The following is a 56,796-nucleotide window of genomic DNA, read 5'->3' on the forward strand; positions in this document are numbered from 1 at the left end:
TCACAGACAGCAAGCCCTTTCGGCTGCTTGAACAATTTTTACTTCAAAATATTGTCTAACTTTTGGGGGTCACTTCATTTTACGTCGGATGGGGCTTACTTTTATACTTTTCTTCGTCCTATTTTGTTCCGGGCATCATTCACCATGCCGTTCAGCCGCTCCCCCATAAAGGTCAGCCCCGCCAGGGTCGGGGCGCTGAGGGCCAGCAATACGACCAAGACCAGCATGCCGCCCAAGTCCAGCCGCACCAGTGGCAGCCAGGGGGCCAGCAGGAACGCCCCCGCGACCCCCATCACCGTCATGCCGCCCCAGATGATCCAGTGCAGCGGCGTGAACGGAATGCAGACACCCCACAAGATCTGCAAGCCTACGCACAAAATCACGAAGGTGCAGATCGTGCCCACCATGTCTGTGGGGATATCAAACGCATAGCCAAACCCCTGGGTGCAGAACACGAGCAGGAAGTCTGTCAGCCCGCCGGGCAGCGCGGCCCGCAGGACGTTGCGCATGAATTTCCCGCGCACCAGCTCGTGGTTTGGCTCCAATGCCAGGAAAAACGCCGGTGCGCCGATGGTGGCAAATGTGACGAGGGACAGCTGCAAAGGCTGGAACGGATAGGCCAGCGGCAGCGCCAATGCCACGATGCTGAGCAGGAACGAGAAAATATTTTTGACCAGAAACAGCGACGCTGACCGCTGGATATTGTTGATGACACGCCGCCCCTCGCCCACAACGCTGGGCAGTGCTGCAAAGTCAGAATCCAACAGCACCAGCTGCGCCACCTGGCTGGCGGCCTGTGCACCGGACGCCATGGCGATGCCGCAGTCGGCATCTTTTAACGCTAATACGTCATTTACGCCATCTCCGGTCATGGCGACCGTGTGTCCTTTCGCCTGCAAGGCGTGGACGAGCTGGCGCTTCTGCTCGGGCGTCACACGGCCAAAGACCGTGCATTTTTCGGCGGCCTCGGCCAGCGCCTGCTCACTGCGCAGCGTCGCGGCGTCCACCCAGCGCTCGGCCCCCGCAATGCCTGCGTTGGCGGCCACATGGCTGACGGCCTGCGGGTCATCGCCCGAAATGACCTTGACCGCCACACCCTGCTTGGCAAAGTAGCGGAAGGTCTTGGGCGCGTTTTCCCGGATGCGGTTTTGCAGCGGCAGCAGCGCCAGAAATTCCAGCTGCGCGGGATCGAGCGCGGCTGGCGGGTCGGGCAGTGCGGCGTTATATTTTGCCAGCAGCAGCACGCGGCGGCCCTGGGCCAGCAGCGGTGCCAGCTTGTCGGCAAGCTCCCCTGCCCGCACCCCGGCCAGCACATCCGGCGCACCGACGACGTAGCAGCCCTGCGCGCCAAAATCCTTGGCGCTGTACTTGTACGCCGTATTGAAGGGCACGCTGCGCCGCGCAAACCAGTCGGTGCCGCCCTGCCCGAATCGGGCCGCCAGAGCACGGCCGGTGTCATTGTCGGGCTGCTCACCCGCGTAAAAGCTCGCCAAAATCGCGTCCAGCGGTGCATTTTCCGCCAGTGGAAGCGGATCGTCGGCCTGCATGGCGCTTTCGGTGATCGTGCCAGTCTTGTCCACACAGAGAGTGTCCACCCGGGCCAGCGTCTCAATGCAGTTCATATCGCGGGTCAGCACCTTGCGGCGGGCCAGGCGCATCATGCTCACGGCCAAGGCTACGCTGGTCAGCAGGTACAGCCCCTCGGGGATCATGCCGATGAGCGCCGCGACCGTCGCGTCCACGGTGTCCTTCATCGGCAGTTCCAGCACCCAATGCTGCTTCCAGATCAGCACCGCGCCGATGGGAACCAACGCAATACCGATGAATTTTATCAGCTTATCCAGGCTGCGCATCATTTCGCCCCGAGCGACTTTGTGGCCGTTGGCCTGGGCCTCGGCGGTCAGGCGGCTGGCGTAGCTCTCGGCCCCGACGCGGGTCAGCCGGGCGACGCAGCGCCCCGCCATTAAAAAGCTGCCGGATTTCAGCTCCGCGCCGCACTCCTTCGGCACAGCCCGGGCCTCGCCGGTGATGAGGGATTCGTTCGCCTGGGCACTGCCGTCCAGCACAACGGCGTCGGCCACGATCTGGTCGCCCGCGCCGAACTCGACCACATCGTCCTGCACAAGGTCGTCGGACAGCACCTCGCACCACCGGCCGTCCCGCAGGCAGCGAATTTTCTGCGCCGAGACAAGGGTCAATTTGTCGATGGTACGTTTGGCGCGCAGCTGCTGCACGATGCCGATGAGGGTATTGCAAAACACGATGCCAAGGAACCCCATGTTCAGCCAGGAGCGCACGAGCGCCAGCATAACGGCCAGCACAAGGAACACAAGGTTGAAGTAGGTGCAGATATTGTCCCGCACGATCTCGCCGGTGGTCTTGGTCTGGGACTTGGGCGGCGTGTTCGTCTGCCCCGCCGCGCGGCGTGCGTTGACCTCGGCAGCGGTCAGCCCGGTGATGGATGGCATGAGGGGGTGGCTCCTTTCAGGTGGTAGAGGTTGTAGGGGCCGGGTATGCCCGGCCCGGTCGCAGAAGGCAAACGACCGTTTATGGGAAAGCTGCGGGCCGCACCTGTGCGGCCCCCACAATAGTAAAACGAACTACATCAGCTTATTATGGCAAGTATACCCGCCAAGTATGAACAAAACAAGTGCCCGGCTGCGTTTTGGGGCAGTCGGGCACTTTTGTCTATATGCGGTTGTCGCGGCTTTATCTTTCCAACGGCTCAAACGCCTCCGCCGGGTCGGCGGCCACGGCTTCCAGGTTCTTTGTCAGCTGGTTCAGCACCTTGTAAAACGTCGCCAGGTCGGCAGGATCTATCCCCTCGTCGGCGCGGCGCTCCACGTCACGTACCACGGCGGTCACACGGGCGGCGCGGTCGCGGCCCGCGTCGGTCAACAGATACAGCGCGTTGTACTTGCCGGGCGCACCGCACTTTTCCACCAGGCCGCTGCGGACCAAATCCGCCAGCACGCGGGAAATCATGGCCGGGTCCAAGTCGCACCGCTCAGTCAGGTCGGAGAAATGCCAGCCCTCGGGGGCGGCTGCCAGCTGGCAGAGCACCAGCGTGTGGCCCGCTTTCAGCGCAATGCGGCCCATACCGCTGGTCTTGATGCGCTGGATGACCTTTTGCAGCCGCGCCAGCGAGACGGACAGTCGAATGAAACGGTCCTGCATATCAATCTTCCTTCAGCTCGCCGCGGGAGGCCGCCTTCAGATACGCAAAGATGAAGCCGTCCAGGTCGCCGTCCATGACGGCCTGTACGTTGCTGCTCTCGTAGCCGGTGCGGTTGTCCTTGACCAGCGTGTAGGGCATGAACACATAGCTGCGGATCTGGTGGCCCCAGGCAATCTCGTTCTGCACGCCCTTGATGTCGTCGATTTTGTCCTTGTGCTGCTGCAAAGCGATCTGGTACAGCTTGGCCTTCATCATTTCCATGGCGTACTCACGGTTCTGCAGCTGGCTGCGCTGGGTCTGGCAGCTGGTCACAATGCCGGTGGGCTTGTGGATCAGGCGCACGGCCGAGGACGTCTTGTTGATGTGCTGGCCGCCCGCGCCGGAGGAACGGTAGACCTGCATCTCGATATCGGCGGGGTTGATTTCGATATTGATGTTGTTGTCCAGCTCGGGCATGACCTCCAGGCTGGAGAAGCTCGTCTGGCGGCGGGCGTTGGCGTCAAACGGGCTGATGCGCACCAGGCGGTGGACGCCGTGCTCGCTTTTGAGCATACCGTAGGCGTTTGCGCCCTTGACCATCATGGAGGCGGACTTGATACCGGCCTCGTCGCCGTCCAGCACGTCCAGCACCTCAACGCTGTACCCGTGGGCTTCGGCCCAGCGGGTGTACATACGGTAGAGCATTTCGGCCCAGTCCTGGGCCTCGGTGCCGCCGGTGCCTGCGTGGAAGGTCAGGATGGCGTTGTTGTGGTCGTACTCGCCGTTCAGCATCGTCATGAGCTGCAGCTCGTCGATGGACTTCTCGACGCCCTCAACGGCCTCCTCACCCTCGGCGGCCAGGGCGGGATCGTTCTCTTCCTCGATCATTTCCAGCAGCGTCTCGGCTTCCTCATACTGGGTGGCCAGCTTGCCGAAACGCTCGAGCTTGTTCTTCACTTCGCCCATCTCACCGATGATTTTCTGGCTGCGGGCCTGGTCATCGTAGAAGCCGGGCATCGTCATCTGGTGTTCCAGCTCGGCAAGGCGCTTCTCGCTGGCCTCAATGGACAGGGCGTCGCGCAGGTCGTCCACAGCGGTTTTCATGCCGCCGAGTTTTGCTTTCAGTTCGTCAATGGTAATCATATATGGTATCCCTCATCACATAAGTTGGCATAAAATTACATAGTACCATTATAAGCGAATTGGCGGGCGTTGTAAAGAGGGGCAGCCGCATAAAATATTTGTAAAAGAGGGATGTATCCCTCTCGGCAAAAACAACGCCGCCATATAGGGGCCGGGTATGCCCGGCCCGCAGCCTTCGGGCAAACGACCACCCGGCCCCTACCCGGTGGCGCAAGGAAAAAGGGCAATAAATTCATTTCTCTTGTAAAGTTTTTATGTTTTCTTTGCATTTATCCATTTGATGCGGTATAATGTCTTTATGTTACTGAAAGAAGAACGAGGACACACCACATGACACGTTACACCGGAAACCACTGCCCTGTCTGCGAACAGGCATTTACCGACGAGGACGATATCGTCGTTTGCCCTGACTGCGGCACACCCTACCACCGGGCCTGCTGGCAAAAAGTTGGCGTATGTATGCACAAATCCGAGCACGCCGCCGGGTTTGAGTGGCAGCCTGAGGTCGGCCCCGACGCCGACAAGGCCGCACACGAGGCCACCTGCCCCAACTGCGGCACCCACAACACGCCGGGCGCGGTGCGCTGTGCGCACTGCGGCTGCCCCCTGCCCAAAGCGCCGGACCCCATCACCGCTAAGACAGACGATGAAAAGTCTGTGCCCATCTACGCCCGCGACCCGTCCGCGGTGAACAACAGCCGCACCGCGCCCGGGCCGCACACTGACACCTTCGGCACCGGCGAGGACGGCGGCATCTACCGCCGCGAGATCGGCCCCGAGGACCCCATCGACGGCATCAAGGCCAAGGACTGGGCCGCCTACGTGGGCCGCAGCCCGATGTACTACCTGATGCAGTTTTTCCGCATGAGCATGACGAAGAAGAATGCCACGGTCTGCCTGTCGGCATTTTTGTTCGGCCCTGCGTACCTTTTCTACCGCAAGATGTGGAAAGAGGGTCTGCTGGCCGCACTTGTGATGCTGCTGCTCAGCGCGCCGGAGCTGATTGCCATTGTGGCGACGTTCAACCCGACACTGTTCGGCTCGCTGCCGCTGGGGTGGATCCCCACGGCGGCCAACATCTGCGCCGTGGCGGCGTGGGCGTTCAAAATCGTGCTGGGCCTGTTTGCGGTATCGTGGTACCGCAACAATGCCAAGCGCAGCATTGAGAAAATTTATGCCGACTACCCCGAGGGCGACGCCCGCACCGATGCCCTGCTGCAAAAGGGCGGCACGAGCTTTTTGTCGGTGATTTTGTACTACGCCGTCATTCTGCTGCTGGCGTCCCTGGTCATCAACCTGGCCGGCCCCGATTTTGTGCAGTATGCCATGGCGATGAGTGGGTATTGATGGCACCGCAAAACAACGCAATACACCAATGGTGTTAAAATAGGAGGAAACTTATGAAAACCGCATTAGTTATTATGGCCGCTGGTATCGGCTCCCGCTTCGGCGGCGGCATCAAGCAGCTGGCAGCCGTCGGCCCCAACGGCGAGATCATCATGGACTATTCCATTCATGACGCCATCGAGGCCGGGTTTGACAAAATCGTCTTTATCATCCGCCACGATATCGAGGACGCCTTCAAAGCGGCCATCGGCGACCGCATCGAGAAAATCTGCGCCGAGCTGGGCGTTGAGATCGACTACGCGTTCCAGGCGTTGGAGAACGTTCCCGCCGGGTACGCTGTGCCCGAGGGCCGCAGCAAGCCCTGGGGCACCGGCCAGGCTGTGCTGGCCTGCAAGGGCATCATCAAGGAGCCGTTCGCCGTTATCAACGCCGACGACTACTACGGCAAAGAGGCTTTTGTCCAGCTGCACGACTTTTTGCAGGGCTACACGCCCGACAAGTCCGGCGACCTGGCCATGGCGGGCTTTGTGCTGAAAAACACCCTGAGCGACAACGGCGCTGTCACCCGCGGCATCTGCCAGATGAACGACGCCCACTACCTGACCGGCGTGCTGGAGACCAGCGGCATTGAAAAGACCGCCGACGGCGCAGCAGCGGGCGGCAAGAGCATCGACACGGACAGCCTTGTCTCGATGAATATGTGGGCACTGACCCCGGAGTTTGTGGACCTGCTGGACGCCGGTTTTGTTGAGTTCTTTGAGAAGGCCGAGCCTGCCAACCCGCTGAAAGCCGAGTACCTGCTGCCCATCTACATTGACGAGCTGCTGCACGCGGGCAAGGTCAGCGTCAAAGTCCTGCCCACCCACGACAAGTGGTTCGGCGTGACCTACGCCGAGGACAAGCAGACCGTCATTGACAGCTTCGCCAAGCTGGTCGCCGATGGCGTGTATAAAAAAGATTTGTTCAGCGATTTGAAGAAGTAAGAAAGCAAAGCCTCCCTTTGACAAGGGAGGCTTTAGGCTTCCCCCTTGGGGGAAGACAAAACCGCCCCATGCACCATCACGGTGCATGGGGCGGTTTGCTTTTGCTATTTCAGAACAACCTTAGTTCTGCTTTTTCTTCAAATAGGCGGTCACACCCAGGCCCAGCAGGGCGGCGATGGAGATAACGACGATCGGGATGATCGGCATATCATCGCTGGTCTGCGGGATGGTGCTGGCCTTGGCAGCTTGGGCTGCACTGGTGGTCTGCGGCGTGTACACGCCCTTGACGTTGGCATAGCCGGAAAGCTGCTTCGCGCTTTCCAAATGGCCGCAGGTATCGCACTTGTAGCCCCCCATTGCATTCTGTCAATGCGCAGTTGATACATTTGTGTAAATTGTGTGGAATTTTTCCCATGCGCACAAAAATCCCGGGCTGGTTTGTGCAAGTTGATGGATTTTGGCTCCCATGTAGGGGCCGGGTATGCCCGGCCCTCGCGTGAAAGGCAGGCGGTCGTCTGCCTAAAAGTCGCGGGCCGCACATGTGTGGCCCCTACATTCTCTGCCCCGGGCAGGCTATTGACAACCCCACCATAAAATGCGACAATAAAAACAAAATTACAGCAGGCCCTGCCGGGCTTTTGGTTGAAAATTGCAAAAGCCTGGCACACAACGCTATGGAAAGCCGAGGCAAAAGGCGGTATGGTTAATACAACAGAATCAACACACCGCATACACCGTTACAGGAGGGTACTTATGGCAAAGAACGAATTGGACATTACGACCCTGACCCCGGAGCAGCGCGACGCGCGCCTGGCCCTGGATGTGGAGCGCCTGCTGCGCTTTGGCCGCAAGCACAAGCTCATCAAAGACCTGGACGTTCTGGTGGCACGCAACACCCTGTTGGACCTGCTGGCCCTGGCCGCCCCCAGCGAGGCCAAGCCCCCGAAGGAGGACCCCGCCACCCCCGCCGCCCTGCTGGACGAGATGGTCGAGCTGGCCGCCCAGAAGGAACTGTTCGACGGCGCGGTGAACCAGTACCGCATCAACTTTGAGACACGCCTGATGGGTGCCCTGATGCCCCGCGAGAGCGAAGTCTGCAAAAAGTTCAAGAAGCTCTACCAGAAGCAGGGCGCAAAGGCCGCCACCGACTGGTTCTATCAGCTCTGCGTGGACACTAACTACATCCGCACCGCGCAGATCGCCAAGAACATCCAGTGGAACACCGCCACCCCCTACGGCGAACTGGAAATCACCATCAACCTGACCAAGCCTGAAAAAGACCCCAAGACCATCGCGCTGGAGCGTTTGCAGCCCAAGAGCGGCTACCCGGCCTGTATGCTCTGCAAAGAGAATATCGGCTATGCCGGGCGCATCAACTTTCCCGCGCGGCAGACCCACCGCATTGTGCCCATTACGCTGGCGGGCGAGCAGTTCTACCTGCAATACAGTCCCTATGCCTACTTCCACGAGCATTGCATCATGCTCCACGAGCAGCACAAGCCCATGGAGATGAATAAACAGACACTGGCCGAAATTTTTGATTTTGTGGCGCAGTTCCCCCACTATACCTGCGGCTCCAACGCCGACCTGCCGATCGTCGGCGGCAGCATTCTGAGCCACAGCCACTTCCAGGGCGGGCGGTATGTCTTCCCGATGCAGAAGGCCGATATTGCCGTACCTATGGCAGATATCCGCTATCCCGGCGTCAAGGCCGGCATTTTGAACTGGCCTGTCTCCGCCGTGCGCCTGGTGGGCCGCAGCAGCCAGCAGATGCAAATCGTGGCAAACAACATCCTGACCGCCTGGCGCACCTACACCGACGAGAGCGTCGGTATTCTGGCCGAGACCGACGGCACGCCCCACAACACCGTGACGCCGATCCTGCACTACGACGAGACGGATGGGTTCATCCTGGACCTGGCCCTGCGCAACAACCGCACCAGCGAGGAGTTCCCGGACGGTATCTTCCACCCGCACAAGGAATACCACAATATTAAAAAGGAAAACATCGGCCTGATCGAGGTCATGGGCCTGGCGATTTTGCCCGCCCGCCTGAAGGATCAGGGTGCGCAGATTGCGGAGATTCTGGCGGGCCAGCGCCCGAACACGAGCCGTGAGCCGGGCGACACCCTGGCCGTACACGCCGATTGGATCGACGAGCTGATTGCCAAGTACGGCACCCACATGAAGCCCGAAGCCGCCAACAAGGCCGTGAAAGCGGAGATCGGCACAGTGTTCAGCCACGTTTTGGAGAATGCCGGTGTGTTCAAGCAGGACGCCCAGGGTCAGGCCGCATTTGTGCGGTTTATGCAGAGCGTAGGGTTTAAGAAAGTGTAAAATCGCATAAGAAACAGGGACATCGACCCGGAAGGGCTGGTGTCCCTGTTTTCGTTGCCTTGTAGGGGCCGGGTATGCCCGGCCCGCGGCCTTCCGGCAGGCAGTCGTCTGCCGTACACGCGCGGGCCGCACATGTGCGGCCCCTACAACTCAATGATGTTTACCGTGAAATCCGCCGCACACGACCCGGGAGGGATGAATCCCTCCCCTACGTTTCTTCCCTGTACCCGCACTCCCACAGCACGCCCCAATCGGGCTCTTCATCGATTCCGGCTTCCACGCGGGCCAAATTTGCATTGATGATGCGTTGTTTCATGTTCACGCAGGCCAGAACCGTAAAGCTGACCGCCAGCACCAGAATGGCGATATGCGCCGCCGGGATGGCGCGGAACACCCGCACCAGCGCCAGCACGCACCAGACCGCCAACACGCCGAGGAACCACCCCGCGATGACCCGCCGGGGCGTCAGGCCGTAGAGGACGACATAGACCGCCAGCTTGCCCGCCGCCAGCGCAGCAAACGCCAGCCCGAAGCCGCAGAACACCGCGGCCAGCGCTTTGGGCAGCGGTGCGCGGCCCAGAAAATGCACACCCGCCAGCACGCCGAAGTTGAGCAGCAGAATTTTTTGCAGCTCCCAGAAGCCGTCCACCGCAAAGGCAGCGGCGTCCAGAGCGCTTAACCCCAGGGGCGCGGCGGCGAACCACTCCCCCGCCTGCACGGCGAAGAACAGCGCGTAAACACCGCAGAGCGCGGCTACCGCTACCGTTGCCGTACTGCGCGGCACAATGCGGGCGTGTTCCAGCGCAGCGGTACATTGGGCCGCCGTCGTGGGCGGTTCGGTGCGGCGCAGTGCACCGAACACCAGCCCGTACAGCCACGCGCCCACCGGCAGCGACAGCAGAATATACATCAGTGTATCGATATATTTTATATTGTTGAGCAGGCTGTTCCACCAGTCGGCCACACTCTGGCCCAGCGCCGCAAAGTTGGCATCGGCGGCGGCCAGCAAGCCCCACGCCGTACCGCAGAGCGCCAGCGTCAGTGCCGCCGTAGCCAGCACGCGCAGCGCCTTACGGACTTTTATGCGGCCATGCAGGCCGGTTTTCAGCGCAGAAAACACCGTGCGCACCCGCAGGAAGAAATTGCCGAAGGGCAGCCGGAACACCCCGGCCAGGCCATCCAGCAAAACCAGGCTGCCGCTGTGCCCCTGGGCCAGCATTCCGCAGCGGGCCAGCACGTACCAGACGGCGAAAATGTGCCACGCCATCCACTGCCATGCGCCCAGCGGGTCCGGCTGGTAGCCGAACAGCGGGTACGTCAGCGACAGCGCCAGCCAGCACCCGGCCCAGATCGGGGTTTCCCGGGCGGCGGTGCGGTGGGCCGCCCGAGCGGCGAGGTCGGTATATAGAATAAAGAGAGCGGCGAAAATCGGCATCCCCCAGTCCGAATATGACTGCGGAAACATCACTCCGCGCAGATAAAAATACGCCAGCGGGTACATCAAAAGTGCATACAGCATAGCGAAACCACCTTCCCGTAGGGGCCGGATATGTCCGGCCCGGTCGTGTAAAATTACGTGGGCGTTTGCGGGTAAGCCGCGGGCCGGGCATGCCCGGCCCCTACCGATTCTCGTCCGGCACAAACTCCAGAATATCCCCCGGCTGGCAGTCCAGCGCCTTGCAGAGGGCTTCCAGTGTCGAGAACCGCACGGCCTTGGCCTTGTTGTTTTTCAAAATCGACAAATTTGCCGGGGTGATGCCGATTTCCTCAGCCAGCTCGCCCGCACCTTTGTGGCGGCGCGCCATCATCACATCCAGATTGACCACGATAGGCATAGCACCGCCCCCTTAAATCGTTAAGTCCAGCTCGTCCTTCATGCGGACGGCCTGTTCAAAAGCGTTTTTCAGCACCCGGACGATGAGCGCCATAAACGCCGCTGCCACGCCCAAAAACGCAAACGGAAGGTAGATGCCCACCCCCGCAGGCAGGCAGAGCACCGCTGCGCCCACGCAGCACCAGCTGATGCGCCGCAGCGCTGTGACGTTGGCGGGCACAAAAATCTGCCCGGCCTCGATGCGGCGCAGGAATTTGTACAGGCTGAACAGCATCCCGAACGCCAGCACCGCGCACAGGTAGCCCAACACCAGCAACACCGGCCCTGTGCGCGGCGGCAGCGCGTGGGCCGTGACCATCCAGCGGGTCAGCCATGGGCCGGATATTGTCATAATGGCGCTGCCCAAAATGGCCGTCGCCACGACCACCCGGGTCAGCGTGATACTTTTGCGGTCGTTCCAATGGTAGTTCATAGGTAGCTCTCCTGTTGCTGCAAATGGTTGTTATTGTAGGGACGGATGCAGGCATCGCCCCCTGCATGTGGGATGCCCCGCTTTCATTGTTTGCAGTATACCACGGCGCATATCGTTTTGCAAGTATTTTTTATCGTTTTTCGATAAATTTGTAAAACCTGCAAGATTCATTTGCGTATTGACACAAAATGTTGTATCATAGCTGTGTATCGAAACAAAAAAGAGGGGTGCACCGCATGAAATTACCCTTTTGCCGGACCGCGCTGCTGGCTGCGGCGCTGGGCGTCTGCTTGGTGGGCTGCAAGCCCGCTGCCACCGATGAGCCTGCTGCCTTCGCCACAGCCGAAACAGCCGAGGTCGCTGCCACGCTGACGCCCACGGCCGCGACGACCGCACAGCCTGTCGCCGCCGAAATCGGGACCGTGCTGCCCGCCACCGAGGACGCGGGCCGCAGCTACCTGGACGAGACGCTGTTTATCGGCGACTCAAACACCGTGCGCTACACGATGTACGCCGACGAAACCGGCACGGCCTTTGCATCGGTGGACAACAGCATCGGTGTCGTCAGCATGGGCGCTGGTGCTATTACCACGCTGAAATGTGAAAAATTCAAGGGTTCCTCCACAATGTACACCGTGCCGGACGCCGTGGCGATGCTCAAGCCCCAGCGCATCATCATCTGTTACGGCACCAACAACCTGGGCGGCTCGTCCACCGACGCGACCAGCTACATCAAGACCTATTTGCAGGGCTTGCAGGCCATCCAGACTGCGTGGCCCTACTGCGATATCATCGTCAGTGCCATCCCGCCGCTGGACAAACAGCGCGAGAACACCAACCTGACCATGACCCAGGTGGACGCCTATAATGCCGCACTGGTGACGATGTGCGAGGAAAACGGCTTTAAGTTTTTGAACAGCGCCGAGGTCCTGCGCGACGACGCCACAGGCTGGGCCAAGACTGATTACACGCTGTCCGACGGCGTGCACCTGTCAAAAACCGCCGTTACAGCGTACTTTGACTATGTGCGCACCCACGCCTATATCACCGAGGACCGCCGCCCGCAGCCGTTGGGGTCCATCCCCCAGCCCGACGGCGTCCCTGCGAACCTTATCACCAGCGACCCGATAGCCGTGCGCGGCGCGAAGGTCCCGCTGGAATTTGTCGCCACAAACGGCGGCAAGGTCAGCGGCTCCACCAGCCAGCTGGTCAAGAAGGGCGGCACCGCCAGCGCCGTGACCGCCGTGGCCGACGAGGGCTTTGTCTTTGCGGGCTGGACGGCCAGTTCCGGCGGCAGTTACAGCAGCGCGACCATCAGCTTTACGATGCCCCAGAACGCCGACGCGGGCGGCGTGGTGCTGACGGCGCACTTCAAGGCCGACGCCCACGAGCACGAGTATGTTGAGGTCGAGGGCACCAAGACTGCCGCCACCTGCCTGAAGGCCGGGTCCGCCAAGTACAAGTGCAAAATCTGCGGCGAAGTCGTCGAGAAGGACATTAAGCCGCTGGGCCACGACTGGGATGATGGGGTGCAGAAGGGCGCGGAAATCATCTACACCTGCAAGCGCGAGGGCTGCGGCGAGACGAAGGTCGAGGCCGCCAAGGCCACGCCGTCGCCCTCCCCAACGCCACAGCCCACCGCAACACCGGTCGTGACGGCGGCACCAACGGCAGTGCCCACCCAGGCACCGACGCCGGTGCCGACGGCAGTACCCACAGCCGCACCGACCGCCGTGCCCGCCACACCCGAGCCAACGGCAGTGCCGACACCGACACCGGAACCGCACACCCATGATTTCCAGCTGATCAGTGACACCGCCACCTGCACGGCAGGCGGCACAAAAACCTACCGATGCAGCTGCGGCGAGACAAAAGCGGAGGAATCTGCCGCACTGGGGCACAGCGGCGTTGAGCAGTCCGACGGCAGCGTTGTGTGCTCCCGCTGTAACGAGGTTTTGCGGGCCGCACCTGCGCCAGAACCAGTTACGCCGAGTGAATCAACAACGGAAAGTGACACCCCCACCGAGTAACCACCATGTAGGGGCCGCACATATGCGGCCCGCAGCTTTCCGGTAAACGACCGTTTGCCTTCCACGTGCGGGCCGGGCATGTCCGGCCCCTACAAGTCCGAATGAAAGAGGAATCCATGTCTGAAACCACCACCCCGCAGCGCCCGAAAAATGGGGCGCTGATACGCCGTTTTCTTCCGTATATGGTCAAATACCGCGGCGTGCTGGCGTTTGATCTGTTCTGCGCCGCGCTGACAACGCTCTGCGATATCGCGCTGCCCACCATCATGCGCAACCTGACAAATACCGTCAGCGCTGCGGCCCTTACCGTGGACGCCGTGCTGAAAATGGCGGCGCTCTACTTTGTACTGCGCGTCATCGACGGCGCGGCCAGTTACTTTATGTCCGGCATCGGCCACATCATGGGCGTACATATCGAGACGGATATGCGCCGCGACGCCTTTGACCACCTGCTGCGGCTGGACCACACTTACTACAATAACACGAAGGTCGGCCAGATTATGGGCCGCATCACCAACGATCTGTTTGACGTGACCGAGTTTGCCCACCACTGCCCCGAGGAATTTTTCATTGCGGGCATAAAGATCGTGGCATCGTTCGTTATCCTCTGCCAGGCCAGTGTGCCGCTGACGCTGGTGGTGTTTGCCTGTGTGCCGCTGATGGGCGTTGTGTCGGTCAAACTCAACCACAAACTGCGGGAGCGGTTCCGCCAGCAGCGATTCCAGATTGGTGAACTGAACGCCACGATTGAGGACAGCCTGCTGGGCCAGCGAGTCGTCAAGGCGTTTGCGGCGGAAGATTTGGAGCGTGAAAAGTTTGAGCAGGGCAACCGCGATTTTGAAAACATCAAGACGCTGGGCTACTATGCCATGGCCGCGTTCAACACGTCCACCCGCCTTTTTGACGGCCTGATGTACTTTGTTGTCATCCTGGCGGGCGGTCTGTCCCTTGTGTATGGGGCCATCAGCGCGGGCGATCTGGTTGCCTACGTGCTGTACGTGTCCACGCTGATTGCCACGATCCGCCGCATCGTCGAATTTGCCGAGCAGTTCCAGCGCGGCATGACCGGCATCGAGCGCTTTGCGGAAATCATGGACACCCCTATCACGATTGCCGACGCCCCCAACGCGAAGGACTTGGAAGTCAAAGAGGGCGGCATCGACTTTGACGATGTGAGCTTTGAGTACCCCGACGACCACAATAAAGTGCTGCGCCACGTGGATCTGCACATCCTCCCGGGCGAGAATGTCGCGCTGGTCGGGCCGTCCGGCGGCGGCAAAACGACGCTGTGCAACCTGATTCCCCGCTTCTACGATGTGACTGGCGGCACCATCCGCATTGACGGCCAGGATGTGCGCAGTGTAACGCTGCACAGCCTGCGCAGTGCCATCGGCGTGGTGCAGCAGGACGTGTATCTTTTCAGCGGCACAGTGGCGGAGAATATCGCCTACGGCCGTCCGGGCGCGACCCGCGCCGAAATTGAGGAAGCTGCCCGCCTGGCTGGGGCTGACGCCTTTGTCCGCGCCTTGAAGGACGGCTATGACACCTATGTCGGTGAGCGCGGTGTCAAGCTCTCCGGCGGGCAGAAGCAGCGCCTCGCCATTGCCCGCGTATTTTTGAAGAACCCGCGCATTCTGCTGTTAGACGAGGCCACGAGTGCCCTGGACAACGAGAGCGAGATTTTGGTCGGCCAGAGCCTGGACAAACTGGCGAAGGGCCGCACAACGCTGACGATTGCCCACCGCCTGACGACCATCAAGAACGCCGACCGCATCCTCGTTTTGGGCAAGGACGGCATTGAGGAAGAAGGCAGCCATGAAGAGCTGCTGGCGAAGCAGGGCGTATATTATAGGTTGTGGAATGGGCTGGTGAGCGGGGAAACCTTGTAAAACGGCTTCTCCCTTGGGGGAGAAGCTGCTCGCGAAGCGGGCTGATGAGGGGAGATTTACCCCCGCCGCCCCTTACCGGGCAATCCCCTCATCCGGCCTTCGGCCACCTTCCCCCATCGGGGGAAGGCTTTTTTATTTGCTCCAACATCCTCTTCATATTCAAGCAGAACGTCATCAAATTCGACACCACCATCACCCCCAGGAACCCCATCATGCCATATTTCGGCACAACAAACCAGATGGCTGTGATGCGCAATATCGAGTCCAGCAGCGAATAGCGGAACGTCGCCAGCTGCTCCCCCAGGCCCTTCAGCACGCCGTCCACCATGCTTTCCAGGTACATGAACGGCGCGACAAAGCCTAAAATCTGCACATACCGTCCGACCTCGGCGTCGTGGTAGACGAACTGCGCCAGCGGCGCACCGAACACCACAAATCCGGCCCCTGCCGCCAGCGAGAATGCGCCGGTCAGACGCAGCATCGTGAAAATCAAGCGGCGCATGGCGGCGGTGTCTCCCTTGGTGTGGGCGCGGGTGATTTCCGGCATCAGCAGGCCGGACAGCGCCCCCAGCACCGAAAACGGAAAGAACAGCAGCGGCAGCGCCATCCCTTTCAGGCTGCCGTACTGGGCCACGGCCTCGGTGCGGCTGCCGGTGCAGAGCGCCAGCGTGTAGGGAATCAGACTGCTCTCGGCCGCCTGCAGGGCGCTGGCCAACAGGCGGCTGCCTTCGACCGGCCAAAGAATATCGTAGAGTTCCCTGCGGGTGTAGGGGTGCAGCGGGGCGCCTGGACGGGGCACAAATTCCGGCGTGCGGGCGGCAAACGCCAGCATGACGCCGCAGGAAACGCCCTCGCTGACCGTGTTGCCCAGCAGCACGGCGGCGCAGCCGTACCCCGCGCCCCACTGGGCCAGCGCCCGCAGCCCCGCCACGGCAACAGCCATCCGCACCAGCTGCTCGATGAACTGCGCTGTGATATTGGGCTGCACCCGCCGCGCAGCCAAAAAGCACCCCCGCACCGCTCCGGACACCGCCATAAACGGCAGGCTGGGGGCCAAAATCAGCAGCGCGGTCTCGGCGCGGATATCGTGCAGCAGATACCGTGCACACGGCCCGGCCAGCACGGCCTGCGCCACCATGGCTGTTGTGCCGAAGCCCAGTGCCGTGAAGCACAACCCACGCAGCGTCTCAGCCATGCCGCTGCCCCGGGCCAGGCTTTGGGCCGCCAGCCGCGCCGACGCCACGTTGATGCCCGCCGTGGCGAAGGACACAAACACCATGTACAGCGCCAGAATCAGCTGGTACAGGCCCATGCCCTCGCCGCCCAGGTAGGCTGCCAGCACGACCCGGAACCCCATGCCCAGCGCCCGCAGCACCAGCCCCGACCCGGTGAGCAGCGCCGCGTTTTGCAGATAGGTCTTGCGTTTGCTCATACGCCGCCCCCTTCCCCTGCTGATGGGTATGCGGGGAAATCGGTCGGTATGACTTGCAGATTATCTGTTTGCTGTGCTAAGATATACGTAGGGCGGGGTGAGGTCAGGCCGCCATACAACCTCAAATAAAATGGGAGATTTTTACCATGAATCAAGCCACTACCATTGCCGCATACTTGCGGGAAAAATTACCGTTCGCCCCGGATATTGCCCTTGTGCTGGGGTCGGGCCTGGGCGGGCTGGCAGAACAAATTGAAAATGCCGTCATCATCCCCTACCGCAGCGTGCCGGGGTTCCCTGTGTCCACCGCGCCGGGGCACGCCGGGCAGTTTGTGGCCGGGCAGCTGGCGGGCAAAAATGTCCTGTGTATGCAGGGGCGGTTCCACTATTATGAGGGCCACGACATGGCCGCCATTGCTCTGCCTGTACGGGTGTTCAAGGCACTGGGCTGCCGTGCGCTGGTGCTGACCAACGCGGCGGGCGGCGTGAACTGGGATTTCAATGTCGGCGACATCATGCTCATCACCGACCACATCAACTTTATGGGCGCGAACCCCCTGCGCGGCACAAACGATGACAGCACCGGTCCGCGCTTTTGCGATATGACCCACACCTACACGCCGGAATTGCAGGAAAAAGCGCTTGCCGTTGCCAAAAAGCAAAACATCCTGCTGCAAAAGGGCGTCTACCTCGGCTACATGGGGCCGAGCTTTGAGACCCCCGCCGAGATCCGCGCGTTTCGCGTTTTGGGTGCGGACGCCGTGGGCATGAGCACCGTGCCCGAGGCCATCGCCGCCAGCCACTGCGATCTGCCGGTGGTGGCACTGAGCCTGATTACCAACATGGCCGCCGGGATGGCGGGCAAGCGGCTGGACGGGGCCGAGGTCATCGAGATTGCCGACCGGCGCGGTCCGGTGTTCCAGAAGTTGGTCAAGGGAATCGTAGAAGTGTTATAAAATCATGCCAGGTCGCTTTTAAATTTGTGAGTGTTCTTGCATTCCGGTGCGATTTTTGGTAAACTGAAGAAAGAGCAATTTTTAAAGGAGCAAACATACCATGAGCGAATGTACCCACGATTGCAGCAGCTGCAGTGCCAGCTGTGACCACCGCGCACCGCAGCATGAGCCGCCGCACGAGCGCAGCCGTATCCAAAAAGTGATCGGCGTCGTTTCCGGCAAGGGCGGCGTCGGCAAAAGCATGACCAGCGCAATGCTGGCCGTCTCGATGCGCCGCCTCGGCTTCAAGGCCGGCGTGCTGGACGCTGACATCACCGGTCCTTCCATCCCCCGCCTGTTCGGCGTCAAGGGTCCCGCCACCGGCGACGGCACCAGCATCAATCCGGTTTGCAGCCGCACCGGCGTGGAAATTATGAGCATCAACCTTCTGCTTGATGACCCCGAGGCCCCCGTTGTCTGGCGCGGCCCCGTCATTGCGGGCGCTGTCAAGCAGTTCTGGCAGGAGGTCGTGTGGGACGTTGACTTTCTCTTCGTCGATATGCCCCCGGGAACCGGCGATGTGCCGCTGACCGTCTTCCAGACGCTGCCGGTGGACGGCATCGTCATCGTGTCCAGCCCGCAGGAACTGGTCGGCATGATCGTCGGCAAAGCCGTCCAGATGGCCCAGATGATGCACGTGCCCATCCTCGGCTTGGTCGAGAACATGAGCTACGCCGTCTGCCCCGACTGCGGCAAGCATATCAACGTGTTTGGCGACAGCCATGTGGACGAGATTGCCGACAAGTACAAGCTGCCGGTGCTGGCGAAAATGCCCATCGATCCCGAGCTTGCCAAGGAGGCCGACGCGGGCATGATCGAGGTCTTTGCGGGTGATTACCTCGACAATGCAGCCCGGACCGTGGCAAAGCTGCTGAAGAAGTAAAACGCTGCGGCGTTAACTTTTGAGGAGGTACCTACTTATGAAAAAGTTCTTTGAAGAGTTCAAAGCCTTCGCCCTGAAGGGCAACATGATGGATATGGCCATCGGTGTTATCATCGGCGGTGCGTTCTCCACGCTGGTCACTTCCCTGACCGACAACCTCATCAGCCCCATCCTGGGCATTTTGGGCAAGGTGAACTTTGACGCCATGATGTGGGACGTTTTCGGCGATGGCAAGCTGGTTTTTAAGTATGGTGCCTTTATCACGGCTGTCATCAACTTCCTGATCATGGCTTTTGTGCTGTTCTGCATCGTCAAAGCCATGAACAAACTGATGGAGGTGGGCAAGCACGAGGAAGCCGCCCCCGCTGAGCCGGAGGCCCCCGCCGCCCCCACGCAGGAAGAGCTGCTGGCCGACATCCTTGCTGAGCTGAAAAAGCAGAACGAGGAAAAAACGGCGTAATTTTCGCTTTATTACCAACAACAGCGCAGAGCCAGTGCAGCCCTGCGCTGTTGTGTTTTTTAGAGAATGGTGAACCAGCTGCCGGAGTAGAGCCTCCCTTGTCAAAGGGAGGCTTTCTTATCGCTCGCGGCTTAATTTTATTAAGTTTAAACTTCTATAATGAAATTTTCAAACGTTTTGCGCTTAATTTCCGTAAAATCTTCTGCTTTAGGATTGTAAAGCGCCTGGTTCTATGGTATGATGCAGGCAAGAACAAAGACGTTCCCACAAGGGGCTTATACGCCCCTTCGGGGACGTCTTTTTTGTTACCCCAAAGGCCGCAGCGTTATGTGCGTAGCTGCGTTTCTTTTGCATTGGGAAAGGAGCAGACAAGGCATGGAAAACTTTACCGAGCGCAGCACCCCCGCCGGGCTGTACAGCCCGCAGTTTGAGCATGACAACTGCGGCATTGGTGCCGTGGTGGATATCAAGGGGCGCAAGAGCCACAAAACCATTGATGATGCACTGCAAATCGTGGAGCATCTCGAACACCGCGCAGGCAAGGACGCCGAGGGCAAGACCGGCGACGGCGTCGGTATCTTAACGCAGATCAGCGACAAATTTTTCCAGAAAGCGGCGGCCGAGCTGGGCCTGGAAATCGGCAAAGAGCGGGAATACGGCATTGGTATGTTCTTTTTCCCGCAGGATGAACTCAAGCGCAACCAAGCCAAAAAGTTGTTTGAGATCGTCTGCAAAAAAGAGGGGCTTCCCTTCTTAGGCTGGCGCGAAGTCCCCACCTGCCCCGTGGTGCTGGGCCACAAGGCCATTGCCTGTATGCCTAGCATCTGGCAGGGCTTTGTGGGCAAGCCGCAGCGCGTAGAGGCGGGCATTGCCTTTGACCGCCGCCTGTATGTCGCCCGCCGCGTGTTTGAGCAGTCCAGCCCCGACACCTACGTTTGCAGCCTGTCCAGCCGGACCATCGTATATAAAGGTATGTTCCTCGTCAAGGAGCTGCGCCTGTTCTATCCCGACTTGCAGGATACCGACTACGAGTCCGCCATCGGTATGGTACACAGCCGCTTCTCCACCAACACCGCCCCCAGCTGGAACCGCGCCCACCCCAACCGCTTTATCCTGCACAACGGCGAGATCAACACCATCCGCGGCAACGTGGACACGATGCTGGCCCGCGAGGAGACCATCGGCTCCAATTACTTAAAGGACGATATGACGAAGGTTCTGCCCATCGTCAACCAGGGAGGCTCTGACTCTGCCCAGCTGGACAACACCCTGGAATTTATGGTCATGAACGGCATGGATCTGCCGCTGGCCGTCATGGTGACCATCCCCGAGCCTTGGGACAACAACAAATCCATGGACCCGAAGAAGCGTGATTTCTACCAGTATTACGCCACGATGCTGGAGCCGTGGGACGGCCCCGCCAGCATCCTGTTCAGCGACGGCGACATCATGGGCGCGGTGCTGGACCGCAACGGCCTGCGTCCCAGCCGGTACTACATCACGAAGGACGGCCGCCTGATTTTGTCCAGCGAGGTCGGCGTGCTGGATATCCCTGCTGACGAGGTCGTGCGCAAGGACCGCCTGCGCCCCGGCAAGATGCTGTTGGTGGACACCGTCAAGGGCGAGCTGGTGGACGACGAAAAGCTGAAGGCCGACTACGCCAGCCGCCAACCCTACGGCGAGTGGCTGGACCGCAACCTGGTTCCGCTGTCCAGCTTGAAGGTGCCCAACAAGAAGGTGCCCAGCTACACGAAAGACCAGCTCGTCCAGCTGCAAAAGGCCTTCGGCTACCGGTATGAGGACGTATCTACGATCATTCTGCCGATGGCGAAGAACGGCGGCGAGCCTGCCGGGGCCATGGGCAGCGATACCCCGCTGGCCGTTTTGAGCCACACGCGCCCGAGTTTGAGCGAGTACTTCAAGCAGATGTTCGCCCAGGTCACGAACCCGCCCATCGATGCCCTGCGCGAGAAGATCGTCACTTCCACCACCGTATATGTCGGTGCCCAGGGCAATTTGCTGGAAGAGGACGCCGACAACTGCAAGGTGCTGAAAATCGAGAACCCGATTCTGACCGAGACTGATCTGCTCAAAATCAAGGCGATGGATGTGCCCGGCTTCAAGGTCGTGACGCTGTCTATCTGCTACTACAAGAACACTGACCTGGAAAAGGCCATTGACCGCCTGTTTGTCGATGTGGACCGCGCCTACCGCGACGGTGCCAACATCCTGATTTTGTCCGACCGCGACATTGACGAGTACCACGTCGCCATCCCCAGCCTTTTGGCTGTGGGCGCAGTCAGCAAGTACCTGGTCCGCACCCGCAAGCGCACGGCTATGGCGCTGATTCTGGAAAGCGGCGAGCCGCGCCTGGTGCATGACTTTGCAACGCTCTTGGGCTACGGCGCAGCGGCCATCAACCCGTACCTGGCGCAGGAGACCATCGGCGGGCTGATTTCCGACGGCCTGCTCGACAAAGATTACTATGCCGCCGTCGAGGATTACAACAAGGCCGTCCTCGCGGGCATTGTCAAAATCGCGTCCAAGATGGGCATTTCCACCATCCAGTCCTACGCGGGCAGCCAGATTTTTGAAGCGCTGGGCATCTCAAAAGAGGTCGTGGACAAATACTTTACGAACACCGTCTCCCGCGTGGGCGGCATCACGATCCAGGATATCCAGAAGGATCTGGAAGCCCGCCATCAGGAAGCCTTTGACCCCCTGGGCCTGGATATCAACCGCGAACTGCCCAGCCTGGGTGCACACAAGTTCCGCGGCGGCCCCGCAGCCGAGCAGCATCTCTACAACCCGCAGACCATCCACCTGCTGCAGCAGGCCTGCTGGACCGGCAATTACGACACGTTCAAGCAGTACACCGCAGCTGCCGCCAATGAGAACGGCGACGCCATGCACCTGCGCAGCCTGCTGGATTTCAACTACCCCGAACAGGGTGTGTCCCTGGACGAGGTCGAGAGCGTCGATTCCATCGTGAAGCGCTTCAAGACCGCCGCCATGAGCTACGGTGCACTGTCTGAGGAAGCCCACGAATGCATGGCCATCGCTATGAACCGCCTGGGCGGTAAATCCAACACCGGCGAGGGCGGCGAGGCCGAGGACCGCTTCGGTACCGAGCGCAACTCCGCCATCAAGCAGGTAGCGTCCGCCCGCTTCGGCGTGACGAGCAAGTATCTCGTCTCCGCCAGCGAAATCCAAATCAAGATGGCCCAGGGTGCGAAGCCCGGCGAGGGCGGCCAGCTGCCCGGCGGCAAGGTCTACCCCTGGGTCGCTAAGACCCGCAACTCCACCACTGGTGTGGGCCTTATCTCTCCCCCGCCGCACCACGATATCTATTCCATTGAAGATCTGGCCCAGCTGATTTACGACCTGAAGTGCTCCAACCGCAAGGCCGCTATCAATGTCAAGCTGGTCAGCGAGGCCGGGGTCGGCACAATCGCCGCAGGCGTTGCCAAGGCAGGCGCGGAGGTCATCCTGATTTCCGGCTTTGACGGCGGCACCGGCGCAGCGCCCCGCAACTCCATTCACAACGCAGGCTTGCCTTGGGAGCTGGGCATTGCCGAGGCGCACCAGTGCCTCATCATGAACGGCCTGCGCAGCCGCGTCCGCATCGAGGCCGACAGCAAGCTGATGAGCGGCCGCGACGTTGCCATCGCCGCTCTGCTGGGTGCCGAGGAATTTGGTTTCGGCACCGGGCCACTGGTGGCCATGGGCTGCGTCATGATGCGCGTCTGCAATCTGGACACCTGCCCCATGGGCATCTGCACCCAGAACCCCGAGCTGCGCAAGCGCTTCAAGGGCAAGCCCGAGTACATCATGAACTTCATGCGCTTCATGGCCGAGGATCTGCGTGAGTATATGGCAAAGCTCGGCGTGCGCACCGTTGATGAACTCGTCGGCCGCACCGACCTGTTGAAGGTCAAGGCCGTGCCCGCAGGTTCCCGCGCCAGCGAGATGGATCTTTCGGCCCTCTTGCAGAACCCCTTGGTCGAGAACTCCAACGTACATTTCAACGCGAAGGATGTCTACAACTTCCAACTGGAAAAGACGCCCGACATGAAGGTGCTGATGAAGAAGTTCAAGAAGAATTTCGATTCCGCCGAGCCGAAGCCCAGCACCGTTACGCTGGATGTCGGCAACACCGACCGCGCCTTCGGCACGATCTTCGGCAGTGAAATCACCGCCAAGTTCGGCAACACCTTACCGGAAGATACCTTCCATGTCGTCTGCCACGGCTACGGCGGCCAGAGCTTTGGCGCGTTCATCCCCCAGGGCCTGACGCTGGAACTGGTCGGCGACGCCAACGACTACCTTGGCAAGGGCCTGTCTGGCGGCAAGCTCGTCGTCTATCCGCCGAAGGATGCCGCCTTTGACCGCAGCGAGAACATTGTCATCGGCAACGTGGCGCTCTACGGCGCAACCGGCGGCAAGGCGTTCATCAACGGTGTTGCGGGCGAGCGCTTCTGCGTGCGCAATTCCGGCGGCGTGGCCGTCGTTGAGGGCGTGGGCGACCACGGCTGCGAGTACATGACCGGCGGCACGGTGGTCGTGCTTGGCAAGACCGGCAAAAACTTTGCAGCCGGCATGAGCGGGGGCATTGCCTATGTCCTCGATGAGGACTGGGACTTCTACCAGCGCGTCAACAAAGACATGGTAAGCCTGGAGCCCGTGGAGCATAAGTACGATGTATCGCTGTTAAAAGACCTGATCCGTGAGCACGTCGAACTGACCGGGTCGCCGCGCGGCAAGGAAATCCTCGACAACTTCGGCGAGTATCTGCCCAAGTTCAAGAAGGTCCTGCCCCACGACTACGACAAGATGCTGCGCCTGATTGCCCAGATGGAAGAGAAGGGCGAGGACAGCGAGCAGGCCCAAATCGAGGCGTTCTACGCCATGAAAAGCGCAAAGTAAGGGAGGCAGAGTATCATGGGCAAACCGACAGGATTTATCGAGATCGCGCGGCAGACCAGTTTAGAGCTGCCGCCCGAGGAGCGCATCCAGAATTTTAACGAGTTTCACGTCCCGCTGCATACCGACGAGCAGCAGGCCCAGGGCGCACGCTGCATGGACTGCGGCGTCCCCTTCTGCCAAAGCGGCGTCCAGCTGGGCGGTATGTTCAGCGGCTGCCCGCTGAATAACCTGATCCCCGAGTGGAACGACCTGGTCTACCAGGGCAAGTGGGATCTGGCCGTACACCGCCTGATTGCCACGAACCGCTACCCAGAGTTCACCAGCCGGGTCTGCCCCGCCCTGTGCGAAGCCGCCTGCACCTGTGGCAATGTCACCGGCGACCCGGTCACTGTCAAGGAGAACGAGCGTGCCATCGTGGAATACGGCTACGAGAGCGGCGCGATCCATGCTGTGCCGCCCCCGGCCCGCACCGGCAAGACCGTGGCGGTTATTGGCGCAGGGCCTGCGGGCTTGTCCGTGGCGGATCTTTTGAACAAACGCGGCCACCGCGTGACCATTTACGAGCGCGAGGACCGCGCGGGCGGTCTGCTGATGTACGGCATCCCCAACATGAAGCTGGAAAAGTGGGTCATTGACCGCCGCGTGAAGATTTTGCAGGACGAGGGCATAGAGTTTATCTTTAATGCCGATGTCGGCAGCACCGTCAGCGCCGACGAGCTGAAAGCCCGCTATGACGCCGTAGTGCTCTGCTGCGGGGCAAAGAAAGCCCGCGACATCACCGCGCCGGGCCGCGACGCCCAGGGCATCTACTTTGCCGTGGATTACCTGACCAGCGTGACCCGCAGTTTGCTGGATTCGAACTTTGCCGACGGCAAGGCTGTGAATGCCGCAGGCAAGAAAGTATTGGTCATTGGCGGCGGCGACACCGGCAACGACTGTGTGGGCACGGCCATTCGCCAGGGCTGCGAGAGCGTCATGCAGTTAGAAATGATGCCCTGCCCGCCCGCCGCCCGCGCCCCCGGCAACGATTGGCCGGAGTGGCCCCGCGTGCTGAAAACCGACTACGGCCAGCAGGAGGCCATCGCCAGGTTTGGCAGTGATCCCCGCGTCTACCAGACAACGGTCAAAGAGTTCTACAAGAACGAGGCCGGGCAGGTCTGCGGTGCGCTGATCGCCAAGCTGAAAAGTGAGGTCGTCGATGGCCGACGCCAGATGGTGCCCACTGGTGAGGAGTTCACCGTGGACTGCGATCTGGTCTTGATTGCCGCGGGCTTTACTGGGTGTGAAGCGTATGTGGCGGATGCGTTCGGCGTTGAGCTGACAAAGCGCGGCACCGTGGCCGATGTGAAATACGCCACCGCCGACCCGAAGGTGTTTGCCTGCGGCGATATGCGCCGCGGTCAGAGCCTGGTCGTGTGGGCGCTGCGCGAGGGCCGCGACACCGCCGCCGTGGTGGATGAAAAATTGATGGGGTATACGAACCTGTGACCTACTTTCTTTGAAAAGAAAGTAGGCAAAGAAACCTAAAACCTTAACCCATACATGGGCCGCCCCGTAGGGGCCGGGCATGCCCGGCCCTCCTGCCTTCCCGCAAACGCATATCTCCCATAACGCCGCGGGCCGCACATGTGCGGCCCCTACAAAGCGCCCCCGCAAAGCATCGGCCTTGCGGGGGTTTTTTTCTTGCAATTTCCTGCCCTATCCCCTATACTATAACCACCTCCTGCCACGATTTTTAACATTTTCTCCGCCATCCTGTAAAATCATGTTGGTGTTCATTTTCTTCTGCTTTTGCTATACTTGTTAAAAATCATAGCAAAGGTGTGACAAATATGAGAAAGCACTATCTCGACAACATCCGCTGGGCAACTGTGCTGCTGGTGGTTTTGTACCACGCCATTTTTATGTACAACCATGTCGTGACGGCGGGTGTCGTGGGGCCGGTGACGGACTGTCGCTGGCAGGACGCGCTGCAATATCTGCTGTACCCATAGTTCATGGTCGTGCTGTTTCTGGTCAGCGGTGCGTCGGCGCGGTACGCGCTGGACAGCCGCAGCGGCAAGGCGTTTTTTGCAGAGCGCACGCGGAAATTGCTGGTTCCTTCCACGCTGGGACTGCTGGTGCTGGGCTGGGCGCAGGGGTATTTCAACGTGGCGTTCAGCCATGTGTTTGAAAATATCCTCTCCGGGGTGCCCGCACCGGTGCTCTATTTGATTATGACGGTATCGGGTATTGGCGTTCTCTGGACCTGCCATGTGCTGTGGGTCTGTGCCCTGGTACTGTTGGCCGTGCGCCGCATCGAGTGCGGGCGGCTGCTGGCAAGATGCGCGTCGCTCCCCTGCTGGGCCGTCGCAGCGCTGGGTGTGGCCGCCTGGGTGTCGGCCCAGGTGCTGAACCCGCCCATCATCCAGGTGTATCGGTTCGGCATCTACATTTTCAGCTATCTGGCTGGGTACTACGTCTTTTCGCAACCGCAGGTCATGGACACGCTGGCCCGCCGGGCACCGATTTTGTGCGCCGTGGCCGCCGCGCTGGGGCCGGTTTACCTCTGGCACAGTTGGGGCAAGAACTACGCCGTCGCTCCCAACGTGAACAGCCCCCTGGCCATCGCCTACGGCTGGGCGGCCTGCCTGGCTATCTTTGGCGGCATGAAGCGCTGGGGCGACCGCACCGGGCCTGTGGCCGCGTTCCTGGCGCGGCACAGTTTTGGGCTGTACGTCTGCCACTATCTGGCGCTGTCGGCGGCGGCCTATGGGCTGGTGTGCTGCCTGCACTGGCGCGGCGCGGTGGTATACCTGCTGTCCGCCGTAGCTGCCTACGGCGGCGGGCTGGCGCTGTATGCCGTGCTGCGCCATGTGCCGGTGGTGCGGTACTGTGTTTTCGGCATTAAAAAGGAGAAGCCTCATGTTTTGTGATAACCTTGTCTCCCTGCGCAAATTACACGATCTATCGCAGGAAGAACTAGCTGACCGTCTGCAGGTCAGCCGCCAGACGCTCTCGAAATACGAGACCGGGGAAAGTCTGCCCGACATTGAGCGCTGCAAGCAGCTGGCGGAAATTTTCGGCGTCTCGCTGGACGATCTCGTCAACTATGACACCGCCGCTACCGGGCTGAACGTACCGCCCAAGGGCAGGCACGCCTTTGGGCTGGTCACGGTCGGCGATAAAGGGCAGATCGTAATACCGGCGAAGGCACGCAAGATTTTCAACATCCAGCCCGGCGATAAGCTCATTGTCCTGGGCGACGAATCCCAGGGCCTGGCCCTGTTGAGCGAGAGAGATTTTTTGGCGATGGTACAGCAAATGCGAAAGGATTGACCCATGAAAATGTACGAAGTCACCATCCAATCAAGGAATACGTCCCCCAGGCCTTGCAGGGCGCCGCTCATTTGATCGTGGCTGAGGACGCCCCCTACAACCTAGGGCAACACCGCACAATTCCCACCTTACGGCTTAAGCACCGCTCCGGCGGCTGCGGCACGGCATCTGCGTTGCCAAAATGCTCGATAAGACATCCAGTATTATCTGCGCTTTTGGCTTAGCAGCTGCCGCACCTCGCTCGCCGTATCGGCACTTAGAATTATGCGGTATTGCCCTAGTACAAAAATGCACCTGCCCACACGGACAGGTGCATTTTTATATCGTATTATCGTTCACATTTCCAGAAATGACAACTGTATGGCTCTAATGTGCTGCCGCCGCCAAAATCGTGATCGACCCCGGTGATGAGGTCCACCGCGCGGCCGCAGCCTGCGTCAAAGTGGGCGTCAAACGGATTGCCGTCCGCATTGATGGCTACCAGCACCCGCTCACCGTCGGCATAGCGTTCAAAAATCAGCTGCTTCGGCTGCACCAGTACATTGCGGTAGCTGCCCCGGCACAGCGCTTTGCTGCCTGTGCGGGCATGGGCCAGCGCGGCCACCCAAGCCGTCAGGTCGTTCTCGGTGGGCTTCTCCACCGCTGGGCGCAGCGTCGGGTCGCCGTTGCGCTTGTCGCCCTCCATGCCCCACTCACTGCCGTAGTAGACCGACGGCACACCGGGCATACCGAACAGCAAACCGTAGATGGGTTTCAGGCAGTTTTTATTGGTCAGAATCGTCGCAATACGCGTTACATCGTGGTTATCCACAAAGCTCAACAGATGCTTGCCGGTATACAGGCACCACTGCTCCGCGCCAAACTGGCGGTTCAGGCTATAACTGATCTCGTGCATATTGCCGGTGTTGAAGCTGGAATACAGCCCCTTGTAGCACTCGTAGTTCGTCACGCTGTGGCAGGCGTGGTCGTTCATCCAGCGGTTGTAGTCGCCGTGCAGCGTCTCGCCCACCAGCGCGAACTCCGGCTTGATGTCGTTTGCCAGCCCGCGCAGCTCCGCCAAAAAGCCCAGATCCAGGCAGTACGCGACGTCCAGGCGCAGGCCGTCGATGCCGTAGTCCCGCACCCAGCCGCGCACGACGTCAAACAGGTAGTTTTTCACCGCTGGGTTCTGCAAGTTCAGCTTGACCAGTTCGTTGCAGCCCTCCCAGGCCTCGTACCAGAAACCGTCGTTGTAATTGGTGTTGCCGTCAAAACTGATGTGAAACCAGTCTTTGTAAGGGCTGTCCCAACGCTTTTCCTGCACGTCGCGGAACGCCCAGAAACCGCGCCCCACATGGTTGAACACGCCGTCGAACAAAATTTTGATGCCCGCCGCATGCAGCGCCGCGCAGACCTGCTTGAGGTCGTCGTTCGTGCCCAGGCGGCAGTCGACCTTGTTGTAGTCGCGGGTGTCGTAGCCGTGGGCATCGCTCTCAAACAGCGGGTTGAACAGCACGCAGGTCGCGCCCAGGCGCTTGATGTGCTCCACCCAGTCCAGCACGCGCAGAATGCGGTGGTTGTCCGCCTGGGACTGGTCGCCGTCGTTTTGCAGTGGTGCGCCGCACAGCCCCAGCGGATAAATCTGGTAAACTACCGCTTCATCATACCACATTTTATGTTCCTCCTTGCATCAGAACTTCTTCTTCAGTTTTGGCTTGACCACCAGATGATAATATCGCGTCAGCGCCGCCAGCGCCCGGTCGCACAGCCAGAATGACAGATTTCCCGCGGCCAACAGCGCCACCAGCATGGCCGTTCCGTCGGCCAGCAGCTCGTCCAATACAGCAGGCCCCAGCAGCGCGAACAACAGCAAATACACCAGCACCGTGGCCGCATTGAACACCGCAAATTTTATGACCCAACGCAGTACCGTGTTTTTTAGTGTGTTGAGCTTCACGCGCAGCACCGGGTAATACCCCATGACCAGCACATAGAAAAACGCCAGCTCGGTTTCCGGCACAAACAGCACGGCCAAAATCGATACGGTCGCGTAGAGGGTCAACGCATAGCGCGGTCCGTACTCCTCCAGCACTGGGATGATAAGGAACGCTGCCAGCATCGGCGCAGCGTAGGTGCCAATCTGCAGCGCACTGCCGATGAGCAGAAGCACCACCGACAGCGCACCCAGCATCCCGCACAACGCAATTTTCTGGCTTTCCGTCTTGCGCACAGCCCCACCTCCTTGCCGATTCTTGTACATTATACCCTATTTTGTTTCACATTGCAAGAAATTGCTGGATATTTTGCACAATCCGGCGTGGGTGCGTTGGATTTTATCAGTTGTTTTTGGCAAGGTACTGGGTACTACACCATTTTATGGTGATAAGACCGGATTACCACTTTTCCCAGCAACATACAATCCGCTGTGCCGCACATTTTTGGCGATTTCACTTCAAGGCTTCCATCTGTGCAACTGTACAAAAGGTGTAACCCTGCTCCTTGAAATAGGCGATAATATCCGGCAACGCCTTAACTGTCTGGCCGGTGGCTTTGGTATCGTGCAGCAGGACAACGCAGGTGTCATGGCCGTCGGCGTCGCGGCGGATGTTGCGCAAGATCTGCGCAGCGTTGGGGTGGCTGGCAGTGGCGTCCTCAGCGCAAACGTTCCAGTCGATCCAGTGGTAGCCCTTGTCCTCGGCCTGGGCTTTCAGGGTTTTCATGATGTCGCGGCCGCCGTAGCGGTGGCTGACCGTGTTGGTGCTGCCGCCGGGAAAGCGCAGCCAGTCAATGCTTTCCACATCCACATAGGGTTCCAGCGCCTGGCGCAGGGCTTTCATATCCTGCCAAAATGCGTCGGTACTCGCGTAGATTTTGGAGTATTGATGCGTGGCGCTGTGCAGGGCGATCTGGTGTCCAGCCGCCGCAATGTCGGCCACCAGCGGCATATAGTTTTCGTTGGCGTCCTGGGCGCAGACAAAAAAGGTGGCTGGGACCTGCTCCCTATCCAAAATTTCCAGAATTGGCGTCGTGTTTTTGCTCGGCCCATCGTCGAATGTCAGGCAGACGATTTTGGGCAGCGCATTTTCCCCAGTCGCAGCGGACACCGTAAAGCAGTCGTTGGGGGTGTCCGTCTCGGCGTACTCCCGATGGTACAGCTGGTGAATGATGCCGCATAGCACCGTCAGCATGGCCGCCAACACCACCGCGGCCAGCAGCCGCCCGGTCTGTTCCTCTCGTTTTGCATCGCGCCGCATGGCAAGCCCCTCCCCTGTTTTGGTCTGGTACAAGGTATGCGGGCGCGGCGGCAAATAGACACGCAGCGGCGGGGTGTGGTATAATAAGGTAAATCGCAATTTAATGGAGGGATGTTTCTATGAAATCTTTTGTTTGCAGTTTGTGTCACAATGGCATACTTGGAGGAGGTCTGTACCTCGATAGTCAGTCGCTTACTTACAAGACAAACAAGCTTACAGTTGACAAAAAATACAGAAATTTAGTTTTGCCGATGCAGGAAATAAAAGAAATCTCTTGGAAGTGGGTAGTCTTTCCAATTGCAACAGTTAATATGAAAAATGGAGAACTATATAAATTCATTATTTTCAATAAATCACGCTTTGCAAAATGGTTTCAAGAGTATTCTCGATAAATACAAAGTGTCAAATTCCAGTTTGTGGGGGTACTCACATTTTTTCCCGCCTATAGCCCCCCCTTTAAAAACAGATGGCACCGCAAGGCAGTATGCCCCTTGCGGCGGCCAGAGGGCTGGCCGCCCTACACCCTACCCCCGAAACGTCCATACATAGACCAAAACCGGGCAGCTGCCGTAAAGATGGCAGCTGCCCGGTTCTATGATTGTATTGGTTTGGAATTTCTTTGGTTCTTTCTTTGTAAAGAAAGAACACCCGCCCTCCCCCTTACTTCGCTCTCGCCTCGTGCATCGCGTTGATGCGCTTGCGCCACAGACGCGGGGCAAAGAGGGCCAGCATCGGGTAAAGCTCCAGGCGGCCCGCCAGCATATCAAAGGCCAGCAGCAACTTGACCGGGGCCGAGAAATCCGCAAAGCTGCCCATCGGGCCGACCATTTCCAGGCCTGGGCCGACGTTGTTCAGGCAGGTCGCGACCGAGGTAAACGTCGTCACAATGTCAAATCCATCCAGCGAGACAAACAGCACCGACAGCGTCAGCATCAGCATATAAATGTTAAAGTAATTGTGTACGCCGCGCAGCGTTTTCTCGTCCAGGGGCTTGCCCTCAAAGCGCACGGTGGTAATGGCGTGGCTGTGCAGCATCTTGTTCAGGTCCTGCTTGGCAGCCTTGAAAAAGATGATAACGCGCGAAACTTTCAGGCCGCCCGCCGTCGAACCCGCGCACGCACCCACAAACATCAGAATCACGATGACGACGCGGGAGTAGGTCGGCCAGAGGTTGAAGTCTGCCGTGGCGTAGCCGGTGGTCGTGACGATGGACGCCACCTGGAAGAACGCCGTGCGCAGCGCTGTACCGACGCTGTCATACATACTGGCAATGTTGGCCGTGATGGTCAGTGTCGAGAACGCCACGATACCCAAGTAGACGCGCATTTCCTCGGACGCAAATGCCTCTTTAAAATGACGCAGCAACAGAAAATAATAGAGGTTGAAGTTGATGCCGAACAGCAGCATGAATACACCGATGACGACCTCAAAATAGGAGCTGTTGTACGCGCCGACGCTCAGCGCCTTGTTGCTGAATCCGCCTGTGCCCGCCGTGCCGAAGGCGTGGATGAGTGAGTCAAACAGCGGCATACCGCCCGCGCAGAGCATAATTACCTCAATGACGGTCAGCACCAGATAGATGGCATACAGAATCTTCGCACTGTCGCTCAATTTGCTGGAAATTTTCCCGCAGGTCGGGCCGGGGACCTCGGCGCGCATCAGGTGCATGGCGCGGCCGTCGGTCATGGGCAGCACAGCCATGGCGAACACCAGCACGCCCATACCGCCGATCCAGTGGGAAAAGCTGCGCCAGAACAGTGTGCCATGGCTCAGGGCCTCGACGTCGGTCAGAATCGTAGAGCCGGTCGTCGTGAAGCCGGAGACTGTCTCAAAGAGCGCATCCACAAAGGACGGTATCTCGCCGGAAATCACAAAGGGCAGCGCGCCAAAAACCGACATCAGCACCCAGACCAACGCCACGATAGCAAGGCCGTCGCGGGCATAAATTTTTGTGTTTTTGGGCGTGCGCAGGCTCGTCACCAAGCCCAGTGCCAGCAAAATCAGCGCGGGCCACAGGAACGCGAGGATGATATTCCACTCGCCATAGAGGGCGGCACACCCCATGGGAAAGAGCATGAGCACCGCTTCAATTAAGAAGATGCGCCCCAGCACAAACCCTACCATTTTATAGTTCATGGCTGTGCCCTCACTTTACCACAATATCGCGCAGCGAGTGCAGCGTCGTGTCGGTGGTGACGATGACCACGTCGTCGCCCTCCTGAAGGGCGTCGTTGCCGGAGGGAATGACCGGCTGGCCGTTGCGGCGCACGATGCCCGCCACCAGCAGGCCCTTGCGCAGGATCAAATCTTTCAACGGTACACCGATGAAAGGCAGGCCCGGCGCAACGTTAAATTCCAGCGCCTCGACCCGGCCGCCCACCAGGCTGTGCAGCGTCTTGATGTTCTCGGACTCAAAGCTGTTCTGCATGGCGCGGACGTACATAGCGATGGCCTCCGACGTGACGGACGCCGTGGAAACGACGCTGTCCACCATGCCCTTGGCGGTCGCCAGCTCGGCAAAGGAGTTGCGGTTGATCTTGGCCACAACCTTGCAGGAGTTCATCTGGGAGGCGTACATGGCCAGGATGATATTCGTCTCGTCCAAGCCGGTCAGCGCCACAAAGGCGTCCATGTCGGTGATGCGTTCCTCGCTCAGCAGCTCGGCGTCGGCACCGTCGCCGTGGATGACCAGCACACCGGGGAATTTTTCGCTCATCTCCTGGCAGCGAGCGGCGTTGCTGTCAATAACGGTCACGCGCTTCTGGATGTCCTGCAATTCCTTGACGAGGTAGTAGGTCATCCGGCTTGCGCCGACGATCATCACGTTGTTGGCCTTTGCTTTGAAGAGGTTCAGCTTGCGGAAGAAGGATTCCAGATCGCAGGCCGAGGCCGTCAGGTAAATCTTATCCCCCGCCTGCAAGGTGGTCGAGCCGGTGGGGATGATGGTCTCGCTGCCGCGGGCGACAGCGCAGATCAGAATTTTTACACGGATGTTGCGGTAGAGATCGGCCAGCTGCAGGCCCACCAGCGGGTTGTCGTCGGCCAGGCGGTACTCAATCAACTCGAACCGCTGGCGGCAGAACTGCTCGCGCTTGATGGCCGTGGGAAAGCGCAGCACGCGGGCGATTTCCCGCGCGGTGGCCTTCTCCGGGTTGACGACCATCGACAGGCCCAGTTCGTCGCGCATAAAGTGCAGCTGCTTTTCGTACTCCGGGTTGCGGATACGCGCGATGGTGTGCTGGGTACCCAGTTTTTTGGCGACCAGGCAGGCCAGAATGTTGATCTCGTCGCTGGACGTGGTGGCGATAAGCAGGTCTGCGCCGTCCTCGAAGGCTTCCTTCTGGACCTCATAGCAGCCGCCGTTGCCGGGCACTCCGCGCACATCATAGATGTTTACGATATCCTCGATCAGTTCAGGATTCTGGTCGATGACAACGATGTCGTTGTTTTCCGCCGTAAGCTGGGCGGTCAGGGCACGGCCGACTTTGCCGAGGCCGACGACCACGATTCTCATACGAATGCTCCATTTCTTTTATTGCAAGGGTAGTGCATTATTAAGCCTATTATAGCAAAGCAGGCAGAAAAAGCAATAGGACATTTTCACGGATTGTACAAGGTTTTTTAAAAAAATCGCAATTTTGTACCGCACAGGGCAGATTTTGCGTTGACAAACGGCGATTTACCTGCTATAATTAGATGCTGTGTGAAATCACACGGTTATCCTTGTCTTTTCCGTTAAAAGAGAAGGCCTAATGTCCAAAAGGAGGTGCACAGAATATGGCTAAGTACGAAACCATGATGGTTACCACCGCGAACCTCGACGAAGAGGCTTCCAACGCTCTGATCAACAAGTTCAAGAACCTGATCGCAGCGAATGGTACGATCGATTCTGTTGATGATTGGGGCAAGAAGCGTCTTGCTTACCCCATCAACGATGAGACCGAGGGTGTGTACACGGTGATCAGCTTCACCAGCGAGCCCGATTTCCCGGCTGAGCTGGATCGCGTTTTCAAGATCACTGAGGGCGTTCTTCGCAGCATGACTCTTGCTGTTGAGGAGTAAGGAGTAAACCGAAATGCTGAATGTTGTTGCAATCATGGGCCGCCTTGCGCGTGACCCGGAGCTTCGCCAGACTACGACCGGCAAAAGCGTTGCCTCGTTCCGTATCGCTTGCGACCGCGGACGCCGCGATGCCAACGGCCAGAGCCAGGCGGACTGGATCGACGTTGTCGCATGGGATCGCCAGGCAGAGTTTGTCTGCAAGTATTTCCAGAAGGGTTCTTTGATCGTGGTCGATGGTCGTTTGCAGACCCGCACCTATCAGGATAAGAACACCGGCGCCAATCGCACGGCTGTTGAGGTCGTGGCAAACAACATCAACTTTGCCGGTCCGAAATCCTCGAGCCCCGCATCCAACGGTGACGCCGGTTACGGCGCCCCCATGGCAGCCCCCGCACCCCGCCCCGCCGTGCAGGCCGCACCTGCGCCGAGCTATTCTGCCGGCAGCAATGACGACTTTGCACTGATCGAGGATGAGGGCGACCTGCCGTTCTAACAATCGAAAGTATCATTCTAACAAGGAGGTTTCCACAATGGCTATGGATCGTTCTTCTCGTCCGATGCATCGTGGCCGCAAGAAGGTTTGCTCCTTCTGCGTTGACCGCGTCGAGCACATCGATTACAAGGATCTGCCCCGCCTGCGCAAGTACGTGAGCGAGCGCGCTAAGATCATTCCCCGCCGTGTGACCGGTACCTGCGCTTTCCATCAGCGTGAGCTGACGGTTGCCATCAAGCGTGCCCGCTACATGGCTCTGATGCCCTACGTCAGCGACTAATTCGCCGCGTCGGCATTGCCAAAATGCACTGAAAAAGAGCAGCCTCGCAAGAGACTGCTCTTTTTTGTTTTGCTTCGCCTTCCCCCTTGGGGCTGCGCCCGCAGGCGCGTGTCGGAGCGCAACCGCCGAAGGCGGCTCTTAGCGCGTAGACTGAAAGGTGGCCCCGCAGGGCCGGATGAGGGGCGGCGTTCCTGTGGTCACCCGTTAGCGGGGTATCACGGAAAACCTGCCCCTCATCAGTCACCTTCGGTGACAGCTTCCCCCTCGGGGGAAGCCGAATTGCTTTCTGCCGCATTCCCCGTCTGCGCCACCAGCGTGTCATCCCGCTCACCGGCGATGCTGACAATGACCGTGACATTTTCGGTGTTGATCTTCGTCCCGGCCAGGTAATCCGTCTTGGCCACACACCCGGCCGCCATCGTGCCGTCGTTGTCCACCATGACCATCTTGTACTGGATGCCCAGGGCGTCCAGCTTTTTGCTGGCATTAGCCTGGGTGAAGCCGATGATGTCCGGCATCTCCACTAAGTTCGGGCCGCTGCTGACCGTGATTTGAATGATCTGGTCGTCCATCAGCTTTTCCGTGCCCGCGGGCGGATCCTGGCTGATGACCACGCCCTGGGCCACTGTGTCCGAGCTTTGTTCTACCATGACGATGCGGTAGCCGTCGTAGGCAGTGTTGCCCTTGATATCGGTCGCGTACCGCAGGCCAACGAGGTTCGGCACCGTCGCTTTTTCGGTGCTGCTCTCTCCTGCTACCGTGGACGTCACCGTCTGCGGGGTGGATGTTGGCGTCGTGCCGTCCTTGCTGCCGCCCAGCAGGCTCCAGAGCAGCAGTACCACCAGCACAAAGATAACCACCAGCGACACGCCCATAATTTTGCTGGTGCTGATCTGGTTGTCACCGCGCTCAAACATTGCGTTGGCAACGTTCGGGTCAGTCAGGGCGCTCATCAATTCGGGCACGGTCTGCATACGCTTGGCCGGATCCAGCCGCATGGCGCAGGCCAGCACCTGGGAAAACCAGGTCGGCACGCCCGCTTCCAGGCTGTGGGCGGATTCCAGGCTGTCCCGCACGCGGCGCTGGGGCGCGGCCACCGGCGTTTGCCCTGTGACCATCTTGTAGCAGACCGCCGCCAGGGCGTACACGTCTGTGTAGCGGCCGCTGAACTCGGCGGCGGAGTACTGTTCCGGCGCGGCGTAGCCGGGGTAAAGCTGGCTTTTCAGCTCGCTGCCGCCGGTGCGCAGCGCCAGCGTGCCGTAGCCGGTCAGCCGGGCCGTGCCGTCGATGGGCAGCAGGATGTTGTCCGGGCAGATGCCGCGGTGGATCAGGCCCGAGCGGTGCAGCTGGGCCACGCCCTCCATGATGGGCTGCAAAAGCGTCCGCGCCTCGGCGGGGGTCAGCGTGCGGCTGCGCAGGTGCAGGTAGTGGGACAGGGTCATGCCCTTCTCGCTTTCCTCCACAGCGTAGACCGTGTTGTTTTCCTCCATGACGTCCAAAATCGTGGACAGGCCGGTGGCGGGGGTCAGGTTTTTCAGATCATCGTACAGGTCCTTGAAGTCCATGCGGCTGGTCTTGAACAGGACCTCTTTTTCCTCTTTGGGCATCAGGGCACCGGCGGCGCTGCGGCCATTGCAGAGCGTGACCGGGAAATATTCCTTGATGAGGACAAAACGTTTTTCGTCGTTCAGCACGCCGCGGTAGGCCAGGCCGTCACCGTCGGCGCTCAGGTACGCGCCCACGGTGTACTTGCCGCCCAGCTGGGTGCCAAAGGGCAGTGCGCCCTCGGGGTTGCGGTTTTCTAATGTGCGGCCGCAGTGGGGGCAGTCGCCGTGGTAGCCGTCATCCAGCGGCTGCAGGCAATGCGGGCAAAGGAGTTTGGGCATAGTAACGCTCCTTTTCAATTAAAAACATGCTTGTAGGGGCCGGGCATGCCCGGCCCTGAACTTTGCGGCAGCCCGAAAGCCTCGGGTCATTTCTACGCTGCGGGCCGGGCACGCCCGGCCCCTACCGTTCTGCCGTACAAAAAAAGAGAGCAAAAGTTGCCCTTCACTCTCTTTTTGCATTCTGTGGTTTAGCGGTCGAGGTCTTCCTCGTTCTCCAGGGTGTGCCAGGCGTTCTGGACATCGTCATCGTCGTCCAGAGCATCCAGCAGCTTGCCCATCTGGACCAGCTGGTCGGGGTCGGTCAGCGTGGTGGTGGTGGAAGGCACCTGCGCCACATCGGCGGAGATGAACTTGTAGCCCTTCTTCTCCAGTGCGTCGCAGACAGCGGTGAAGTTCTCGGGGCTGGTGGTGACCTCAGCGGCCTCCTCGCCTGCATCGAAGTCATCAGCACCGGCGTCCAGCGCGTCCATCATCAACTCATCGGGGTCCTTGTCCTCCAGGTCAACGACGATGACACCCTTCTGGGTGAACATAAAGCCAACGCAGCCCATCTGGCCTAAGTTGCCGCCGAACTTATCAAAGTAGTGGCGCATATTGGCCGCGGTGCGGTTGCGGTTGTCGGTCAGGGTCTCGACCATGACGGCGATGCCGCCGGGGCCGTAGCCCTCGTAGGTGATTGCTTCGTACTCGGTCTTGTCGCCGCCCTCGGCACGCTTGATGATGCGCTGGATGTTGTCGTTGGGCACGCTGTTGGCCTTGGCCTTGGCGATCAGGGCAGCCAGCTTGGAGTTGGAAGCAGGGTTGCCGCCGCCCTCCTTAACGGCAACGGCGATCTCGCGGCCGATCTTGGTGAAAACCTTGGCGCGGGCACCGTCGGTCTTTTCCTTTTTACGTTTGATGTTATTCCATTTGCTATGTCCGGACATGGAAAAATCCCCCTAATTTGTATTCACACAGGCAACGGCGTTGCAGCCGATAATTACCAGTAAATTATTATAGCACAACAGGTCGTGCTTTTCAAGAGGGGCCGCAGCGGATTATTGCAGATTCCGCAGACCCTTTGGATAATGATTTTTGATGCGGCCGCCGCTGACCTTGCCGCCACCCAGCGGAAAACCGTCCACCAGCACGGCGCACCAGCCGTTTTGCGCGGTGGCGGCGTCAATCTCCTCGCCCCGCAGCCAGGCGGCGGTGCGCGGATCGGCCAGGGTCAACTCCTCGCGGTTCGTACACTGGGCACCATAGGCCATGAACAGCGCGTGGGCGGGCTGGAACCGCTTTTTCAGCACGCTGCCCACCAGCACGCCGCCGCGCACCACGCGCAGCTTGGCGGTGTTCAGCCCCTCGCTGCCCGGTGCGGGCAGCAGCAGCCACTCCCCCGCCCCTGCCAGCGGGCGGGATGCCAGCGCCGGGAAGTAGGTCTTGGCAAAGTCGAGCCATTCCGCCGGAGCTTTCAGCGCCTTGGGCGGCTTGACTTTCGGCGGGGCGGGCGCTTCAGCGTCGGCGGCTTTTTGCAGCTTCGCCATAAAATGCCCCTCGCCGCCGTCGGCAGGCCAGATGCGGCGGGTATATTCGGCGTGGAAGTCCGGGTGGTCCGGGGCGCGGTTGCCCTCGCCCGGGCGGCCAAAACCGCAGGCCGACAGGTCACAGAGGGTGAACTCGGGGTGCTTTGCAAGAAAGTTTGCAATCTGCCCTTCATCCTCATCCGGGGCAAACGTGCAGGTCGAATAGACCAATACACCGCCCTGGGCCAGCAGGGCCGCCGCATTTTCGAGAATTTCCGCGCCCAACTCGGCGCAGTGGGCCACAAGGCCGTCATTGTGCTGCGCTGTGGCGGCGGCCTCCTTGCGGAACATCCCCTCGCCCGAGCAGGGCGCATCGACGAGCACCCGGTCAAACCGGCCGGGCATGGCGGCGGCCAGGCGGGCCGTGTCCTCGTTGGTAATGATGGCGTTCGCCACGCCCATCCGCTCCAAATTCTGGCGCAGAATTTCCGCGCGGGCCGCGACAAATTCATTTGCCAGCAGCAGGCCCCGGCCCTGCAAAGCCGCTGCCAGCTGGCTTGTCTTGCCGCCGGGCGCGGCGCAGAGGTCAGCCACCCGCATACCGGGCTGCACATCCAGCAGCGCCGCCGGGGCGGACGCGCTGGGTTCCTGGGCGTAGAGCACACCTGCATGGTGCCAGGGGTGGCGGCCCGGGCGGAAGTCTGGTGCCGTCGTAAAGGCAGCAGGACAGAATTTCGACGGTTCTGCAACAAAATCCATATGTTTGGCAAACCAATCCGGCGTGCAGCGCAGCGCGTTGACCGTGACACCTCGGGCGGGCTGCGGCGTGGCGTAGGCGTACAGCTCGTCAAAGCGGTCGCCCAAGAGCGCACGCTCCCGCGCGGTGAAATCCTGTGGAAATTCCATGACCGTTCCCCCTGCATAAAAAAGCCATGGGCGGGCAAACTACCCTTGCAGTCCAAAAACGACTGTATATCGTTTTCTTACCTGCGAAAGGAGAATACCACCTATGGCAAAGAATCAGACTAACAATTCGACCAACCGCACGAGCGACAGCACCCAGAAAACGACGAACCGCACCCAGCAGAAAACCACTAACCGCAGCACCAACACCACCAACAGCACCAACAGCAAGAACTGCAAGTGAGGCAGACCGCGCCCCAGTGGGCGCGGGGTACATAGGCGGCAGCGGCAAACAGCCACGGGCGGATATAGAATCCGCCCCTACAACCCCGATTACCGGGGAAATGCGCCCCTCATCCGGTCTTCGGCCACCTTCCCCCTAGGGGGGAAGGCTTTTTTGTTTTACTCCGGCTTATACCCTTCCCACAGGGCATTGAAAAGCTCTTCGATGCGGTCATTCTTTCCTTGCAGGTACAGCCAGCCCAGCAGACATTCAAAGCCGGTGGAGGCGCGGTACTCCTGCACGGTGGCGTGCTTGGCCACCGTGGCCTTGCTGGCGTTTTTGCCGCGCCGCAGTACAGCGGCCTCGGCGTCGGTCAGCATCGGCTCGATGATGTCCAGCTCCAAATTCTGCGCGTGGGCGCTGACATAGTGGGTCGCGACCGTGTGCAGGCGGTTGGGTTGCAGCCGGGTCGTGCCCACCAGGCGGGCGCGAACCAGCAGTTCCAGCACGGCGTCGCCCACAAAGGCCAGCGCCAGCGGCGACATTTCGTGAATGTCGACTTCCGATTTTTGTGTAAACAACATAGTTTTCACTGCTTAGTACAGGTAATCAAACTCGTACTCACCGATCTTGATGGTGTCATCCTCTTCCACGTCCTGCGCGACCAGCTCGTCCAGAATGCCGGAATCACCCAGCTGCGTCTGGAAATACTGCAGGCTCTCGTAGTCCTCGACGTTGGTACCGGCCAGAATGCGCTCCAGCCACGGCGCATCGACGGTGAACTCGTGCTCGCCGGTGCGGGTGACGGTGAAGGGCCGCGTGGGCTGGGCGTTCTTGTCGGGGCGCTTGTACTCGGCCTCGTAGACCTTGACCGGAGGCAGATCCTTCAGGCGGTTGTAGACCAGCGCGGGCAGGCCGTCCACCCCCTGCCGCGTTGCGGCGGAGATGGGCAGGAAGGTCAGACCCTTGGCCTCGATATACTGCTTGAACTCCTCGACCTGCTCGGGGGTGGCGATATCGCACTTGTTGCCCAGCACGATCTGCGGGCGGTCGGCCAGCTCGGCGCTGAACCCGGCCAGCTCGTGGTTGATCTGCTCAAAGTCAGCTTTGGGGTCACGGCCCTCGCAGCCGGAAACGTCCACGACGTGCAGCAGCAGGCGGCAGCGCTCAACATGGCGCAGGAAATCATGGCCCAGACCGACGCCGTCCGCCGCACCCTCGATCAGGCCCGGGATATCGGCGCAGACAAAGCTCTGCTCGGGGCCGACGCGGACAACGCCCAGCACCGGGGTCAGCGTCGTAAAGTGGTAGTTCGCGATCTTGGGGCGCGCGGCAGAAATAATGCTGATGAGCGTCGATTTGCCGACGTTCGGGAAACCGATCAGGCCGACGTCCGCGATGACCTTCAATTCCAGCTTGAGGTGCATATCCTCGCCGGGCAGGCCGGGCTTGGCGAACTTGGGGATCTGGCGGGTCGGGGTGGCAAAGTGGCTGTTGCCCCAGCCGCCGCGGCCACCCTTGGCCACGACCACCGGTTCGGAGCCGGTAAGGTCAGCCACGACAAGGTCGGTCTCGGCCTCCTTCAGCACAGTGCCGCGGGGCACGCGGATGACCAGGTCGTCGCCGTCGGCACCGCTCATGCGCTTAGCGCGGCCATTCTCGCCGTCGGGCGCGGTGTACTTGCGCTTGTAGCGGAAGTCCATCAGGGTGGACAGGTTGTCGTCCGCCACAAAGATGATATCACCGCCGCGGCCGCCGTCGCCGCCGTCCGGGCCGCCCGCCGCCACGAATTTTTCGCGGTGGAACGTCACCGCACCGTCGCCGCCCTTGCCGGCGTGCAGCCAGATCGTGGCGGTATCAATAAAATTACTGGTTGCCATAAAATACCTCTTTACTACAAAAAACGAGCGAGCCGCGAAGGCCCGCCCGTACCGGTTCTTTTACTGCTTGACCGTGCAGCGCTTGCGGTCACGGCCCATGCGCTCAAAGTGAACGCGGCCATCGACCAGAGCGAACAGGGTGTCATCGCTGCCGATGCCGACGCCCTCACCCGGATGGATATGGGTGCCGCGCTGACGGACCAGGATGTTGCCGGCCAGAACGAACTGACCGTCGCCGCGCTTGACGCCGAGGCGCTTGGACTCGGAATCACGACCGTTCTTGGTAGAACCTACGCCTTTTTTATGTGCCATTGTGATTTACCTCCTTAGCCGTTGATCGCGGTGATTTCCACCTTGGTGTAGGGCTGACGATGACCCTTGCGGACCATGCTGCCCTTCTTGGGACGATAGGTCAGGATGTTGAGCTTCTTGCCCTTGCCGGTCTTGACGACCTTGGCAACAACGGAAGCGCCCTCAACAACGGGAGCGCCGACCTTGACAGAGCCCTCCTCGCCAACGGCGAGAACCTGATCGAAGGTGACTTCGCTGTTGTCCTCAGCGTTCAGCTTCTCGACGTAGACGACGTCGCCGACCTTAACGCTGTACTGCTTGCCACCGGTTTTGATAACTGCGTACATAGTGGATAACCTCTTTCAATAAGTCTCGCTGGTTCGTAGGGCGGCGTACCGATAAAAGCACACACTTACAGAGCCCATACCATGCGGCTCTAGTATTCTATCATAGAACTGCACAGCTTGTCAAGGGGTTTTCGGGCGTGGGAAGGTTAAAATTTTTGCCTTCCCCCGAGGGGGGGGAGCCTTTACATGGCCTGCCGCTTTGCGGCCTCCACTGTGTTCAGCATCAGCATGGCGCGGGTCATGGGGCCGACACCGCCGGGCACGGGGGTGATGTAGGCGGCCTTCTCGGCGGCTTCTTCAAAGTTCACGTCGCCGTGCAGCTTGCCATCCGCACCACGGTTGATGCCGACATCGATGACCACCGCACCGGGCTTGACCATATCGCCGGTCACAAAGCCCTCGCGGCCCACGGCGGCCACCAAAATATCCGCAGCGGCGCAGACCTCTTTGAGGTTTTTGGTCTTAGAGTGACAGATGGTCACGGTCGCGTTCTTCGCCAGCAGCAGCAGCGCCGCAGGCTTGCCCACGATGTTGGAGCGGCCGATGACCACAGCGTTTTTGCCGCCGATATCGATGCCGGTGGACTCGATCATGCGGATGCAGCCCGCCGGGGTGCAGGGCAGGTAGCACGGCTCGCCGATCTGCATACGGCCCACGTTGACCGGCGAAAAGCCATCCACATCCTTCTCCGGCGGGATAGCGTCAATAACGGCTTTCTCGTCGATCTGCGCAGGCAGCGGCAGCTGGACAAGGATGCCGTGTACGGCGGGGTCGGCGGCCAGCTTTTTTACCTCGGTCAGCAGGGTTTCCTGGGTCGTATCAGCGGGCAGGTTGATGGAACAGCTCTCGATGCCGCACTGGGCGCAGTCGTTGATCTTGCCGCGCACGTACACCTGGCTGGCGGGGTTTTCCCCCACCAGAATGACCGCCAGACAGGGGTTGATACCCTGGGCTTTCAGTTCCTTGACCTTCTCTGCGGCTTCTGCCTTGGTGGCCGCGGCCAGCGCCTTGCCGTCGATGATAGTTGCTCCCATAATAGTTCCCTCTTTCAAATGTATTTTTTGTCCGCCGGGGCGGGCAAAACGGTGTCGGGTCTTACACCAGCGGCACCTATCGCCGTGCCGCAGAAGCGTCTGTTTATTCCTTCGGTTCTTCGATCTCTTCGATCTCGACCTCGTTCAGGTCCAGCGCGTCCAGCCGCTCGTTCATGGCGTCGGTCGCCTTGACAAACTCGGCGTGGGGCGCATTCGCAGGCAGCGTGTCCGGCGCGAAGCGGTCTCCTGCCTCGGCCTGCTTTTTGATATCCTTCACGGCCAGCGTGACGGTCAGCTCCCTGCCCTTGACGCTGCGCAGACCGATGACCATAAGCATCGCCGCCACGATGACCGAGCCGATGGCCACCAGCTGGCTGGCCCGCAGGCCGGTATTGCCGATGAGCAGCGAGTCGGTGCGCAGGCCCTCGATCCAGGCGCGGCCCAAGCCGTACCAGATGATGTAGCTTAAGAAAATTTGGCCGTTGAAACGACGCTTTTTGAAAAAGTGGGACAGTACCAGAAACCCCAGCAGGCACCAGATGCTCTCATACAAAAACGTCGGGTGCACCGGTGCGGTGGGATCCACCGTAACGCCTGCCTGCAGCGTGACCTGCACGGATTTGAGATACGCCTCGGTACCTTCGCTGTACATGCCCCAGGGCAGCGTCGTGTTCGTGCCGAAGGCCTCCTGATTGACAAAGTTGCCCCAGCGGCCAATGCCCTGCCCAATCAAAAAACCCAGCGAAACGAGGTCAAACAACGGCAGCAGCGGCACCTTGCGCCATTTGGCGGCCAGGCCGCCGAACACAAACGCACCGATGACCGCTCCGTAGATGGCGATGCCGCCCTTGCGGATATCCACCATCTCCCACAGGCTTTGATACTCAAAAGGTGCCATAGCCACGTAATAAATGCGGGCACAGACAATGGACATGACCGCGCCGATGGCCACAACGTCCACCAGCCGGTCCGAGTCGATGCCGTAGTCCACGGCGTTGCGGAAGGCGTAGAGCATCGCCAGCAGCATACCTGCCGCGATGATGACGCCGTACCAATAAATGTTGAACCCGCCGATGGCCAGCGCCACCCGGTTCACGGTCAGGTCAAGGCCCAACCCGGGAAATTGCACATGATAGACCATTTTATACTTATCCTCGTTATTTTTCTGCCGGATCGATCTGCACGTAAGCACGGTTTTCTTCCCGCAGGGCTGTCTGCATCAGGGCATTGGCATCCTCGGCGGTCAGCTCGGCCAGCGCGGCGATCTCATCGGCCAGCGTACGGCCCTTCAGGCAGGCAGCGGCCGCTTCCTCGGCGGCATCGTCCACGGCTTCCACGTCGCCCAACAGCTCGCCGTACATCTGGTTTTTCACCAGCATAAAGACCTCGGGGTCCACACCCTCGCGGCGCATCCGCTCGATTTCCTCTTGCAGCAGATCCATGACCTGGCGCGGGGTGTCGCTCTCGCCGGTAAAGGCCACGGCGCAGGCGCCGCGCACCGCGATAAAGTCACCGGAGAACTCGGGGTTGACCAGCGCTTCATCATACAGGCGGCGGTAGAGCTTCGTCAAGCCGCCGACAACCAGATCGCCCAGCATATCCAGCAGCAGTTCCCGCTTCAAATCGCCCGGGACCAGCGGCTCCTCACGGTAGGCCACGCCGAAGCAGGGCTTCGTGACCGGCATTGTGAAGAGCGCCTCTTTGTGGGGCAGCGGGCCGTCCTGGGCGGGAATGTCCCACTCGACCTCGTGCGGGGCGCGGGCACGGTAGAGGCCGTTGCGCTTGCAGGCGTCAACAGCCTGGGCCAGCGTGATTTTGCCCGCGACGCTCAGCACCATGTTGGACGGCGCGTAGAACGCCTTGGTGCAGTTGTAGAGCATCTGGGGCGTCAACTCGGCAATGCTCTCCACCGTGCCGGCGATATCGTCCCGCAGCGGGTGGTCGGCGTACAGGCAGCGGAACAGTGCGTTCAGCAGCCGCCAGTCGGGGCTGTCGTCGTACATCTTGATTTCCTGGCCGATGATGCCCTGCTCCTTGGCGATGGTGGCCTTGGTAAACCACGGCTTGCCGACCATGCCAAGCAAAATGTCAAGGTTTTCGTCGATCTTCTGCGTGGCGGAGAAGAGATAGCAGGTGCGGTCATAGCTGGTAAAGGCGTTGGCCGACGCGCCGGTCTTGGCGTAGAAGGTGAAGGAGTCGCCCTTGGGCGTCTCGCACATTTTGTGCTCAAGGAAGTGCGCCGTACCGGCGGGCAGCGTGACCTGCTTGCCATCCAGCTTAAACGCGCGGTGAATCGAGCCAAAGCCTGTTGCATAGATGGCATGGACGCTGCTGTACCCGGGCATCGTGCGGCAGAGCACGGTCAGGCCGCTGGGCAGCACAACGCTCTCACAGTTGACGGCGGCAGCGGCGCAGGCCTGGGCGGCGGCAAAGTTTTTGTGGTCGTTATTCAACATCTTCACTGCCCCCTTTCCCCTGGGTACCCGGCTCGGCGGTCACGGCGTAGCAGACGGAATAGCTGTAACTTTGCAGCGTCTGGCGCACCTCGTCCAGCGTCACGGCGCTGGTCAGAACCTTGCCGTACTCGGGCGGATAGAGCGGTTCGCCGCGGGTGATCTGGCCATAGTACCAGTTTTCCAGCGCGGCCAGGCTGTCGCCCAGGGCGTCCATGCTAGAAAGCAGGCCGCGGCAGCAGTCGTCCACTTCCTCCTGGGTGATGGGGCCGTTTTTCAGCCCCTCCAACTCGGCAATGATGGCGGCCTCAGCCTGCTGCTCCTTGCCCGGCTCAACACCGGAGTCGATCATCATAACGCCGGTGGCCCGCTGGGCGGCGCTGCCGCAGTAGTAGCACAGGGACTGCTTCTCGCGCACGTTGCGGAACAGGCGACTGGTGGCGGAGCCGCCCAGCACGCTCATCGCCACGCGCAAGATGCTGACACTGGGCGGGTTGGGGTGTTCCTCGCCGGTGGTAAACAGCATACACAGCTTGGCCTGGGTCAGGCCGGGGACTTCCTCTTTAAAATGGCGCAGCGGCGTGGCGGGCATGGCGATGGGCGCAGCGAAGGGGTGCGGGTCACGGCGGATGCCATCCAGCTTTTTCAGCAGCATATCGGCCACGCGGTCCTCGTCCACGCCCTGCACCATCACGTCAATGTACGCGGTGGAAAGGATGCGGTCATACTCGGCCTTGAGGCTTTGCGGCGTGACGTTGACCAGCTCGCCGGGGTAGCCGCCCAGCTCGATGCCCGCAGCGGTGTCGCCGTAGAACTTGCGGCGGGCCTGCCGCACGCAGTAGAGCCGCTTTGAGTTGAACTCAGCTTCCAGGCGGCGGGCCTGGGTTTCGGTCTCGATGCGCACGGCCTCGGGGTCGAACGCGCTGTCCACAAGGTAGGGGTCAAAGATCGTGCCGAACACGATATCCGCGTAGGCGTCGGTCAGGTTCTCCCCCGCCAGGGCGTAGGCGTCCTTGATGCCGCAGATATCGGCGGACAGCACGCGGTCGGTGCCTGCGCTGGCAAGGTCGACGCCCAAATCAGCGCCGTACAGTTCGGCCAAACGGCGGGACAGGGCGGTCATATCGGGGCAGGCCGCATAGCCGCGCTCCAGCACGAGGGCCAGCACGGCGGCATCGGTGGCGGACTCCCGCCGGGCCGGAAAACGCAGATGCAGCGTGATACGGCAGCGGTTAAATTTCGCAGCGTCCAACGTCGTGATACAGACACCGGGCGCGAGTTGTTTACGTTCCAAATCGCTTTTCCTTTCAAACATCAATAGATATTGGTATTATACCGCTTTAACGGCATAAAGTAAACAAAAAACTTGCAACAGATACTATATATTGTTTATAATAGAGATTATGAAAGCCCTCTGGCCGCCGCGGCGGGGTGAGGGCACCCCGCCCTGCGCCCCCATGAAAAGGGGCATCCACCGTACACTTGCGGGCCGGGCATGCCCGGCCCCTACAAATCAATTTTATATAGGAGAGGTCATTTCTATGGATTGTTTCGCCCTGAAAGGCACCTTTATAGACACCCCCACCCCAGACGCACTGCGCGTGCGCGAGGGCTATCTGCTGTGCGAGAACGGCCTGTGCGCCGGGTTCAGCCGCACCGCGCCCGCCGGGGTGGAAATCCTTGACTACACCGGCCGCATCATCACGCCGGGCCTGGTCGACCTGCACCTGCACGCACCGCAGTACAGCTATTGCGGCACGGCCATGGACCTGGAACTGCTGGACTGGCTGCAGCAGTACACCTACCCCGAGGAAGCCCACTACGCCGACCCAGAGTACGCCAAGCTGGGCTACTCCTACTTTGTGCGCGATTTGAAAAACAGTGCCACGACCCGCGCGTGCATCTTTGCCACGCTGCACACTGACGCCACGCTGGAACTGATGCACCAGCTGAAAGACGCAGGCCTGTCAGCCTTTGTGGGCAAGCTGGCCATGGACCGCAACAGCCCCGACACCTACCGTGAGCCGAGCGCCGCCGCGGGCCTGGCCGAAACGCGCCGCTGGCTGGACACCTGCCGCACCGAAGGCAGCCTGCACGCAGGCCCGGTGCGCCCGATGCTGACCCCGCGCTTCACCCCCAGCACCGGCGACGAATACATGAAGGGCCTGGGCGAGCTGGCCGCCGAATATAGCGTACCTGCGCAAAGTCATCTCTCCGAGAACCCGGGCGAGATCGCATGGGTGGCCGAGCTTTGCCCCGACACAAAATTCTACGGCGAGAGTTACAGCCGGTTTGGCCTGTTCGGCAACAACGTGCCCACCGTGATGGCCCACTGCATCTACTCCCCTGACGCCGAGGCCGCGCTGATGAAGCGCAACCGTGTCATGATCGCCCACTGCCCCACCAGCAACGAGAACGTGATTGCGGGTATTGCCCCCGCCGCCAAGTACCTGCACGGCGGCTGGCGCATCGGCCTTGGCAGCGACGTGGCGGGCGGCCACACGCTGGACCTCTTCGCCGTGATGGCAGCGGCCGTGCAGGTCAGCAAGCTGCGCTGGCGGTACATCGACCAGAGCGAGAAACCGCTGACCATGACCGAGGCGCTGTATATGGCGACCGTAGGCGGCGGTGACTTCTGGGCCGATTTCGGCGAGAACGTCGGCCTGTTTGAGGACGGTTACGCCTTTGATGCGCTGGTTTTGGACGACGCCGCACTGAAAAATATGCGCACCTTCACCCCCGCCGAGCGCTTGGAGCGCTACGCCTACCTGGGCAGAGGTGCGCTGACCGCAAAGTTTGCGCAGGGCAAAAAGCTGCTGTAAACCTTTATACAACACCAACGGCCCCCATGCACCGCACTGTGCATGGGGGCCGACCCAATCCCTCTATATTGCTGAAAAAACTTAGTTGATGAATGCGTCGTGGATGGCGGCGACGGCCTTGTCGGCGTCGGCTTCATCGATGATGACGCTGATCTTGATTTCGCTGGTGGAAATCATCTTGATGTTGATATTCTGGTTGAACAGGGCCTCGAACATCGTGGAGGCCACGCCGGAGTGGCTCTGCATACCTGCGCCGACGATGGAGACCTTCGCGCAGGTCTTGTCGACGGTGATGTCGCCGCCGCCGATGCGGCTGGTGGCGTTTTTCAACGCAGACACAGCGTTTTCGGCGTCGCCCAGGGGCACGGTAAAGCTCATATCCTTCTTGCCGTCGCGGCCGGTGGTCTGCAGAATGATATCCACGTTGATGTTCTTCTGGGCCAGCAGGCTGAAAATCTTAAACGACATACCGGGCACATCCGGCACATCCTTGACGGTCAAAACGGCGACGTCGGTGTCCTTTGCAACACCCTTGATGAGCATACCTTCCACTTTGGTTTCCTCCTTAACGATGGTGCCGGGCACCGGATTGATGCTGGAAATGACTTCCAGCTCGACATTGTACTTTTTGGCCAGCTCGACACTGCGGTTGTTCAGCACCTGTGCGCCCAGGGACGCCAGCTCGAGCATTTCGTCAAACGTGATCTCTTTCAGCTTGGTGGCCTTGGGGATCTTGCGCGGGTCGGCGGTGTAGACACCTTCGACGTCGGTGAAGATCTGGCAGCGGTCTGCATGCAGGGCAGCCGCCAGTGCCACGGCAGAGGTATCGCTGCCGCCGCGGCCCAGGGTCGTGATATCGTCAGAGCGGTTCAAGCCCTGGAAGCCCGCCACGACGACGACGCGGTTGCGGGCAAGCTCACTCTCGACACGCTCGGTGTCCAGCCGCTTGATGCGGGCCTTGGAGTAGGCGCGATCGGTGTTGAAGCCCGCCTGCCAGCCGGTCAGGCTGATGGCGGAGACGCCAAGTTCCTGCAAAGCCATCGTCAGCAGGGAAATCGAAATTTCCTCGCCTGCGGCCAGCAGCATATCCATCTCGCGGTGGGACGGGTCGGACGTAATTTCCGCCGCCTTGGTGATCAGGTCGTCGGTGGTGTCGCCCTGCGCCGAAACGACCACAACAACGTCGTGGCCGGCGTTGCGGGTGTTCATGACGATGCGCGCCACGTTGAAGATGCGGTCACGGTCTTTGACCGAGGAGCCGCCGAATTTTTGTACGATCAAGCCCATTGGTGTTATCCCTCTCCCCTATCTTAACTGACTACTGCGCCGACATTGTCGGCCAACAGACGATGCACGGTAAAATGATGCAGCGGGCCATCCGCCGCCAGCGCCGCCTCGGCGCGGGTGAAAAACTCGGTGTCGTCCTTGTGGACAACGGCCATGATGGTAGGCCCTGCGCCCGAGATATACACAGCCTGTGCGCCCAAATCCTGCGCCAGTTCAAAGATATCGTCGCCGCCTTCGATAAGCGGCAGGCGGTATTTCTGGTGCAGCACGTCCTTGGTCGCCACGCCCAGCAGCGCGTAGTTGCCCTCGCAGAAAGCCGCTGTTGCCAGCGCCGCGCGGGACAAATTGTAGACCGCGTCCTTATGGCTGACCATGGCAGGCAGCGCCGCACGCGCTTTGCTGGTCAACAGGCGGAAGTCCGGCACGAACGCCGCAAAGGCGAGTTCCGGGTCGATATCCTTTTTGACGCTGTATACCTGGCCTTCGTCGATAACGCTGGTGACAAAGCCGCCCAGCATGGCGGGCGCAACGTTGTCGGGGTGGCCCTCAATGGCCGTTGCCAGCGTCAGCATCTGGCGCTCGGTCAGTTTATCGCCCAGCAGGGCGTTGGCGCCCATGATGCCCGCCACGATGCAGGCCGAACTGGATCCCAAACCGCGGGCCATGGGGATATCGTTGCGCTGGGTGATGCGCAGACCTTTCAGCGGGATGCCCAGCTGGTCATAGACGACGCGGGCCGAGCGGTAGACCAGGTTGTTGCTGCCCGCCGGGACGTGGGTGCCATCGACGGACGAGATCTGGATGCGGTCGGATTCCTCAAACGTGAAAACGTTGTGCATCGAGACGGCCAACCCCAGCGAGTCAAACCCTGCGCCGACATTGGCGCTGGTGGCCGGGACTGTTACTGTTACCATATGCCCTGTCCCCTCTTACTCTTCCAGTTTTTTCATGGCCAGGGCGACCTTGCCGCCCAGCACCTCAATTTTCTTGGTGATCTCGGCCACATCGGCGGCAGTGGCCTTGTCGATGAGGTAAGCGGCCTCGCCGTTTTCCTCAAAGACTGTGTGGCCCGCACCGGCCACGCTGGGCAGCAGCGCCGCTGCAACACCGGTCACACGGATGTACCAAGGGTAGCTGTTCTTGTCCTCCAGCTGGCCCTCGGGCTTTTCGGCGGGTTTCCAAAACAGCGAGTCGTGGATCTTGACGCCCTCTTTCAGTGCATCGATGACGTCCGCCACCACGGCGCTGGCGGTGGGCAACTTGCCCGCGCCCTTGCCGTAGAACACGACATCGCCCAGCATATCGCCCTTCATCAGCACAGCATTGAACACATCGTCCACGCCCGCGAGCTGGTTCGCGTTGGAGACGAGCATCGGCTCCACGCCGGCGGCCATGTTTCCATCCTCGCCCTCGTCGTACCAGGCGATCAGCTTGATGGCGCTGTCCAACTTTTCAGCGGCCTTGATATCGGCGACCGTGATGTCGCGGATGCCGCGGGCCGGGATGTTATCCGGGTAAACGTGATGCCCGCAGGCCAGGCTGGCGAGAATCGCAATTTTGCGGCAGGCATCGCGGCCGTCCACATCGTCGCCGGGATCCTTCGTCTCGGCATAGCCGAGCTGCTGGGCGATTTTGAGCGCAGCGTCAAAGCCCATGTTCTCCCGCTTCATCTTGGTCAGCATGAAGTTCGTGGTGCCGTTGACGATGCCGCGGATCTGGCTGATGTGGTTGGCGGCCAGGCACTGGTGCATCGGGGTGATGATGGGCGTGCCGCCGCCGACACTGGCCTCAAACAGGAAGGCCGCGTTGTGCGCTTTGGCAAGGGCCAGCAGCTCCGCGCCGTAGGTAGCGACCATTTCCTTATTAGAAGTGCAGACGCTGCGGCCGCTCTCCAAACACTGGCGCACATACGGATAGGCAAATCTGGTGCCGCCGATAGTCTCGACCACGACTTTGATCTCGGGGTCGTTCAAAATCGTGTCGATGGAGTTGGTAAAAAGTGCGGCGTCCGGGGAGGCGGAGAAATCCCGCACATCCAGGATGTATTTGACCTCGACCGGCTCACCGACGCGGCGGGCGATGGATGCCGCGTTGCGGCGGCAGACCTCCAGCACGCCGGAACCGACCGTGCCGAAGCCCATGATAGCAATTTTAGCCATTGGAATTTTCCCCCTGTATTCTTACACTCGGTATCTGTCCGTGAAGCCGCCTTGTAGGGGCCGGGCATACCCAGCCCTCGGCCTAAAGCCAGAAGGCATCTTGCGGGAAGGTCGCGGGCGAGGCATACCTTGCCCCTACCCTGCGGCCAAGAGAAGTTACGCCCCGCGGTGAATCTCCACCACGCAGGGCTGGTGGGACAGGCGGGTCAGCATCTCATCCACAGGCATCTGCATCGTGCCGGTGCGGACCGTGACCTCCACCTGGGCCGCGCCGTTCTCCGGGCGGGACTGGGTGATGGTCACGATGGACGCGCCCGCCGCCGAAATACCGGACAGCAGGCTTTGCAGTGCGCCGGTCTTATCCAGCAGCGTTGCCACCACCGTGATGGACTCGCGGCCGGTCTCGGCATCGAAAACGGTATCCTTATATTTATAGAATGCGCTGCGCGAAATGCCCGCCTGCTTGGCGGCGGCGGAGATGTTGCTCACCGCGCCGGAGGCCAGCAGTTCCTTGGCTTGCAGCACCTTGACAAAAACTTCCGGCAGAACCTCTGCATCTACCAGCAGAAAGCGCCTTTCGGCCATTGGTGTTTCCCCCTTGTGTACAAATGTTTCTCGATGTGTCCCATGATACCACGGCCCGGGGCCTGTTGCAAGCCTTTTTGAGCGGTTTTTGTGCAATTTGTCAAATTGCACAGCCCACAGGGCGGAAAAGTCAATATCTTTTGTGCGGGTACAACTGTATCTCATACAAAAACAAAACCACCTCAACCGTTTTGCGGTTGAGGTGGTTTGATAGAGAGGCTTCCCCCCAAGGGGGAAGCTGTCACCGAAGGTGACTGATGAGGGGCAGCTTTGCCTCTATTGCCCGGGAATGGGTCGCTGCGGCAAGCGCGCCCCTCATCCGGCGCTTCACGCCACCTTCCCCCAAGGGGGAAGGCTTTTATTCGGCACCTGCCGCGGCATCCGCAGCGGCCTGTGCCAGGGCGGCGTAGGGATCGTCCTCGGTCGAGACGACGTAGCTGCTGTCGGGCAGGTTATCCTCGGTGTAGTAACCCACCGCGCCGCCGCCAGAAACGATTGCGCCGGTGGAGGTGTCGAAGCGCTTCTCCACAACGTTCTCGCCTTTGGCGAACTCCTTGACCGGCAGGTCGGCCTGCAGATCCTCCATCAGATACTTCCAGGCGTACTGGATGGGGCTTGCGTTCTTGCCTGCCTTGCCCAGCGTGTCCATCTCGGTCGGGCGGTCACAGCCCCACCAGATGGCGGTCACGTAGTACGGCGTCAGGCCTGCGAAGGTGTAATCCTTGTAGTTGCTGGTCGTACCGGTCTTGGCCACGGAGTCCATCTCGCCGTCGGGACCCTTGCCGTAGGCAGTACCCTTGCTGCTGTGCAGGACGTTCCACATCATGCGGTTCATGATGTAGGCCGTGTCTGCGCTGATGGCCTGGGTGGTGTTGATATACTTGTTGTTGTCCAGGATCATGTTGCCCTGGTAATCGGTGATCTCGGTGTAGTAGTGCGGCGTGGTGAAGGTGCCGGTGTTGAACATCGTGTAGGCACCGGCCAGCTGTACGACCGTCAGGCCACTGCTCTGGGAACCCAGCACCAAGGGGCCGAGGTCCATATCGTTCTCGGCGTTGATATAGCTGCATTCCAGCGTGTCATGCACAAAGTTGTACAAGTAATCCACGCCGACCATATCGCCGACCCAGACAGCCACGGTGTTGTAGGACTGCTGCAGGGCGTCATAGACGAGCATCGGGTTGCCCTGGCCGCCTACACCGCCGTAGTTGGTCGGCCAGGCGCGCCAGACATCGCTGCGGGACTGGGCTGCCTCGGAATAGGGACTCATCACGCCGATATACTGATCCTTCAGGACCTTCTTGTCCTCCGCAGAGTAGTACGGGGCATCGAGGATCTGGGAAGAATAGTTGATGAGCTTGTAGTCCAGCGCCAGCGCGTAGGCACCGATGGGTTTCATCGTAGAACCGGTCTGGTGGGGAGAAGTCGCGCGGTTGAAGCCCAGGTCGTACTTCTTCTCGCCAATGCCGCCGCCGATGCCCAGGATGCTGCCGTCGTAGTCCAGCGTTGCCATTGCAGCCTGGGTGCGGACTTTCTCATACACGCAGAGGTAGACGGTGGTGTCGTTGGGGTAGTCGGGGTCGGTGGAGGTGCCCATCTTGAGGGTCGTGCCCTCCTCATCGGCGTAGATGGGGATAGCCTCTTGGCCGTAGACCGCATAGCCGTCCTTCGTGATGGGCAGACCGGTAGCCTCGTCGTACTGCACCTCGTCCCAACTGCTGGAATCCGCAGGATAATCGCGCAGGCAGACCGGCTCCTCATGCCACAGGGCAGGGATCAGGTCGTCCTCGTTGTACATCGTTTTCTCGATGCCCGCCTGCACGGTGGGGTCAACGGTGGAGTAAATGCGCAGACCACCGGAGAAGATCAGTTCCTTCGCCTCGTCGGCGGTGTAGTTCAGATCCTCCTGCAGCTGGCTCAGCAGCTCGGTGTAGAGCGCATCGGTGAACCAGGAGTTGCTGGAAGAACGGGTCGCGTTCTCGGTCGCGGCGGAGCTTTCCACCAGCGTGATGGTCTCGGCCTTCGCGGCTTCAAACTCAGCCTCGGTGATATACCCCTGGGACTGCATCTCGTACAGAACATGGTTGCGGCGCTTGATGAGTTCTTCAGGGTTGGTGGCAGGGTTGTACTTCGTCGGGTTCTTCGTGATAGAGGCCAGCACGGCGCACTCCGACAGGGTCAAGTCCTCGACATGCTTGCCGAAGTATTGCAGCGAGCCAGCCTCCATGCCGTGGACAATGCCGGTCAGCGGGATGGTGTTCAGGTACGCTTCAAGGACGGTCTCTTTGCTGTACTTGTTGTCCAGACCCAAGGCACGGAAGATCTCGCGCACCTTACGCATATTGTCCTGCTCGTTATCGCCGGTCAGGTTTTTGATCAGCTGCTGCTCCAGTGTGGAGGCGCCGCGGTTGGTGCCCCAGATGCGGTTGCCGGTGAAGGCGTTCAGCGCTGCGCCGATCGTACCCTTGAGGTTGATGCCGGGCTCGGTCCAGAAGTTCTTATCCTCGATGGCGACGACGGCGTTTTTCAGGTTGTCCGGCATGGCGGAAAGCTCGCGCCAGATGCGGTCCTCGCCGCGGGTCAGCTGGGCGTACTCGTCGCCGTAACGGTCGTAGATGATCGTCGTCTGCTTGTTTTTCTGGTTGTCCAGGTCAAGGGTCTCGGCGTCATCTGCCGTGACCTGCACGATATACATGGACAGCAGCACGCCGCCCACGCTGGCCGCCATGATGCACAGGCAGAGCATACAGCCGATGAAGCTGAAGATCATGCCGATGATGCTGCGGCGCTTTTTCGGTTTTTTCTGTTTTTTCGGTGCGGATGCGCCGGGCTGGCCGGTGGCACCTGCGGTGGTCTTTACGCCCTCGGTGGAGATATGGCGCTGCTGCTTGGGTTCTATGGGAACCGCCTCCTTTGGTCTGTATCAAAGCGCACGGCAAAGGCCGTAACACAGAATCGCACAATGTTATAGAATGAATTATACCACAAGTTGGGGCCAAAAGTACAGTATCGGACGTAAAATTCACAACTTTCGGTGTTTTTGTCTGCAATGGTGCCCATACTATCCACGCAAGGGGGAATTATTATGCAAAACAGACAAATCCGCATGGTGTATCTTTCGCTGCTGGCGGCAGCAGCGGTGCTTTGCATCGCGGCGGGGATGGTGTGGTTTCTGCGCGGGCAGCCCTCCCCTGCCCCGGCGCGCTACCTTTTAAAGGACAGCGGCGGCCATGTGGCGCTGTACACCGCCGACGGCACCGGCCCGCTGGCGATCTATGAGGATATTTACACCCACCTTCTGCCCGAAAGCGACGTGCTGGCCCTGCAGCAGGGCGTGCAGGTAGCGGATGAGGTGGAATTGCAGAGACGGTTAGAGGATTATGGGCTGTAAAAATCTTGCGTCTGCTCTGCTTTTATGCTATATTATAGGTAACTACCATAATATAAAAGGAGTTTACAGTATGACTGAACAGGAAATTCTGAACGCGGTACAGGATATTTTCCGCGATAATTTTGACGATGACACCCTTGAGATCACCCGCAGCACCTGCGCCGACGATATCGAGGACTGGGACAGCCTGGAGCAGATCAACCTGCTGACCGCCATCGAGAAGAAGTTCAACATCAAGTTCAAGCTGGCCGACGTCCGTGGCCTGAAGGACGTGGGCGACCTGCTGGACCTGGTTGCACGGATGGTGTAAATCTCAATATCGTTTTGGGGCGGCATCCTGCCGCCTTTTTTCAAATGCTTTTGCCAAAGGAGCCTGCCATGAACCACTACACGCTGGCGGAAATGACCCCCGGCCTGACCGAGGAGTTTACCGTGACCGTCACGCCGGAAATGATGGACGCCTTCCGCGCCATCACCGGGGACGTCTCCCCCATCCACATCGACGCTGACTATGCCAAGGGCCGCGGCTACCCCGGCCGCGTCGTCTATGGGATGCTGGGAGCGAGCTTTTTCTCCACGCTGGCGGGCGTCTACCTGCCCGGCGAGCACTGCCTGCTGCACGGCGTGGAGTGCAAGTTTGCCAAGCCCATTTTCATCGGCGACACGCTGACCATCAAGGGCACCGTCGTGAACGTCAGCGAAATCGGCAGCGAGGCCGAAATCAAGGCCGTCATCACCAACCAGGACGGCAAGCGC

52 protein-coding genes (1 of these 52 only partly in view) are annotated in these 56,796 nt (G+C 60.2%); 23 read left to right on the forward strand and 29 right to left on the reverse strand.

Annotated elements, in window-relative coordinates; genetic code table 11:
• Nucleotides 1–101 precede the first annotated feature (101 nt).
• The 3 genes from GPK89_RS02825 to prfB all read right to left on the reverse strand — a co-directional run bounded on the left by GPK89_RS02825 (nucleotide 102) and on the right by prfB (nucleotide 4,300).
• On the reverse strand, nucleotides 102–2,468 hold the full coding sequence (locus tag GPK89_RS02825) for an HAD-IC family P-type ATPase (protein ID WP_215691482.1): 2,367 nt from the start codon (nucleotides 2,466–2,468) through the stop codon (nucleotides 102–104).
• A gap of 241 nt (nucleotides 2,469–2,709) precedes the next feature.
• Entirely contained in the window at nucleotides 2,710–3,177 is a 468-nt protein-coding gene (locus GPK89_RS02830; protein ID WP_215691483.1) for a MarR family winged helix-turn-helix transcriptional regulator, read from the reverse strand.
• Between the two features lies 1 nt (nucleotide 3,178).
• Nucleotides 3,179–4,300 carry a peptide chain release factor 2 gene (gene prfB / locus GPK89_RS02835; protein WP_215691484.1) on the reverse strand — a complete coding sequence of 374 codons (1,122 nt, stop codon included), beginning with the start codon at nucleotides 4,298–4,300 and terminating at the stop codon, nucleotides 3,179–3,181.
• A 330-nt stretch (nucleotides 4,301–4,630) separates the two neighbouring features.
• Between prfB and GPK89_RS02840 the strand changes: the two genes are divergently transcribed.
• Entirely contained in the window at nucleotides 4,631–5,647 is a 1,017-nt protein-coding gene (locus tag GPK89_RS02840) for an RING finger protein (RefSeq protein WP_215691485.1), read from the forward strand.
• Nucleotides 5,648–5,700: 53 nt separating this feature from the next.
• On the forward strand, nucleotides 5,701–6,630 hold the full coding sequence (locus GPK89_RS02845; RefSeq protein WP_215691486.1) for a nucleotidyltransferase family protein: 930 nt from the start codon (nucleotides 5,701–5,703) through the stop codon (nucleotides 6,628–6,630).
• 120 nt (nucleotides 6,631–6,750) lie between these two features.
• Here GPK89_RS02845 and GPK89_RS02850 read toward each other — a convergent pair whose 3' ends face one another.
• The gene (locus tag GPK89_RS02850; protein ID WP_215691487.1) at nucleotides 6,751–6,987 is read right to left on the reverse strand and encodes an LPXTG cell wall anchor domain-containing protein; all 237 of its coding nucleotides are present in this window, start codon (nucleotides 6,985–6,987) and stop codon (nucleotides 6,751–6,753) included.
• A gap of 396 nt (nucleotides 6,988–7,383) precedes the next feature.
• Here GPK89_RS02850 and GPK89_RS02855 point away from each other — a divergent pair, with 396 nt between their 5' ends.
• Nucleotides 7,384–8,967 (forward strand): UDP-glucose--hexose-1-phosphate uridylyltransferase, encoded by a 1,584-nt coding sequence (locus tag GPK89_RS02855; protein WP_215691488.1) that lies wholly within the window; start codon nucleotides 7,384–7,386, stop codon nucleotides 8,965–8,967.
• Between the two features lie 208 nt (nucleotides 8,968–9,175).
• On the opposite strand, the gene GPK89_RS02860 is transcribed toward GPK89_RS02855, so the two are convergent.
• The 3 genes from GPK89_RS02860 to GPK89_RS02870 form a co-directional block, all read right to left on the reverse strand.
• Complete coding sequence (locus GPK89_RS02860) at nucleotides 9,176–10,486, reverse strand: DUF4153 domain-containing protein (RefSeq protein WP_215691489.1); 1,311 nt, start codon at nucleotides 10,484–10,486, stop codon at nucleotides 9,176–9,178.
• Nucleotides 10,487–10,586: 100 nt separating this feature from the next.
• On the reverse strand, nucleotides 10,587–10,802 hold the full coding sequence (locus GPK89_RS02865) for a helix-turn-helix domain-containing protein (protein WP_215691490.1): 216 nt from the start codon (nucleotides 10,800–10,802) through the stop codon (nucleotides 10,587–10,589).
• Nucleotides 10,803–10,814: 12 nt separating this feature from the next.
• Nucleotides 10,815–11,273, reverse strand: coding sequence for a DUF2975 domain-containing protein (locus GPK89_RS02870; protein ID WP_215691491.1), 459 nt, complete (start codon nucleotides 11,271–11,273; stop codon nucleotides 10,815–10,817).
• A gap of 236 nt (nucleotides 11,274–11,509) precedes the next feature.
• On the opposite strand from GPK89_RS02870, the gene GPK89_RS02875 reads away from it, so the two are divergent.
• Together GPK89_RS02875 and GPK89_RS02880 are read left to right on the forward strand one after the other, a co-directional pair.
• Nucleotides 11,510–13,303 carry a GDSL-type esterase/lipase family protein gene (locus GPK89_RS02875; protein WP_215691492.1) on the forward strand — a complete coding sequence of 598 codons (1,794 nt, stop codon included), beginning with the start codon at nucleotides 11,510–11,512 and terminating at the stop codon, nucleotides 13,301–13,303.
• A 116-nt stretch (nucleotides 13,304–13,419) separates the two neighbouring features.
• Nucleotides 13,420–15,192 carry an ABC transporter ATP-binding protein gene (locus GPK89_RS02880; protein ID WP_215691493.1) on the forward strand — a complete coding sequence of 591 codons (1,773 nt, stop codon included), beginning with the start codon at nucleotides 13,420–13,422 and terminating at the stop codon, nucleotides 15,190–15,192.
• Between the two features lie 88 nt (nucleotides 15,193–15,280).
• On the opposite strand, the gene GPK89_RS02885 is transcribed toward GPK89_RS02880, so the two are convergent.
• Nucleotides 15,281–16,624, reverse strand: a complete 1,344-nt coding sequence (locus GPK89_RS02885; RefSeq protein ID WP_215691494.1) for an oligosaccharide flippase family protein — start codon at nucleotides 16,622–16,624, stop codon at nucleotides 15,281–15,283.
• A 146-nt stretch (nucleotides 16,625–16,770) separates the two neighbouring features.
• On the opposite strand from GPK89_RS02885, the gene GPK89_RS02890 reads away from it, so the two are divergent.
• The 8 genes from GPK89_RS02890 (at nucleotide 16,771) to GPK89_RS02925 (ending at nucleotide 27,206) form a co-directional block, all read left to right on the forward strand.
• Nucleotides 16,771–17,580 carry a purine-nucleoside phosphorylase gene (locus GPK89_RS02890; protein ID WP_215691495.1) on the forward strand — a complete coding sequence of 270 codons (810 nt, stop codon included), beginning with the start codon at nucleotides 16,771–16,773 and terminating at the stop codon, nucleotides 17,578–17,580.
• 100 nt (nucleotides 17,581–17,680) lie between these two features.
• Nucleotides 17,681–18,502 carry an Mrp/NBP35 family ATP-binding protein gene (locus GPK89_RS02895; protein WP_215691496.1) on the forward strand — a complete coding sequence of 274 codons (822 nt, stop codon included), beginning with the start codon at nucleotides 17,681–17,683 and terminating at the stop codon, nucleotides 18,500–18,502.
• A gap of 37 nt (nucleotides 18,503–18,539) precedes the next feature.
• Nucleotides 18,540–18,962: a large conductance mechanosensitive channel protein MscL gene (gene mscL / locus GPK89_RS02900; RefSeq protein WP_215691497.1), complete on the forward strand. Its 423-nt coding sequence runs from the start codon at nucleotides 18,540–18,542 to the stop codon at nucleotides 18,960–18,962.
• 375 nt (nucleotides 18,963–19,337) lie between these two features.
• Nucleotides 19,338–23,888 (forward strand): glutamate synthase large subunit, encoded by a 4,551-nt coding sequence (gene gltB / locus GPK89_RS02905; RefSeq protein ID WP_215691498.1) that lies wholly within the window; start codon nucleotides 19,338–19,340, stop codon nucleotides 23,886–23,888.
• A 15-nt stretch (nucleotides 23,889–23,903) separates the two neighbouring features.
• On the forward strand, nucleotides 23,904–25,376 hold the full coding sequence (locus tag GPK89_RS02910) for a glutamate synthase subunit beta (protein WP_215691499.1): 1,473 nt from the start codon (nucleotides 23,904–23,906) through the stop codon (nucleotides 25,374–25,376).
• 344 nt (nucleotides 25,377–25,720) lie between these two features.
• Nucleotides 25,721–25,882, forward strand: a complete 162-nt coding sequence (locus GPK89_RS02915) for a hypothetical protein (protein ID WP_215691500.1) — start codon at nucleotides 25,721–25,723, stop codon at nucleotides 25,880–25,882.
• 3 nt (nucleotides 25,883–25,885) lie between these two features.
• Nucleotides 25,886–26,803 (forward strand): acyltransferase family protein, encoded by a 918-nt coding sequence (locus GPK89_RS02920; protein ID WP_215691501.1) that lies wholly within the window; start codon nucleotides 25,886–25,888, stop codon nucleotides 26,801–26,803.
• Nucleotides 26,793–27,206 carry a helix-turn-helix domain-containing protein gene (locus GPK89_RS02925; RefSeq protein ID WP_215691502.1) on the forward strand — a complete coding sequence of 138 codons (414 nt, stop codon included), beginning with the start codon at nucleotides 26,793–26,795 and terminating at the stop codon, nucleotides 27,204–27,206. Before GPK89_RS02920 ends, GPK89_RS02925 begins: the two co-directional genes overlap by 11 nt.
• A gap of 328 nt (nucleotides 27,207–27,534) precedes the next feature.
• On the opposite strand, the gene GPK89_RS02930 is transcribed toward GPK89_RS02925, so the two are convergent.
• The 3 genes from GPK89_RS02930 to GPK89_RS02940 form a co-directional block, all read right to left on the reverse strand.
• Nucleotides 27,535–28,857: an alpha-amylase family glycosyl hydrolase gene (locus GPK89_RS02930; RefSeq protein WP_215691503.1), complete on the reverse strand. Its 1,323-nt coding sequence runs from the start codon at nucleotides 28,855–28,857 to the stop codon at nucleotides 27,535–27,537.
• Nucleotides 28,858–28,875: 18 nt separating this feature from the next.
• Nucleotides 28,876–29,415 carry a hypothetical protein gene (locus GPK89_RS02935; protein WP_215691504.1) on the reverse strand — a complete coding sequence of 180 codons (540 nt, stop codon included), beginning with the start codon at nucleotides 29,413–29,415 and terminating at the stop codon, nucleotides 28,876–28,878.
• Between the two features lie 217 nt (nucleotides 29,416–29,632).
• Nucleotides 29,633–30,439 (reverse strand): polysaccharide deacetylase family protein, encoded by an 807-nt coding sequence (locus GPK89_RS02940; protein ID WP_252261451.1) that lies wholly within the window; start codon nucleotides 30,437–30,439, stop codon nucleotides 29,633–29,635.
• Between the two features lie 119 nt (nucleotides 30,440–30,558).
• Between GPK89_RS02940 and GPK89_RS02945 the strand changes: the two genes are divergently transcribed.
• Nucleotides 30,559–30,831: a hypothetical protein gene (locus GPK89_RS02945; RefSeq protein WP_215691505.1), complete on the forward strand. Its 273-nt coding sequence runs from the start codon at nucleotides 30,559–30,561 to the stop codon at nucleotides 30,829–30,831.
• A 268-nt stretch (nucleotides 30,832–31,099) separates the two neighbouring features.
• Here the strand turns inward: GPK89_RS02945 and GPK89_RS02950 are convergent, their stop codons facing one another.
• Entirely contained in the window at nucleotides 31,100–32,575 is a 1,476-nt protein-coding gene (locus GPK89_RS02950) for a TrkH family potassium uptake protein (RefSeq protein WP_215691506.1), read from the reverse strand.
• 10 nt (nucleotides 32,576–32,585) lie between these two features.
• Nucleotides 32,586–33,953, reverse strand: a complete 1,368-nt coding sequence (gene trkA / locus GPK89_RS02955; protein ID WP_215691507.1) for a Trk system potassium transporter TrkA — start codon at nucleotides 33,951–33,953, stop codon at nucleotides 32,586–32,588.
• 263 nt (nucleotides 33,954–34,216) lie between these two features.
• Between trkA and rpsF the strand changes: the two genes are divergently transcribed.
• The 3 genes from rpsF to rpsR are packed head-to-tail and all read left to right on the forward strand — an operon-like array spanning nucleotide 34,217 to nucleotide 35,274.
• The gene (rpsF, locus tag GPK89_RS02960) at nucleotides 34,217–34,501 is read left to right on the forward strand and encodes a 30S ribosomal protein S6 (RefSeq protein WP_078785370.1); all 285 of its coding nucleotides are present in this window, start codon (nucleotides 34,217–34,219) and stop codon (nucleotides 34,499–34,501) included.
• Between the two features lie 13 nt (nucleotides 34,502–34,514).
• Complete coding sequence (locus GPK89_RS02965; protein WP_215691508.1) at nucleotides 34,515–34,994, forward strand: single-stranded DNA-binding protein; 480 nt, start codon at nucleotides 34,515–34,517, stop codon at nucleotides 34,992–34,994.
• A gap of 37 nt (nucleotides 34,995–35,031) precedes the next feature.
• On the forward strand, nucleotides 35,032–35,274 hold the full coding sequence (gene rpsR / locus GPK89_RS02970; protein WP_040917474.1) for a 30S ribosomal protein S18: 243 nt from the start codon (nucleotides 35,032–35,034) through the stop codon (nucleotides 35,272–35,274).
• Nucleotides 35,275–35,510: 236 nt separating this feature from the next.
• On the opposite strand, the gene GPK89_RS02975 is transcribed toward rpsR, so the two are convergent.
• From GPK89_RS02975 to GPK89_RS02985, 3 genes are all read right to left on the reverse strand, one after another.
• Nucleotides 35,511–37,160: a protein kinase domain-containing protein gene (locus GPK89_RS02975; RefSeq protein WP_215691509.1), complete on the reverse strand. Its 1,650-nt coding sequence runs from the start codon at nucleotides 37,158–37,160 to the stop codon at nucleotides 35,511–35,513.
• Between the two features lie 188 nt (nucleotides 37,161–37,348).
• Entirely contained in the window at nucleotides 37,349–38,086 is a 738-nt protein-coding gene (locus tag GPK89_RS02980) for a YebC/PmpR family DNA-binding transcriptional regulator (protein ID WP_215691510.1), read from the reverse strand.
• A gap of 111 nt (nucleotides 38,087–38,197) precedes the next feature.
• A complete protein-coding gene (locus GPK89_RS02985; RefSeq protein WP_215691511.1) occupies nucleotides 38,198–39,571 on the reverse strand; it encodes an RsmB/NOP family class I SAM-dependent RNA methyltransferase in 1,374 nt (457 codons plus the stop codon).
• Nucleotides 39,572–39,674: 103 nt separating this feature from the next.
• Between GPK89_RS02985 and GPK89_RS02990 the strand changes: the two genes are divergently transcribed.
• Complete coding sequence (locus GPK89_RS02990; protein ID WP_215691512.1) at nucleotides 39,675–39,812, forward strand: hypothetical protein; 138 nt, start codon at nucleotides 39,675–39,677, stop codon at nucleotides 39,810–39,812.
• 158 nt (nucleotides 39,813–39,970) lie between these two features.
• Here GPK89_RS02990 and GPK89_RS02995 read toward each other — a convergent pair whose 3' ends face one another.
• From GPK89_RS02995 to GPK89_RS03030, 8 genes are all read right to left on the reverse strand, one after another.
• Nucleotides 39,971–40,375, reverse strand: a complete 405-nt coding sequence (locus tag GPK89_RS02995) for a Mini-ribonuclease 3 (RefSeq protein ID WP_215691513.1) — start codon at nucleotides 40,373–40,375, stop codon at nucleotides 39,971–39,973.
• Nucleotides 40,376–40,387: 12 nt separating this feature from the next.
• Nucleotides 40,388–41,671 (reverse strand): GTPase ObgE, encoded by a 1,284-nt coding sequence (obgE, locus tag GPK89_RS03000; RefSeq protein ID WP_215691514.1) that lies wholly within the window; start codon nucleotides 41,669–41,671, stop codon nucleotides 40,388–40,390.
• Between the two features lie 60 nt (nucleotides 41,672–41,731).
• Complete coding sequence (gene rpmA / locus GPK89_RS03005; RefSeq protein ID WP_007047068.1) at nucleotides 41,732–41,983, reverse strand: 50S ribosomal protein L27; 252 nt, start codon at nucleotides 41,981–41,983, stop codon at nucleotides 41,732–41,734.
• 14 nt (nucleotides 41,984–41,997) lie between these two features.
• Complete coding sequence (gene rplU / locus GPK89_RS03010; RefSeq protein WP_078785378.1) at nucleotides 41,998–42,309, reverse strand: 50S ribosomal protein L21; 312 nt, start codon at nucleotides 42,307–42,309, stop codon at nucleotides 41,998–42,000.
• Nucleotides 42,310–42,491: 182 nt separating this feature from the next.
• Entirely contained in the window at nucleotides 42,492–43,343 is an 852-nt protein-coding gene (gene folD, locus GPK89_RS03015) for a bifunctional methylenetetrahydrofolate dehydrogenase/methenyltetrahydrofolate cyclohydrolase FolD (RefSeq protein ID WP_215691515.1), read from the reverse strand.
• A gap of 103 nt (nucleotides 43,344–43,446) precedes the next feature.
• On the reverse strand, nucleotides 43,447–44,484 hold the full coding sequence (lgt, locus tag GPK89_RS03020) for a prolipoprotein diacylglyceryl transferase (protein ID WP_215691516.1): 1,038 nt from the start codon (nucleotides 44,482–44,484) through the stop codon (nucleotides 43,447–43,449).
• Between the two features lie 16 nt (nucleotides 44,485–44,500).
• A complete protein-coding gene (yfmH, locus tag GPK89_RS03025; RefSeq protein WP_215691517.1) occupies nucleotides 44,501–45,799 on the reverse strand; it encodes an EF-P 5-aminopentanol modification-associated protein YfmH in 1,299 nt (432 codons plus the stop codon).
• Nucleotides 45,789–47,090, reverse strand: coding sequence for a M16 family metallopeptidase (locus GPK89_RS03030; protein ID WP_215691518.1), 1,302 nt, complete (start codon nucleotides 47,088–47,090; stop codon nucleotides 45,789–45,791). Before GPK89_RS03030 ends, yfmH begins: the two co-directional genes overlap by 11 nt.
• 247 nt (nucleotides 47,091–47,337) lie before the next feature.
• Between GPK89_RS03030 and GPK89_RS03035 the strand changes: the two genes are divergently transcribed.
• A complete protein-coding gene (locus tag GPK89_RS03035) occupies nucleotides 47,338–48,618 on the forward strand; it encodes an amidohydrolase family protein (RefSeq protein ID WP_215691519.1) in 1,281 nt (426 codons plus the stop codon).
• 81 nt (nucleotides 48,619–48,699) lie between these two features.
• On the opposite strand, the gene GPK89_RS03040 is transcribed toward GPK89_RS03035, so the two are convergent.
• The 5 genes from GPK89_RS03040 to GPK89_RS03060 form a co-directional block, all read right to left on the reverse strand.
• Nucleotides 48,700–49,905 carry an aspartate kinase gene (locus GPK89_RS03040; protein ID WP_215691520.1) on the reverse strand — a complete coding sequence of 402 codons (1,206 nt, stop codon included), beginning with the start codon at nucleotides 49,903–49,905 and terminating at the stop codon, nucleotides 48,700–48,702.
• 23 nt (nucleotides 49,906–49,928) lie between these two features.
• Nucleotides 49,929–50,819, reverse strand: a complete 891-nt coding sequence (thrB, locus tag GPK89_RS03045) for a homoserine kinase (protein WP_215691521.1) — start codon at nucleotides 50,817–50,819, stop codon at nucleotides 49,929–49,931.
• Nucleotides 50,820–50,834: 15 nt separating this feature from the next.
• Nucleotides 50,835–52,064 (reverse strand): homoserine dehydrogenase, encoded by a 1,230-nt coding sequence (locus GPK89_RS03050; protein WP_215691522.1) that lies wholly within the window; start codon nucleotides 52,062–52,064, stop codon nucleotides 50,835–50,837.
• Nucleotides 52,065–52,220: 156 nt separating this feature from the next.
• On the reverse strand, nucleotides 52,221–52,649 hold the full coding sequence (locus GPK89_RS03055) for an ACT domain-containing protein (RefSeq protein ID WP_215691523.1): 429 nt from the start codon (nucleotides 52,647–52,649) through the stop codon (nucleotides 52,221–52,223).
• Nucleotides 52,650–53,007: 358 nt separating this feature from the next.
• The gene (locus tag GPK89_RS03060; RefSeq protein WP_215691524.1) at nucleotides 53,008–55,419 is read right to left on the reverse strand and encodes a transglycosylase domain-containing protein; all 2,412 of its coding nucleotides are present in this window, start codon (nucleotides 55,417–55,419) and stop codon (nucleotides 53,008–53,010) included.
• On the opposite strand from GPK89_RS03060, the gene GPK89_RS03065 reads away from it, so the two are divergent.
• The 4 genes from GPK89_RS03065 to GPK89_RS03080 all read left to right on the forward strand — a co-directional run.
• A complete protein-coding gene (locus GPK89_RS03065) occupies nucleotides 55,403–55,597 on the forward strand; it encodes a hypothetical protein (RefSeq protein WP_215691525.1) in 195 nt (64 codons plus the stop codon). The genes GPK89_RS03060 and GPK89_RS03065 overlap by 17 nt on opposite strands.
• Before the next feature lie 137 nt (nucleotides 55,598–55,734).
• Nucleotides 55,735–56,040 carry a hypothetical protein gene (locus GPK89_RS03070; protein ID WP_215691526.1) on the forward strand — a complete coding sequence of 102 codons (306 nt, stop codon included), beginning with the start codon at nucleotides 55,735–55,737 and terminating at the stop codon, nucleotides 56,038–56,040.
• Between the two features lie 70 nt (nucleotides 56,041–56,110).
• Complete coding sequence (locus GPK89_RS03075) at nucleotides 56,111–56,350, forward strand: acyl carrier protein (RefSeq protein WP_215691527.1); 240 nt, start codon at nucleotides 56,111–56,113, stop codon at nucleotides 56,348–56,350.
• A gap of 68 nt (nucleotides 56,351–56,418) precedes the next feature.
• A protein-coding gene (locus GPK89_RS03080; protein WP_215691528.1) for a MaoC family dehydratase crosses the window boundary here: on the forward strand, nucleotides 56,419–56,796 show its 5' portion. The gene runs 39 nt beyond the window's last position; the window shows 378 of its 417 coding nt (coding positions 1–378); its start codon is at nucleotides 56,419–56,421; the stop codon falls past the right edge of the window.

It is taken from the genome of Gemmiger formicilis, from assembly GCF_018784445.1.
Taxonomy (GTDB): domain Bacteria; phylum Bacillota; class Clostridia; order Oscillospirales; family Ruminococcaceae; genus Gemmiger.

Coding starts and splice junctions, on each gene's coding strand:
- GPK89_RS02825 (WP_215691482.1), bottom strand. CDS start 2,468: ATGCCATCCATCACCGGGCTGACCGCTGCCGAGGTCAACGCACGCCGC.
- GPK89_RS02830 (WP_215691483.1), bottom strand. CDS start 3,177: ATGCAGGACCGTTTCATTCGACTGTCCGTCTCGCTGGCGCGGCTGCAA.
- prfB (WP_215691484.1), bottom strand. CDS start 4,300: ATGATTACCATTGACGAACTGAAAGCAAAACTCGGCGGCATGAAAACC.
- GPK89_RS02840 (WP_215691485.1), top strand. CDS start 4,631: ATGACACGTTACACCGGAAACCACTGCCCTGTCTGCGAACAGGCATTT.
- GPK89_RS02845 (WP_215691486.1), top strand. CDS start 5,701: ATGAAAACCGCATTAGTTATTATGGCCGCTGGTATCGGCTCCCGCTTC.
- GPK89_RS02850 (WP_215691487.1), bottom strand. CDS start 6,987: ATGGGGGGCTACAAGTGCGATACCTGCGGCCATTTGGAAAGCGCGAAG.
- GPK89_RS02855 (WP_215691488.1), top strand. CDS start 7,384: ATGGCAAAGAACGAATTGGACATTACGACCCTGACCCCGGAGCAGCGC.
- GPK89_RS02860 (WP_215691489.1), bottom strand. CDS start 10,486: ATGCTGTATGCACTTTTGATGTACCCGCTGGCGTATTTTTATCTGCGC.
- GPK89_RS02865 (WP_215691490.1), bottom strand. CDS start 10,802: ATGCCTATCGTGGTCAATCTGGATGTGATGATGGCGCGCCGCCACAAA.
- GPK89_RS02870 (WP_215691491.1), bottom strand. CDS start 11,273: ATGAACTACCATTGGAACGACCGCAAAAGTATCACGCTGACCCGGGTG.
- GPK89_RS02875 (WP_215691492.1), top strand. CDS start 11,510: ATGAAATTACCCTTTTGCCGGACCGCGCTGCTGGCTGCGGCGCTGGGC.
- GPK89_RS02880 (WP_215691493.1), top strand. CDS start 13,420: ATGTCTGAAACCACCACCCCGCAGCGCCCGAAAAATGGGGCGCTGATA.
- GPK89_RS02885 (WP_215691494.1), bottom strand. CDS start 16,624: ATGAGCAAACGCAAGACCTATCTGCAAAACGCGGCGCTGCTCACCGGG.
- GPK89_RS02890 (WP_215691495.1), top strand. CDS start 16,771: ATGAATCAAGCCACTACCATTGCCGCATACTTGCGGGAAAAATTACCG.
- GPK89_RS02895 (WP_215691496.1), top strand. CDS start 17,681: ATGAGCGAATGTACCCACGATTGCAGCAGCTGCAGTGCCAGCTGTGAC.
- mscL (WP_215691497.1), top strand. CDS start 18,540: ATGAAAAAGTTCTTTGAAGAGTTCAAAGCCTTCGCCCTGAAGGGCAAC.
- gltB (WP_215691498.1), top strand. CDS start 19,338: ATGGAAAACTTTACCGAGCGCAGCACCCCCGCCGGGCTGTACAGCCCG.
- GPK89_RS02910 (WP_215691499.1), top strand. CDS start 23,904: ATGGGCAAACCGACAGGATTTATCGAGATCGCGCGGCAGACCAGTTTA.
- GPK89_RS02915 (WP_215691500.1), top strand. CDS start 25,721: ATGAGAAAGCACTATCTCGACAACATCCGCTGGGCAACTGTGCTGCTG.
- GPK89_RS02920 (WP_215691501.1), top strand. CDS start 25,886: ATGGTCGTGCTGTTTCTGGTCAGCGGTGCGTCGGCGCGGTACGCGCTG.
- GPK89_RS02925 (WP_215691502.1), top strand. CDS start 26,793: ATGTTTTGTGATAACCTTGTCTCCCTGCGCAAATTACACGATCTATCG.
- GPK89_RS02930 (WP_215691503.1), bottom strand. CDS start 28,857: ATGTGGTATGATGAAGCGGTAGTTTACCAGATTTATCCGCTGGGGCTG.
- GPK89_RS02940 (WP_252261451.1), bottom strand. CDS start 30,439: ATGCGGCGCGATGCAAAACGAGAGGAACAGACCGGGCGGCTGCTGGCC.
- GPK89_RS02945 (WP_215691505.1), top strand. CDS start 30,559: ATGAAATCTTTTGTTTGCAGTTTGTGTCACAATGGCATACTTGGAGGA.
- GPK89_RS02950 (WP_215691506.1), bottom strand. CDS start 32,575: ATGAACTATAAAATGGTAGGGTTTGTGCTGGGGCGCATCTTCTTAATT.
- trkA (WP_215691507.1), bottom strand. CDS start 33,953: ATGAGAATCGTGGTCGTCGGCCTCGGCAAAGTCGGCCGTGCCCTGACC.
- rpsF (WP_078785370.1), top strand. CDS start 34,217: ATGGCTAAGTACGAAACCATGATGGTTACCACCGCGAACCTCGACGAA.
- GPK89_RS02965 (WP_215691508.1), top strand. CDS start 34,515: ATGCTGAATGTTGTTGCAATCATGGGCCGCCTTGCGCGTGACCCGGAG.
- rpsR (WP_040917474.1), top strand. CDS start 35,032: ATGGCTATGGATCGTTCTTCTCGTCCGATGCATCGTGGCCGCAAGAAG.
- GPK89_RS02975 (WP_215691509.1), bottom strand. CDS start 37,160: ATGCCCAAACTCCTTTGCCCGCATTGCCTGCAGCCGCTGGATGACGGC.
- GPK89_RS02980 (WP_215691510.1), bottom strand. CDS start 38,086: ATGTCCGGACATAGCAAATGGAATAACATCAAACGTAAAAAGGAAAAG.
- GPK89_RS02985 (WP_215691511.1), bottom strand. CDS start 39,571: ATGGAATTTCCACAGGATTTCACCGCGCGGGAGCGTGCGCTCTTGGGC.
- GPK89_RS02990 (WP_215691512.1), top strand. CDS start 39,675: ATGGCAAAGAATCAGACTAACAATTCGACCAACCGCACGAGCGACAGC.
- GPK89_RS02995 (WP_215691513.1), bottom strand. CDS start 40,375: ATGTTGTTTACACAAAAATCGGAAGTCGACATTCACGAAATGTCGCCG.
- obgE (WP_215691514.1), bottom strand. CDS start 41,671: ATGGCAACCAGTAATTTTATTGATACCGCCACGATCTGGCTGCACGCC.
- rpmA (WP_007047068.1), bottom strand. CDS start 41,983: ATGGCACATAAAAAAGGCGTAGGTTCTACCAAGAACGGTCGTGATTCC.
- rplU (WP_078785378.1), bottom strand. CDS start 42,309: ATGTACGCAGTTATCAAAACCGGTGGCAAGCAGTACAGCGTTAAGGTC.
- folD (WP_215691515.1), bottom strand. CDS start 43,343: ATGGGAGCAACTATCATCGACGGCAAGGCGCTGGCCGCGGCCACCAAG.
- lgt (WP_215691516.1), bottom strand. CDS start 44,484: ATGGTCTATCATGTGCAATTTCCCGGGTTGGGCCTTGACCTGACCGTG.
- yfmH (WP_215691517.1), bottom strand. CDS start 45,799: ATGTTGAATAACGACCACAAAAACTTTGCCGCCGCCCAGGCCTGCGCC.
- GPK89_RS03035 (WP_215691519.1), top strand. CDS start 47,338: ATGGATTGTTTCGCCCTGAAAGGCACCTTTATAGACACCCCCACCCCA.
- GPK89_RS03040 (WP_215691520.1), bottom strand. CDS start 49,905: ATGGGCTTGATCGTACAAAAATTCGGCGGCTCCTCGGTCAAAGACCGT.
- thrB (WP_215691521.1), bottom strand. CDS start 50,819: ATGGTAACAGTAACAGTCCCGGCCACCAGCGCCAATGTCGGCGCAGGG.
- GPK89_RS03050 (WP_215691522.1), bottom strand. CDS start 52,064: ATGGCTAAAATTGCTATCATGGGCTTCGGCACGGTCGGTTCCGGCGTG.
- GPK89_RS03055 (WP_215691523.1), bottom strand. CDS start 52,649: ATGGCCGAAAGGCGCTTTCTGCTGGTAGATGCAGAGGTTCTGCCGGAA.
- GPK89_RS03065 (WP_215691525.1), top strand. CDS start 55,403: ATGAAGCTGAAGATCATGCCGATGATGCTGCGGCGCTTTTTCGGTTTT.
- GPK89_RS03060 (WP_215691524.1), bottom strand. CDS start 55,419: ATGATCTTCAGCTTCATCGGCTGTATGCTCTGCCTGTGCATCATGGCG.
- GPK89_RS03070 (WP_215691526.1), top strand. CDS start 55,735: ATGCAAAACAGACAAATCCGCATGGTGTATCTTTCGCTGCTGGCGGCA.
- GPK89_RS03075 (WP_215691527.1), top strand. CDS start 56,111: ATGACTGAACAGGAAATTCTGAACGCGGTACAGGATATTTTCCGCGAT.